We start from the raw sequence: 54,968 nt of genomic DNA, 5'->3' as shown, positions 1-54,968 counted from the left end.
CGCAAGGCCCGCGGGGAAGAAGAGCTTTCGGCAGCCGATTTCCTGAAAGAGGTGCGCGCCAAGGCCAAATCGTTAAAGATCGATGCGGATATGCTGAAGCGCCCTGTGAATGTTGGCTTTTCTGGCGGTGAGAAAAAGCGCAACGAAATACTGCAAATGGCCATGCTCGAGCCCAAAATGTGCATTCTGGACGAGACAGATTCCGGTTTGGATGTAGACGCGATGAAACTGGTTGCCGAGGGCGTGAACGCGCTGCGCGACGAAGCGCGTGGTTTCCTTGTTATCACGCATTATCAGCGCCTTCTGGACCACATCAAACCTGATGTCGTGCATATCATGGCCGATGGGCGGATTGTAAAAACTGGCGGTCCCGAGTTGGCACTTGAGGTTGAAAACAACGGTTATGCCGACATTCTGGCCGAGGTGAACTGATGGCGTTGCCCCAAGCAAAACAGACTGCGACGGAGGAGCGGCTGGCCGTCCTGTCGTTGCCCGATGCCGGATGTACTCGCGCTGCGCGCGAGGACGCGATTGCCCGTGTGCGCCAAATGGGCTTGCCCAGCCGGCGCGACGAGTACTGGAAATACACCCAACCCGATACGCTCGTATCGGCTGATGCAGCGCATGCGGCGCTGTTCGAGTCGGACGAGCCGCAAATGTTCGATGAATTCGACCGCTTGAAGATTGTCTTCGTTGACGGAGTGTTCAATCCCGAAGAGTCCGATGATCTGACACTCGAAGGTGTTTCGATCGACCGGCTTGAAGATATTTGCTGCAAAGATATCCATTGGGCCAAAGACTTGTACGGCGTTCTTGAAGCAAATGGACAAGTCCCGGTTCAGCGCCCGCTGGCCGCATTGAACACCGCATTTGCATCAGACGGCGTGGCCATCCATGTGACCGGTAAGCCATCGAAACCGATCAGCCTGATCTATCGCCATGCGTCCGAGGATTCGGATGCGATCCTGCATCACGTAGTGCGGGTCGAAACTGACGCCGAGGTTACCATTCTCGAAAACGGGCCGGCGGCATCGCGTTTCAACAAATGTATGGAAATTGACATTGCCGATGGTGGCTCGCTGCACCATGTGCGGGCCCAGGGTCGTGACCACGAGCGTCGTGCGGCGACGCATATGTTTACACGGTTGGGTGCCAATTCGGTCTACAAATCCTTCACCCTGACCATGAACGGTGTTCTGACCCGGAACGAACAGGTGATCGAATTGACCGGCGATGATGCGGTGGCGCACGTGGCCGGTGCCTGCGTCGGAGATGGCGACTTTCACCATGACGACACGGTATTCGTCACCCATGACGCGGTTGGTTGCGAAAGCCGCCAGGTGTTCAAGAAGGTGCTGCGGAACGGCGCGACCGGCGTGTTTCAGGGCAAGATCCTTGTGAAAGAGGGCGCCCAGAAAACAGACGGGTATCAGATCAGCCAGTCTTTGCTACTGGATGATGATAGTCAGTTCCTCGCCAAGCCCGAGCTTGAGATCTATGCCGATGACGTTGTCTGTTCGCACGGTTCGACATCAGGTGCGCTTGATGAAACGGCTCTGTTCTACCTGCGGTCTCGGGGTGTGCCCGTCAAAGAGGCAACAAATTTGCTGACATTGTCGTTCCTGGCCGAGGCTGTGGAAGAGATCGAGGATGAAAGCCTTGCGGAGGCTATGGTTGACCGCCTTGAAGGCTGGCTTTCTCGGCGAAGCTGATGCCGGTAACGTCGGATATAGTGGCCACATACCGTGGACCAGGCCGGGTTGTAAGCCGGCTTTTGGATTTGGGCGAACGTGAGGACCGCGCTTTGGTCTTTGTAATGGCGTTCTGCGTGGTGGCATTCATTGCGCAACTGCCACGTTTGTCCCGACAGGCGCATCTCGAAGATCTCGAGCTTAACATGCTGTTGGGCGGTGCCTTGCTTGGAACTGTCATTATCTTGCCGCTGTTCTTCTACCTTCTGGCCTTCGTGTCCCACGGTGTGGCGCGTCTGTTCGGCGGAAAGGGGACTGCCTATGGCGCAAGGTTAGCTCTGTTCTGGGCGTTGCTATCTTCGACGCCGTTGATTTTGCTGAACGGCCTTGTCGCTGGTTTTATTGGTCCGGGGACAACCATGACCACTGTCGGGTTGGTTTGGTTCGTCGTATTCCTGTGGTTCTGGTTTTCGGGCCTTAGGCAAGCGCAAAGGTATGCGGAATGAATCCGGCCGTGCTGAGTCAGATTGCTGTTCTGACCCTGACCAACCCTGCCGAAGCGGCAAGACGGTTGCTGGATCTGCGTCCCGGGCGTGAAGTTGTCTGGCTGGCATTCTTTCTGGCTGTCGTTCTGAACGGTGCCATCCAAATTGGTATCGAACAGATGGTCCCTGTCCCCCAGGGTGAACCGCTTCCCGTTTCTGATCCTGTTATTCTGAACCTTCTGCGTTCGTCAGGCGCGATGCTGCTCAGCGTGGTGGCTCTTCTTTTTGTTGGTCGTACTATCGGGGGCGTTGCGACATTCAAAGATATCCTGATCCTGACGATCTGGCTGCAATTCCTTCAGATCGCAGCGATGTCGGTGACGCTGATCGTTTCGATGGTTGTTCCATTTATGATGGTCATGTTTTTGCTGGCGACCGCACTTGTCAGCCTTTACGTCTCAATGCATTTCCTGAATGAAGCTCATAAGTTCAACTCGATGCTGAAATCTTTTGGGGTCATTCTGTTATCCGCACTGATTTCAATCTCATTTGTCCTCATGTTCACACCCAGCGGCCCGGTCTAGGGAAGAAAAATACGATGTTCGATCTGCAGAAAATTCGCGCTGACTTTCCGATCCTGTCCCGAGAGGTAAACGGCAAGCCGCTGACCTATCTGGACAATGGAGCATCAGCTCAGAAGCCACAGGTTGTCATTGACGCTGTGACGCGGGCTTATACCGAAGAATATGCAAATGTGCATCGCGGGCTGCACTATCTGTCCAATCTGGCGACCGAGAAATACGAATCCGTTCGTGGAACTATTGCCCGATTTCTGGGCGTAACGGATGAAGATGAAATTGTTCTGAACTCGGGCACGACTGAAGGCATCAATCTGGTCGCCTATGGCTGGGCGATGCCGCGTCTTCAGGCCGGGGACGAGATCGTCCTGAGTGTGATGGAGCATCATGCAAACATCGTACCCTGGCATTTCCTGCGCGAGCGTCAGGGAGTGGTGTTGAAATGGGTGGATGTGGATGCGGATGGTGGGCTTGATCCGCGAGCTGTCATTGATGCCATCGGTCCAAAAACCAAGCTGGTCGCGGTGACCCATTGTTCGAACGTGTTGGGCACGGTTGTGGATGTCAAAGCAGTCACCGAAGGCGCCCATGCCAAAGGCGTCCCGGTGCTGGTGGATGGCAGTCAAGGCGCCGTGCATATGCCGGTCGATGTCCAGGATATCGGCTGCGATTTCTACGCCATCACCGGGCATAAGCTTTATGGCCCATCAGGATCGGGAGCGATTTACATCAAATCTGACCGAATGGCCGAAATGCGCCCGTTTATCGGTGGCGGTGACATGATCAAAGAGGTCAGCAAGGATCAGGTGATCTACAATGATCCACCGATGAAATTCGAGGCGGGAACTCCTGGTATCGTGCAAACCATCGGACTGGGCGTCGCTCTGGACTATCTGATGGATTTGGGGATGGACAACGTTGCTGCTCATGAGGCCGAGATCCGAGACTATGCGATGCAGAGGTTTGCAGGGCTGAACTGGATTCAGCTTCAGGGGACACGGCCGGACAAAGCGGCGATCTTTAGCTTCACTTTGGACGGTGCAGGCCATGCACATGACATTTCGACGATTTTGGATAAAAAGGGCGTCGCTGTTCGGGCCGGGCACCATTGTGCTGGACCATTGATGGATTTCCTCGGAGTCACCGCGACATGCCGCGCCAGTTTTGGTCTCTATAACTCGAAAGATGAGGTCGATACCCTGATCGAAGCGCTTGAACTTGCGCATGATCTGTTCGCGTGAAACCTGTTTGATCCGGGTCGATTTTCAGTTGCACCCGGACCGGAACAAGGTTAGCTAACGGCTCAGGCACCTGTAGCTCAGCTGGATAGAGCGCTGCCCTCCGAAGGCAGAGGCCAGAGGTTCGAATCCTCTCAGGTGCGCCATTTCTTGAATATTTGGGCTCGTATTGAAAATCACCTACGACAGCCGGTTTGCGCAGGGTTTATGAGGCTGCCTGAGTAGAATAGGCACCTCCACAATGGCAGATAAATCTGCTCATTCAAACGGTTAGGTGACCGACAAAGTTCTCTTGACGACAGGCGGGGCGGATCAACCGCCCCAGCTTCTTACCACACCGCAATCCATATGCACGAAGTTCGAGCGGTGGTATTTGCCAACACCACCAGCACGGCAAGACATCGCCGCTTTGGCCATTTGCGAGACCGAACGAGATGACAGGCGGAGGTCGGCTGCCTGGCCTTTCATGTGCAACGAATTCTTGGCAACACGGCGCGACCGTGACCGCAGCATCGCGTTGGTCTGCGGCGAGCGATAGCCCGACAGCAGCATATAGGGTTCGTTGACATCCAACAGATTATGCGACGCCGCCATGATGTCGATCGTGCGGAGGTCCATATCTTTGGCCTGGTCGGTGCGCCAATCGCGCATGAAGTGGTTCACTTCTTTGACCGCGTCTTTGATGTATTTACCGTCAACCCAATAGATCATATCGATCCGCTCGCCAGTGCGTCCGGAATACATGCGAATACGGCGAATATCACCACCGCCACGAAGGAATCCTGCTGCATTGGAGTAGGTTGGAGTTGCTACAACTGCTGTTGCTGCGAATGCGCCCAATAAAGCACGCCGGGTCAAACCCGAGGAACTGCTCGTCGTCATTTTGTGTTTCGTCCCGTACTGTTCCTGCCTGCACACGATGTTACGCGCGCTGTATTAATTTATTCCCATCCCAGATGAGGGATTTATGACACAGTCGTGAAGGGCGGCCAAGAAGTCTTTCAAATTCATCTTTTCAAGGGGGAATTTTCGGCAGTTTTTTGCGCAGGTGGTGCAAAATGGCAAAGATCCAACGTCTTAGGCCGTCGCCGAAATCTGTCCGATGCAAACAAGCATCACGCTTGAGTATAAGCACGAAATTGATGCATTTGTGAATAGACAATGGGTTTCAAGCAAAACCATAATTGTTCGGCATTGCCTGAAACGGCGTATTATATTGAAAATTCAAGGGCTCCAAATGTTCTCTGTTCTTCGTGCAAGCACCGGTATTGCTTTGGCCGCATGTTTTCTAACGACTTCGGCGATGGCGAACACTGAGGCCAAGCCTGACACCGCATTCCAGATGGCGGTTGCCGAATTTGCACCTTCCGGGTCTGAGATTGCCGATTTCTACCGTGAAAGAGGATTCGTGCCTGTTTGGATTGGCGACACGGCTGCACATGCTGAACGTCGTCAACGGTTGATTGAGGGGCTTTCTGCGGTCGAATTACACGGGCTACCCGCGAACGCCTATGATGCGCAGGGCTTGGTTGACCGGCTTCAATCAGCAAAATCAGCGCGTGAGCTTGGGGCGATTGAGGTCGAGCTGACGCGCGTTTTTGCGGCCTATGCACAAGACATGAGGACAGGCCTTTTACGACCATCCGATATAGACGATGGATTGGTCAGGAAGGTCGAGCCGACCTCGACAGCAGGGCATCTGCGTGGACTGACGACCTCGGAGGATGCAGCCTATTTCGATCAGTTGGCGCCAAGCTCGACCCAGTATCGGGCTTTGATGAAGCAGAAACTTGCGCTGGAAGAATTGGTTCGCCAAGGCGGTTGGGGAACTACTGTTCCGCAGGCTAAGCTCGAACTGGGAGATACGGGACCCGCCGTAATAGCGATGCGTAACCGACTGGTTGAAATGGGTTTTATGAACCCAACAGCCAGCCCTGTTTTTGACGATGCCTTGCTGGCAGGCGTTCAGCGGTTTCAGATCGCACATGGTCTTGCCGCAGATGGCGTCGCGGGGCCGGGCACAATTACTGAGCTGAACCGCACTGCTTCGGATCGTCTGAAGGCCGTCTATGTCGCGCTGGAGCGTGAGCGCTGGTTGCCGCGCGAGCGCGGTGAACGCCACATTCTGGTCAATCAGGCTGATTTCTCAGCCAAGATTGTTGATGACGGCTTTATTACCTTTGAAACCCGCGCCGTGATCGGCAAGAACACCCATGATCGTCGCAGCCCTGAGTTTTCGGACAAGATGGAGCATATGGTCATTAACCCCAGCTGGTATGTCCCACGCTCGATCATCACCAAGGAATACCTGCCGCAGCTGCAGTCCAACCCAAATGCCGTTGGGCATATTCAGATTACCGATCGCAGTGGTCGCCAGGTCAATCGCGGGGCAGTAGATTTCACCCAGTTCACCGCAAGCAACTTTCCATTTGCGATGCGCCAACCGCCCAGCAAAAGCAATGCCCTGGGGCTGGTGAAGTTCATGTTCCCCAACAAGCACAACATTTATCTGCATGATACACCGCAGAAAAGTCTGTTTGCTCGGGAATCTCGTGCCTTCTCGCATGGTTGTATCAGATTGGCTCAGCCTTTCGAATTCGCTTACGCACTGTTGGCGAAGCAAGAAGAAAACCCAAAGGCATTTTTCCATCGGATTCTCGCGACAGGAAAAGAGACCACTGTGAAGCTTGAGCAGCATGTTCCTGTCCACTTGATTTACCGCACTGCCTTTATTGGCCCGAAAGGTGAGGTACAGTACCGTCGCGACGTCTATGGCCGTGATCAGAAAATCTGGAATGCTCTGCAGAAAGCAGGGGTGGCCCTGCCGGACGTTCAGGGGTAATCACCGGGGGCAAGTCCTAGTTCCGGGAAGCCCCACATGAAATATACAGTTCAACAAATCGCAGATGCCCTTGACGCTGAGTTCCAGGGCGATGCCAGCTTGGTCGTACATGCTGCTGCTGAACCGTCGGATGCAACTGCCACTGATCTGGCGATGGCGATGTCGCCGAAATATGCCGAGGATCTGGGATCGGGTTCGGCGCAGGTCGCCATCCTTTGGGAAGGTGCTGACTGGCAGGCGTTGGGGCTTAAGGCAGCAATATTCGTTCGACGACCGCGCATGGCGATGGCCGGGATCACATCCATGCTGGATAAAGGGCAGGGCTTTGGATCCGGGGTTCACCCTTCTGCAGTCATCGACCCAACTGCGGATGTAGCAGATGGGGTCTCAATCGGCCCTCTGGCAGTCATTGGTGCACGGGCCCGGGTCGGCAGAGGGGCGAATATCGGACCGCATTGCGTCATCGGTATGGATGCTGTGTTGGGCGAAGACGCGGTTCTGCGCGAAATGGTCAGCATTGGTGCCCGTGTACAGATCGGGGATCGTTTTATCGCGCAACCAGGGGCAAGGATCGGTAGCGACGGGTTCAGTTTTGTTACGCCCGAAGTTTCGGGGGTAGAGAACGCGCGCAAGACCTTGGGGGATGCAGGAGACGCCAGCGCGCAAAGCTGGCTGCGCATTCATTCGCTTGGTTCTGTGGAAATTGGCGACGATGTCGAGATCGGTGCGAATTGCACGATCGACAACGGGACCATTCGTAATACTCGCATCGGGAATGGCACAAAACTGGATAATCAGGTCCATATCGGCCACAACACGCGCGTTGGTAATGACTGTTTGCTGTGTGGTCAGTCTGGTATTTCCGGTTCGGTTGAGCTTGGCAATAACGTGGTTCTGGGTGGGCAGTCAGGCGTCTCGGACAATATTTTCGTTGGCGACGGTGTGATTGTCGGCGGTGGTACCAAAATCCTGTCAAACGTACCTGCCGGTCGTGTGTTGATGGGCTACCCGGCTGTGAAGATGGAAACCTTTACTGATGTCTATAAGGCGCAGCGCAGATTGCCGCGGATGCTTCGTGACGTGGAGGCGTTGAAAAAGGCTGTTTCCAAACAGCCTCCGAGCGATTAAATCACATTCAACGTGATAATCAGAGGATCGATATGAGCATCACCGACCGCGTCATTGCCATCATTGCCGAACAAGCCGTGTTGGAGCCTTCGGATGTGACGCCCGAAAGTACGCTCGAAGATCTGGGGATCGACAGCTTGGGGCTGGTCGAGAGTATCTTTGCCATAGAAGAAGAGTTCGACATTACCGTTCCGTTCAATGCCAATGAACCAACGGCCAGTGACTTTGACATCTCAAATGTCGCCGCGATCATTGCTGGGATCGAAAAGCTTGTGGCAGAAAAGGTCTGACCCAAGCAAATGAAACGGGTAGTAATAACCGGGGCAGGCACGATCAATTCGCTTGGTCATTCAGTTCCAGATACGCTTGAGGCGATGCGGGAAGGCCGTTGTGGCATTTCGGAACTTGAATTTCGAGACGTCGACAGGTTGGCGATCAAGATCGGTGGGCAGGTCCGGGGGTTCGAAGCCGAGGGTCGGTTCAACCGCCAACAGATGACTCTGTATGACAGGTTTACACAGTTTACCCTGACCGCGACCAAAGAGGCCATAGATCAGTCCGGGATCGAATTCCACGGTGAGTTGGCTGCACGATCTGGCGTGGTTCTGGGAACAGCAGGTGGTGGCGTTTCGACCTGGGACGACAACTACCGTTCAGTCTATGAGGACGGGAAGAACAGGGTTCATCCATTTGTTGTTCCTAAACTTATGAACAACGCGGCGGCAAGCCACGTATCAATGGAACATAACCTCAAAGGTCCCAGCTTTACGGTATCGACTGCTTGTGCCTCATCGAACCATGCGATGGCGCAAGCCTTTCAGATGGTGCGCAGCGGGGCGGCCCCTGCGATGATCACCGGCGGCTCAGAGTCCATGTTGTGCTTTGGTGGCGTTAAGGCCTGGGAAGGGCTGCGGGTGATGTCCAAGGATGCCTGTCGTCCCTTTAGCGCCAACCGAAACGGTATGGTGCAAGGAGAGGGAGCGGGCATCTTCGTGTTCGAGGAATACGAACACGCGAAGGCGCGTGGGGCAGAAATTTTGTGCGAAGTTGTTGGTTTCGCGATGACCTCGGATGCATCAGACATTGTGATGCCCAGCAAGCAGGGCGCAGCCCGTGCGATGTCAGGGGCGTTGTCTGATGCTGGCCTGAATGCCAATCAGGTGGGTTATATCAACGCCCATGGCACAGGTACTGCGGCCAATGACAAAACGGAATGTGCCGCTGTAGCTGGCGTTTTCGGCCCGCATGCGGACGAACTTTTGATCTCATCCACAAAGTCGATGCATGGTCACTTGATTGGCGGAACCGGCGCGGTAGAGCTTTTGGCCTGTATCATGGCCCTTCGAGATGGGGTGATTGCACCGACGATTGGCTACGAAGAACCTGATCCGGAATGTGCTTTGGACGTTGTGCCCAACGAGGCACGCGAAGCGAAAATCGAGGTTGCGCTAAGCAACGCTTTCGCTTTCGGAGGTCTGAACGCTGTACTTGCCTTGAAGCGGATTTGAGAAAGCCGCTGGGTTAAACGGCTTTCTCGAAATGTAGTCTTCAGTTGGTTGCGACATCAACAATGTCGTAACCTGCAGTAAACCCGGACAAAGACAGGTCAAGTTCGATCACCTGATCCGGCGCGGGCGCTGGAACGATGGTCAAAGTCGCCTTGCTGCCCTGCTTCATTGCGTCGATATCCCCTTGGGTCAGGCCGATTTGGGCAACACAGCCAACAGGGTTACAAAACGAATAGTTGTAGCGTTTGGCAGGCGCCCCGTCGATTGAGAGGGTCAGCTGCGCTTGCAACAGTGTTTCAAGCGGAACCAAGATATTTGCTCCGGCTACAGCCGAACCGCCTTCGGGTAGGCGGAACATGGAAAACTCAGCCATAGGCACATCTTGCGGGCCATTTATGACCTGCAGCAGCGAACACAGATCTTTGCCCGCGTTCATCTTCAAACAGTTCAGGCTCCAGTCGCCGAATTTTTCTTTGTCATAGCGCTGTCCGACCTTGACGGTTTCATCGACCGGCTGCCCTAGGTCGAGACCATTGTCCACCTGCTCGGTCGTAGGGGATTCGGTGGCAGGTTCTGTCGTGTCGGTGGTCTCTTGCGCCAGGGCGGCGCCGTTGAAAAGAAAAGCTGCCGCAACAAGCTTTAACGGTGTCCTGAACATAATTGCCTCGTGATTGTTGATGTGGCTTTTCGCTGGGTCTAGCACCACTGGCGCGCAGTGTCAGGTATTATGCAGCGTAAAAAGACAGAAGTGATCGGAATCTCGCCTGAGGCCCCGTGGGCAATACGTGTGGCCAAGAAAAAAGGGAGCCGGTGGAGCGGCTCCCTTTCATGAATTTTTCTCCCCGTCGGACCGGCCGACTTAATTATGAGCAGACGTTACGAGAGGGCGGCGCGATGGTCAACTACTAACCTGAAAATTTAATTATGAAGCTATGGTGGAAAAAGGGCCGCGCGTGAACGCGCGGCCAGTCGACAGGGAGGAAGTTTGTTGACCGCGCAATTCTCATACACGAACAACCAGAAAACTATCGCAGCCAAAGGTTAACTTTGTATGCTGGGCGGAGATCGGTAGGAAACAGGGCCTTAAGCATATGAGTGAGAACATATTTCTTGGCGGTGGTGGCGCAGATTACAGCCAACCGCAGACGTTGTCGTTGAAATACGCCAACCGCCACGGCCTGATCGCCGGTGCGACCGGTACTGGCAAGACCGTGACGCTTCAGATCCTGGCCGAGGGGTTTTCCAAGGCTGGGGTGCCGGTGTTTCTGTCTGACGTCAAAGGTGATCTGTCTGGTTTGGCGCTGGCGGGCAGTGAAAGTCACAAGCTACATGGGGCATTTCAGAAGCGTTCCGAAACCATCGGATTCACGGATTACGAATATGCCGCTTGCCCGGTCACTTTCTGGGATCTGTTCGGTCAGCAAGGCCATCCGGTTCGAACCACAGTATCCGAGATGGGACCTTTGTTGTTGTCCAGGCTGATGGACCTGAGCGAAGCACAAGAAGGCATTGTAAACATTGCATTTCGGGTTGCCGATGAAGAAGGTATGCCCCTGTTGGATATGAAAGATCTGCAAGCCCTGCTGGTCTGGATCGGAGAGAACAGAGCAAATCTTTCGCTGCGCTATGGGAATGTCTCAACCGCCTCGATCGGTGCCATCCAGCGACGGTTATTGGTTCTTGAAAATCAAGGGGGCACCAATCTGTTTGGCGAACCTGCCCTGGAACTGGCCGATCTTATGCGCACCGATGCCAACGGGAATGGCATGGTGAACATCCTGGCCTCTGACAAGCTGATGGGATCACCTCGTCTGTATGCGACGTTCCTGTTATGGCTGCTGAGCGAACTGTTTGAAGAGTTGCCCGAAGTCGGCGATCCGGACAAACCCAAGCTGGTATTTTTCTTTGACGAAGCGCATCTGTTGTTCGAAGACGCGCCCAAAGTGCTTGTGGACAAGGTCGAGCAGGTCGCCCGCCTTATCCGATCAAAGGGCGTAGGGGTCTATTTCATCTCGCAAAACCCGGCAGACATCCCAGAAGACATTCTGGGTCAGTTGGGTAACCGGGTACAGCATGCTTTGCGAGCTTTCACCGCCCGAGACAGGAAAAACCTTCGCCTTGCGGCTGAAACCTACCGCGAGAATCCAACCTTTGATACTGAGGCCGCCATCCGTGAGGTTGGCGTGGGCGAGGCGGTTACATCCATGCTGCAAAAGAAAGGGGTTCCGGGCATCGTCGAACGCACTTTGATCCGTCCCCCTGGGTCACAGTTGGGGCCGATTACCGCTGCCGAACGGCAAACGGTAATGAATGCGTCTCCGATGAAAGGCAAATACGAAACCCGCATAGATCGCAGATCAGCCTTTGAGATGCTCCAGGCGCGGACTGATGCCGCAGCACAGGCCGCAGCCGAGGCAGAAGAACAGCTTGAGTCTCAATCGATTGCAGAACGCGAATTTGCCACGGCTCGCCGATACTCAGGTAGCAAAGTATCGCGGTCTTCTTCGCGGATCGTGCGAAAGAAGGACACCTTTGCCACCGCCATGAGCGAGGCCGTCATTAAAGAGCTTAAGGGAACAACCGGGCGCAGGATCGTCCGAGGCATTCTGGGCGGGTTATTTCGTAATCGTTGAATGGCGGGCCGGGCTGATTGCCCGGCCACACAACGGTCACTTCAGGCGGCGTTGGCCTTCTTGTCTGCAATATGCATCAGCCTCGGGGACGGACATTTTTGTTGCCGGAAAGTCGATTGCCCGGTCCCAGTCCACGCGGTTCTGCCGGTAGAGCTGGCATGTTACCACGCCCTTGGGGGTCTGGACTTTGACCGGAGTGGTTTCCAGATCTTTTGGTGACGGAATACATGCGGTCAAAGAGGCAAGAACCGGCAACAGAATGAGTGTCTTTGTAAGAGTGGTTTTCATCGGTGTTTTCTATTCCCTGCGGGCAAATGGTAGTAGTCTGCACAAAGGCAAATATTTGGTGAACACGACTGTGAAACTTGTCAGGCCGATGAGTTGCTCTAGTAAGTTCCTCACTCAAAAGCAAGAAACCGCACCAATTTCTTGACGCGGTTCCATATATTGGAGGATCTGTGGCCCTATTTCTCGGGGATCAGCCCTCTTGGACTGAATCTAAGAACAATCAGCAGAATCAACCCCATCGTGAACAGTCGCATATGGGCCGCGCTGTCGATCAGATGCGTCTTGAGCGCACTGCCATCGGGCATTCCGGACGTGATCAGGTTCATAAGCCACAACCCAATCGGTTCGACCTGGACCCACAGGAACCAGATGAGGAACGCGCCCAGCACCGCACCAAAGTTGTTGCCCGATCCGCCCACGATCACCATGACCCAGACCAGAAATGTAAAGCGCAGAGGGTTGTAGGTACCCGGCGTCAACTGCCCGTCCAGCGTTGTCATCATTGCGCCCGCGATACCGCAGATGGCAGAGCCCAGAACGAAGATTTGCAAATGGCGGCGGGTGACATCTTTACCCATCGCCTCGGCTGCAACCTCGTTGTCACGGATGGCGCGCATCATGCGGCCCCAGGGGCTGCGCAGCGCCATCTGGGCCATCCACAGCAGGATCAGAAGAACAACCATGAACAGCAGGGAATAGCCCAGCTTGACCGACAGGGTCGAGGCGATGACAGGGTCCAGCCCAAACCAATCGGCACGGGCAATGAAGGATGGATCCTGCTGCAGCTCAACCTCATAGCCGACCACGGGCGAGGGGCGTGGGATGCCGTAGACATTCTTGACACCTCGGGCCAGCCAGTCCTCGTTTTTCATGATTGCGATGATGATTTCGGCAATCCCAAGCGTCGCAATCGCCAGATAGTCCGAGCGCAGGCCAAGGGCTGTTTTGCCGATCAGCCACGCGGCACCGGCGGCTAGCACGCCACCCGCGGGCCAGGCCAACAGAACTGGCAGATTCAACCCGCCAAGGTTGCCCGCAACGGCTGGGTCAATGGCTTCGACACCAGCAACGCTGGGGTCAAACACCGCACGGTAAATGAAAAACCCGGCGATCAGAATCGCGACGATGGCAATCGTCTGTACACGGCCCCTCGGTATTTTTGTTGCCACCACAACCGCCGCAACGACGGTCGCAGCCCCCAACAGCAACGCAAGGACGATCCCGTATCCTCCGGATGACCACGCGCCGGGTGTCGGCGGGGTTGAGACAAGCACAACCGCCAGCCCGCCCAGCGCAACAAAGCCCATAACACCAACGTTAAACAGGCCCGCAAAGCCCCATTGCAAGTTCACCCCAAGCGCCATGATGGCCGAGATCAACCCCATGTTCAGGATCAGGATCGCCGAATTCCAGCTTTGCGTGAATCCGGTCAACAGGATCAGGCCGCCAACAACCACGAAAAGCAGCGTATTTTTGACAGTCTCGGTCATACCGCTTTCCCCTTAAACAGACCTGTGGGCTTAAACAGAAGCACGATAAGCAAGATAACAAAGCTGACCGCGAATTTGTAATCGGTGGAAAGGAATTGGACCAACCCCGAAGGCTCCAGATGTTCCGGTGCCAGATAGGTCAGCACCTTTTTCCACGCATAGGTGATCGTCACCTCGGAAAACGCGATGATGAACCCGCCCGCGATAGCGCCCAGCGGGTTGCCGAGGCCGCCGACGATGGCCGAAGCGAAGATCGGCAGCAGAAGCTGGAAATAGACAAAGGGCTTAAAGCTCTTGTCCAACCCGTAAAGCACACCCGCAGTTGTCGCCAGCGCCGCGACAAGGATCCAAGTGATCATCACCACACGTTCAGGGTTGATGCCGGACAGCAGCGCCAGATCCTCGTTATCCGAATAAGCGCGCATCGACTTGCCGGTGCGGGTTTTGTTCAAAAACCAGAACAAAAGTGCCACGGCGACTACGGCCACAACCACAGTGATGCCCTGAGAGGTCTTGATCGCCAACCCCTCACGCAACCCGGTCATCGCCTTGAATTCCCGCGCTGAAACGATGAACCGCTCACCGTCCGAGAACCTTTGATCATCCGGCCCGATTATGAACCGCACCAGCCCGTTCATGATGAACATCACACCCATCGAGACGATCACAAGAATGACCGGCTTGGCCTTTTGTTCCCGGTAGAAACGGTAAACCATCCGATCCGTGATCAGAACCAGAACGATACAGCCGAGAATGGCAAAGGGCAGGGCCAGCAGAGCGGTTGGCAGCGGCCCGAAACTGACCCCGGCGGCCTGCAGGCCCCATGTGACCAGCACGGCGATCATCGCACCAAAGGCCATCGTGTCGCCATGGGCAAAGTTCGAGAACCGCAGGATGCCATAGATTAACGTCACCCCCAACGCGCCCAGCGCCAACTGGCTGCCATAGGCGATTGCGGGAACAAGGACGAAGTTGGAGAGCGCCACAAGGGCGTTGAGGAAGTCCATTAGTTTTGATTCTCCGCTTCGCAAAAACCTTCAACTGACCTTGTCAGTAGTTTGTCGCGTCCAACCAATGTTTCACTTAAGATTGCAGTTCCAAGTTCATAGTTGGGTTTGTCCGCATTAAAAACGCCTTGAAACACGTCGAGCCTTGGGCTGCCAATGTCTGGGCCATAGGCGAATACCGAAAGTATTGGATCATGCGTGACCCGAATATGCGACCAGTCACTAGTTGGGTATTCTAAGCCATTTTCGTGCCAGATTAATTGGTGCTCTGTTTCAGAAAGCATCACATTTCGTTGATTCTCAAACCTACAAAGAAGCACAATTTCTGATTCAGTTTGTTTTGATTGAAGTATCGCGCTCTCAGCAGAAGCGACGGTTACAAAAAGACAGACGAAAAAGGCGGCGAGACAGCTAAATCTATTCATCCTCACCCCCCCAAGAAACTCTTACGAACCTCTGGATCGGCCAGCAGTTCCTTGCCCGTGCCGGTATAGGCATTCCGCCCCTGAACCAGCACATATCCCTTGTCGGCGATCTCCAACGCCTGACGAGCGTTCTGCTCAACCATCAGGATCGGCAACCCAGTGCGCGAGACCTCGATGATCCGATCGAAAAGCTCATCCATCACGATGGGCGAGACACCAGCAGTCGGTTCGTCCAACATCAGCACTTTGGGCTGGGTCATCAGCGCGCGGCCCACGGCAACCTGTTGGCGCTGACCGCCTGACAGCTCTCCGGCTGCCTGGTTGCGTTTGTCGCGGAGGATGGGGAAGAGGTCATAGACCTGCTCCATCGTGTCCGAGAAATCATCACGGCGGATAAAGGCACCCATCTCAAGGTTCTCTTCCACCGTCATCGACGTAAAGATGTTCGAGGTCTGAGGAACAAAGCCCATCCCCTTGATCACCCGATCCTGGGGCGACAGGTTGGTGATGTCTTCTCCGTCCAGTCGCACAGATCCCGCGCGGACATCCAGCATCCCAAACACGGCCTTCATTGCAGTGGATTTACCGGCGCCGTTGGGGCCAACGATTACAGCGATTTCACCGGCGTCGACGGAAATCGTGCAATCATGCAGGATATCCGGGCCCTTGCCGTAGCCTCCGGTCATGGTGTCGCCGATCAGGAATGGGCCACCTTCAACGCGGTGCGTCTTTCCGCTTTTGCGATGTGCGGGCGTCATCGTGCCCATGCCTTGGGTATTGGTGATCGAGGCATCCTTGTTGCCGTGGTCATCCTGATAAGGATTATCGCTCATGCCCCGGCCTCCAGCTTGTCTTTGTTCTTCAGGCCGGTGCCCAGATAGGCTTCGATCACATGCTCATTGGCTTTGATCTCGTCCAAAGTGCCCTGGGCCAGAACCTTGCCCTCGGCCATACAAATGACCGGGTCGCAGATTTTGCCGATGAAATCCATGTCGTGTTCGATGACTACAAACGTATAGCCGCGTTCCTTGTTCAGGCGCAGGATCGTGTCGGCGATGGTCATCAGCAGGGTGCGGTTCACACCCGCGCCGACCTCGTCCAGAAACACGATCTTGGCGTCGACCATCATGGTACGGCCAAGTTCCAGCAGCTTTTTCTGCCCGCCCGAGACCTGACCGGCCTTGTGATCGGCCAGATGTTCGATGGTCAGAAACTCCAACACCTCATCAGCCTTAGCCTTTAACGCGCGCTCTTCATTAGCGATGCGTTTGCGGCCGAACCAGGTGTTCCAAAGCGATTCCCCGGATTGCGCGCCGGGCACCATCATCAGGTTCTCTCGGCAACTCATCGAGGAGAATTCATGCGCGATCTGAAAAGTGCGCAGCAGACCTTTGTGAAACAGATCATGCGGTGGCAAGCCGGTTATGTCCTCGCCATCCATGAACACGCGTCCAGAGGTGGGCGGGAGCACACCCGCGATCACGTTGAACAGAGTTGTCTTTCCGGCCCCGTTCGGCCCAATCAGGCCGGTGATCGAACCCTTCTGGATTTCCAGCGATGCCCCATCCACCGCATGAAACCCGCCGAAATGCTTATGCACGTCCTCGACGACGATCATCTTTTCCCCTAGCCGCCGTTTTCGGCGTTCTTGTTTTCACACCCTCATTGAAGAGGTGCGGTCTTTTTTCACTGAAGCAGCCCGGACACAAGGTCCGGGCTGCTTATTTTCAGGTCTTCTTAGGCCAAAATCAACGGAAGTTGACGGTCTTGTTTTCGCCGTCGGTGACTTCGATCTCGCGATATGAACCTGCGCTTTCTCCGGGGCCGATCAGCTCAACGCCGGACGCGCCGACATAGTCGATGTCCTGACCAGTGGCCAACAGTTCCAGACCTTTGGCCAGCTCACCCGGATAGATCTTCTCACCTGGAGCGTTGGCAACATCTAGGATCTTGCTGCCATAGTCGGCCGGGTTGGTCGAACCAGCGGCCTGCATCGCCAGCATGAACAGCGCTGCGGCGTCATAGCTTTCAGGCGAATAGGGCGACGATCCGTCAAAACCGGCGGCTTCGGCCATGGCAAAGTACTTTTCAGCACCTTCACCACCTGAACCGGCGATCTGACCGAACGAGCCGTTCAGGTCGGGACCGACATTTGCGGGCAGCGAGTCACCGATCATGCCACCGGGCAAGCCGAACGTGTCGAATGCACCGCTGTCCAGCGCTGACTGAATGATGCCCAGTCCGCCCTGATCGAGATACCCGGCTACAACCAGAATGTCGCCACCAGCCGAGGCCAGCGCGCCAACTTCGGCCGAATAGTCCGCTTTGCCATCTTCATGCGCTGCCACGATTGTGACTTCGCCGCCCGATGCCTCGAACGAGGACTGGATCGCGTCTGCCAGACCCTTGCCATAGTCGTTGTTGGTGTAGGTCAGTGCGATTGAAGTGATACCGCGATCATTCAGGATATCTGCCATCACTTGACCTTCACGCGCATCCGAAGGGGCGGTGCGGAAGAACAGGCCGTTATCCTCCATGGTCGACAGGCCGGGCGAGGTCGCCGAGGGCGAGATCATGACCATCCCGTTCGGGATCGCGACATTCTGCAGGATCGCTCCGGTCACGCCAGAGCAGTCACCGCCAATGATGCCGGCAACGCCGTCGGCAATCATGCGTTCACCGTTCGAGGTGGACAGGCCGTTGTCGATACAGCCGGTATCAGCGCGCGATGCGGTGACGGTCGAGCCATCCAGCAGTTTGCCGGATTCGGTGACTTCGGCCATCGCCATCTCGGCGCCTGAACCCATAGCGGGTGCCAGCGATTCAATCGGTCCGGTAAAGCCGAACAGAACACCCAATGTGACGTCTTCGGCCATAGCTGCGCCCGAAAGAAGGGCGGTTGCTGCAGTTGCTGTAAGCAGCTTTTTCATATGGTTACTCCCAGTTGTGAACGTATTCGTTCTGGGCACGACCCTAGGCAAGCTGTTCGAAAAAGAAAAGTCCTAACGCAAACGTGTTTTTGTGGCGCACAGTTCTAGTTGTTCAGATGTGCCCGGCGCGGTGTTTTCGGTAAGGAGAACGAGATGTTTAGACTAGCTTTGATCTTCATATTTTCTGTTGTTTCAGGGTTGGCAGGGGCAGAATCGCTAACTACCAACTCCGGATCGGCGCGTGTGACGGCGATGGTGAAGGGGCTCGATACGCCCTGGGCAGTCGGCATCCTGCCTGACATGTCCTTTCTGGTAACCGAGCGCGACGGTGAACTTCTGTTTGTGTCGAAGGGAAACATAGTTCGCGTCAAAGGCACTCCCAATGTGGTTGCAAAGGGGCAGGGCGGTTTGCTGGACGTAACCGTTGCCAGGGATTTTTCGCAAAGCCGTGAGGTTTTCCTGACCTATTCCAAGCCTCAACCAAAGGGGGCAGGCACTGCACTTGCGATTGCGCGCCTGTCCGAAGACGGATCAGAGCTGACCGATCTGCGCACGATTTTCGAAGCGGAAAATGGTGGGGATTCTGGGCGTCATTTTGGCTCTCGTATTGTCGAGGCAAAGGACGGGACATTACTTGTCACTATCGGCGATCGTGGTGATCGCCCGACCGCCCAGGATCAATCGAGTCACAACGGCTCGGTGATCCGTGTGAATCGGGACGGCTCGGTGCCGGCTGATAATCCATTTGTCGGACAACAGGGAATTCAGCCTGAGATATGGTCTTATGGCCACCGGAATCCCCAAGGCGCAGGGCTGGATGCACGGGGGCATCTATGGGTATCGGAACATGGAGCCAAGGGAGGAGATGAAGTGAACCTAATCCGGCCGGGGCGGAACTATGGCTGGCCGGTGATTTCCTATGGCAAGCACTATTCCGGCCAGACAATCGGCGAGGGGACGGCGAAACCGGGGATGGAGCAACCTGAATTCTACTGGGACCCTTCCATCGCCCCATCCGGCCTTTTGATTTATTCAGGCAAGCTTTGGCCCGAATGGAAGGGTGATCTATTCGTCGGGTCGCTCAAATTCGACTATATCGCTCGGCTTGAAGGCATCCCTTTGACTGAGGTCGAGCAGATCAAGGGCCCTCAGACGGAACGCGTCCGCGACATTGTCGAGGCACCAGATGGATCAATCTGGTTTATTTCCGTCGGGCAGGGCGCTGTCTTTCGCATGACCCCCAGCGATTAAACAGACAAGCGCCCGCTTTGCGCACCGCGCTCACGATAGGGCGTGGTGTTGTAATGCGCCCGGTAGCATTTCGAGAAATGGCTAGGCGAGGCAAACCCGCATGCCAGCGCCACGTTGATCACGCTCATGTCGGTCTGCATCAGCAGGTTCCGGGCTTTATGCAGGCGCAGCTCCATATAATAGCGTTTAGGTGACCGGCTGAGGTAACGGCGAAACAGACGCTCTAGCTGCCGCGTGGACATGCCGACCTCTTTGGCCAGAAGCGAAGGCGAGATCGGCTCTTCGATGTTCTTCTCCATCATCAGGATGACCTGGCTCAGCTTGGGATGGCGCACCCCAATCCGTGTCGGGGTCGACAGACGCTGGGTGTCCTGATCAGTTCGGATCGAGGAATAGATCAGCTGATCGGCCACCGCGTTGGCAAGATCTTCGCCAAAATCCTCGGCGATGATTTTCAGCATCAGGTCGATAGAGGAAGTACCACCGGCTGTTGTCATCCGGTTTCCGTCAATCTGGAATACGGATTTGGTCAGATCGACCTCATCAAATTCTTCGGTGAAACTGTCTGAGTTTTCCCAGTGAATTGTCGCACGCTTGCCATCCAGTAAACCGGCCTTGGCCAAGGTATAGGCTGCCGTACACAGCCCACCAATGCGCAATCCCCGGCGTGCTTCGCGGCGGACCCAGTTCAGAATTTTCTTGGTGGTAGCGGCTTGAACATCGACACCGCCGCAGATCAGCACGACGTCATCACGCTGCAGCTCGGCTAGATCTGCGTCCAGTTTGAACTCGGTTCCTGCGGAACATCTGATTGTCTCGCCGCCTTCTCCAGACAGACTCCAACTGTAAAGCTCTTTGTCGGCCATTCGGTTTGCGATGCGCAGGCTATCCAGCGCAGAGGCAAAACACAGCAGCGAGAATTTGTCCAACAGGACAAACACGAAATGACGAGGGCTGGCCGCAGTGGTTTCCACCGTGACAACTTGGCGTTGCTCTTGCATGGCGAGGTGTCCTTGATTCGGCGCCGTTTGACCCTACGTCCGGCGACAGATTTGACCGCCACCATGATCAAAGCTTGTTTGCGACGTCAAGAGGTCCAAATCGTATATGGCCTCTCACCAAACGTTTTTGTATAGAGGCGACTTGAATACTTCAGCGGAGATCAAAGCTATGACCGAATGGCAAAAAACGAACTGGCGCAACAAGCCCCGGGTTCAGATGCCAGACTATACCGACGCAGCCGCGCTGGCAAAAGTCGAGGCTCAGCTTTCGCAGTATCCGCCGCTGGTGTTTGCAGGTGAGGCACGTCGGCTCAAGCAACATCTTGGTGCTGCGGGGCGGGGTGAGGCTTTCCTGCTGCAGGGCGGCGACTGTGCTGAAAGCTTTGAACAATTCAGCGCGGATGCGATCCGCGACACCTTTAAGGTGATGCTGCAGATGGCCATGGTTCTGACCTATGGCGCAAAGGTGCCGGTGGTCAAAGTGGGCCGTATGGCTGGACAGTTCGCCAAACCGCGCAGCGCACCGACAGAGGTGGTGGATGGCATTGAGCTGCCCAGCTATCGCGGCGATATTATCAACGAGCTGGATTTCACGCCCGAGGCGCGGATTCCGAATCCGTCCAAGATGTTGCAAGCCTATACGCAGGCAGCGGCAACATTGAACTTGTTGCGCGCCTTTTCGACCGGTGGTTTCGCCGATATGAGCCATGTGCATTCGTGGACACTCGGCTTTGCCGATGGCCAGGATGTTCAGAAATACTCTGAAATTGCTGACCGAATTCAGGATTCGATTGATTTCATGGGGGCTGCGGGCATCACCGCGGACACAACGCATGAATTCTCGTCGGTTGAATTCTATACCAGCCACGAAGGTCTGCTGCTTGAATACGAAGAGGCGCTAACCCGTCTTGATTCTACATCGGGCAACTGGTTGGCCGGGTCCGGCCACATGATTTGGATTGGCGACCGCACCCGTCAGCCTGATGGCGCGCATGTTGAATTCTGTTCCGGCGTTCTGAACCCGATCGGTCTGAAATGCGGTCCGACGACATCTGCCGAAGACCTCAAAGTTCTGATGGCCAAACTGAACCCGGAAAACGAAGAAGGGCGTCTGACCTTGATCGCGCGGTTTGGTGCAGGCAAGGCGGGAGAGCATCTGCCGCGTCTGGTCAAAGCCGTCAAGGAAGAGGGCGCCAAGGTGACCTGGGTCTGTGACCCTATGCACGGCAATACGATCAAATCGGCCACCGGCTATAAGACCCGGCCCTTTGATTCCGTGCTGCGCGAAGTTCGCGACTTCTTTGGTGTGCATCAGGCCGAGGGCACGATCCCCGGCGGTGTGCATTTTGAGATGACCGGGCTAGACGTGACCGAATGCACTGGAGGTGTACGCGCTGTAACAGAAGAAGATCTGTCAGACCGTTACCACACTGCCTGCGATCCACGTTTGAACGCGTCGCAGTCGTTGGAACTGGCCTTCCTTGTTGCGGAAGAACTGACAGATCTGCGCCGGAACCGCGGCAAACGCGCAGCCTCCTAACCACTTGGTCAGACGGTTTTAAAAAGGCGGGTCTAATAGGCCCGCCTTCTTTACATTTAACACGCGTTACTCGTTACTTATCCCGTGATACGACCAATCGAAGGTGAGATCCGGGACGTTTGAACTCTTGTTGTTTTTCGGCAAATCCTTCTACAACAGGCTGAACCGGTTGTTGCGGCGCCTTTATTTCTGACACAGCACGCAGTTTGTGATGGCTTACATCAAAGCGCCGGGGGGTTGCCCCAATCGCCAGGTCACTGACCATGACGCCAAGAACACGGCTGACATCGCCCAAATCGCTTTTCAGCGGCAAAAGGATCATTCGCGCCTGAAGATCCGTGCGCCCAAACCCACCGGTCGAGGCCAATTCAAGTTCAGCAATGGCAGGACCGGCAAAAACCTGTTCAAGGATTTCCGTAACCTGAGTTCGCGCGCTGGGTTCGAAAAAAGCGGTCAGCGGCATTCCCCGGACCTCCATACCCGCCAGTGTGTTCAAGTGACTGCCGGCCAGACGAAACCGGGCCAGACCGGGTGCAATGCGTTCAAGGATGAAGGTGTTAGGCAGGATATTCTCAAGCCCGCGCGGGTCGATCTGAGATCGCATAGGAACACCATCGCCGGACAGCAAGGCTGTCCAGTACGCTTCGGCCTGTTGTATGGGCGATAGACTGCGCCCACTGTCAAAACGATCCATTGCGACGATCTTTCCAAATTTAGTCCCGGAACCGTTACCGAAAAAGATCTTCATTTTCATCACCCTAACTGCAATCGACCGTCATTTTCATAAAATGCAAGATACCGGGAGCTTTTGCGCCTTGTCGGTACTTGCCTAGACGAGATTGGCACGGGTTGAGTCAATTTTGGAGTAATTCTTTAATGAATGGTTAACCTCTGTCCGGCGCTGTCATTCTCAGCAAACTCTTGCCCTGCACACGAGGATGGCATTAGGTGCGGACAAGAACACTGGGCGGGCAAAGCGGAGAAGATAGGCATGATCAGATCCATGACCGGATTTGCCTCGGGCAAGGGAACACATGGTCCACACAGCTGGACCTGGGAGCTGCGCAGCGTAAATGGCAAAGGGCTGGATATGCGTCTGCGGGTGCCTGAATGGCTCACGGGGCTTGAGGCTGCGCTGCGGTCACGGATGTCCAAAGGTCTGGGCCGGGGGAATGTGACGCTGTCGCTCAAGCTGAGCCGCGAGGAAGCGACCGCCGATTTGGTGCTGAACCCGGTTGCGATGGCTGCCGCGCTTGATGCGATGGCACGAACGCAGACGATGGCAGAAGAACGGGGGATAGTGCTGGCCCCCTCAACAGCGGCCGAACTGATTGCGGTCAAAGGCATGTTGGAAACGGGTGGGGATGCCGATGATCCCGAACCTTTGGTCAAACATCTGATAGCTGCGTTTGACGCATTGCTGCGCGATTTTATTCAGATGCGTGAATCCGAGGGCCGCGCCTTGGCCGATGTGCTGGACGGACAGCTAACGCAGGTCTCAACCCTTACGGAACAGGCCGCCCAGCTGGCTGAAGAGCGTCGGGATAAGATCGCAGAAAACCTCCGAGAAAACCTGCAGCGCGTGATGGACAACGCTCAGGGCGCCGATCCAGACCGGGTTGCACAGGAACTGGCCTTGATCGCGGTCAAGTCTGATATAACCGAGGAAATTGACCGGCTGAAAGCCCATGTCACAGCCGCGCGCGATCTGTTTGCGCAGGATGTCGCCGTGGGGCGCAAGCTTGATTTCCTGATGCAAGAGTTCAACCGCGAGGCCAATACGCTGTGTTCCAAGGCACAAAGCGCTGATCTGACAACAGTGGGGCTTGAGTTGAAGGCGGTAATAGATCAGATGCGCGAGCAAGTGCAGAACGTAGAATAATGACAGGAGCGCCCTGATGGCGGATCGACGCGGCCTATTAATCATTCTGTCCTCGCCTTCGGGCGCAGGGAAATCCACGTTGGCCAAGCGTCTGATGCAATGGGACACGGATCTGGAGTTCTCGGTTTCGGCCACAACACGCGCGCCCCGGCCTGGGGAAGAACATGGGCGTGAGTATTATTTCCTGACCGAAGATACCTTTCGACAGCAGGTGTCCGAGGGACAGATGCTGGAACATGCCCATGTATTTGGCAATTTCTACGGCTCTCCGGCTGGGCCAGTCCGCGAGTCCATCAATGACGGCAAGGACGTTCTGTTCGATGTCGACTGGCAGGGCGAGGTGCAGATTAGGAACTCGGATCTGGGCAAACACGCCCTGTCGATTTTCATCCTGCCACCGTCGATCCCCGAATTGCGCCGCCGATTGGAAAGCCGCGGTCAGGACAGTGAAGAGGTTATTTCCAAGCGGATGCTTAAAAGCTGGGATGAGATCAGTCATTGGGGATATTACGACTATGTGCTGGTCAATGACGATCTGGACGAGACCGAAGAAAAGCTGAAAACCATCGTCAGTGCCGAGCGAATGCGGCGTATCCAGCAACCCAAGCTTCAGGATCATGTCCGTACGCTGCAAAACGAATTCGAGGAGCAGTCATGACCATCTATGCACTTGGCACTCACGCACCGCAAATCCACGAGGACACATGGGTCGCCCCAGACGCCAATCTGATCGGCAAAGTCGTGCTTGAACAGGGGGCCTCGGTCTGGTTCGGCTGCACGATCCGCGCTGATCACGAAGAAATCCGGGTAGGTGAGGGCAGCAATGTTCAGGAAAACTGCGTGATGCATATTGATGCGGGGTATCCTCTGACCATCGGGAAGAACTGCACGATTGGGCATAAGGTCATGCTGCATGGCTGTACGATCGGGGATAATACCCTGATCGGAATGGGGGCCATCGTGTTGAACGGTGCCAAGATCGGCAAAAACTGTCTGATCGGGGCAGGGGCTTTGGTGACCGAAGGAAAAGAGATACCGGATAACTCTCTGGTCATGGGCTCACCGGGTAAAGTCGTGCGCGAGATCGACAATGCGACCGCCCAGAAGCTGACCTTCAGCGCCTTGCATTATCAAGAAAACATGCGTCATTTTCGCGATACAATGCGAGAGCTATCCTAGCGTCCAACTGCGTTGCTAAGAGAACTGCCCCTATATGACCAACGACCAACTTGAAGAAATTGTAACCGCCATCCCGATGCCCGCGCTGATGGTTGACCAGACGGAACGGATTATTGCGGTCAATACCGAAGCAAAGACGTTGTTGGGCCAGAATATCCTGCAGCGGCATTTCGCGACCATCCTCAGACAGCCGCAGGTTATCGAAGCGATTGAACAAAGCCTGCGCACGAAGGGAACGTCCAACACTCGGCACCTGTCCAATGACGGTGCCCAGGATACAACTTTCGAAGTTCAGTGCCGGTATATGAATGGGGTCGGTGCAGTATCCGGCGGTGCGTTGCTTGCTGTATTTCAGGACGTTACGCATGTTGAGCAAGCAAATCAGATGCGACGTGATTTCGTCGCGAATGTCAGCCATGAATTGCGGACCCCACTGACGGCATTAATGGGCTTTATTGAAACCTTGCGCGGTCCGGCCCGAGATGACGAGGCTGCCCGGGATCGTTTTCTTCAGATCATGAACGACGAGGCAAATCGCATGAACCGGCTTGTCGGCGATCTTCTGTCTTTGAACCGCGTCGAAAGCGAAGAGCGGGTTCGCCCGAAAGAACAACTTGAGCTGACAGCACTTCTTAAATCGACCCTCAATTCTCTGCGCCCATTGGCAGATGGCGCGGATGTAGTGCTGAGCCTAGATGCGCCCGAAGACAAAATAATGCTAGTTGGCGACAGCGACCAGTTGCTCCAAGTATTTACCAACCTGATCGAGAACGGAATTAAATACGGCGGCAGCGGTGGTCGGGTAGAAGTTCGCGTCAAATCTTCGGATCACGATACCGCCATGCGCGGTCCCGGCGTTCGCGTTCAGATCGTGGATAGGGGACCTGGAATCGACGCGAAGCATGTATCGCGTTTGACCGAACGATTCTATCGCGCGGACAGTCATAGGTCACGGCAACTGGGTGGAACCGGGTTAGGCCTTGCGATTGTAAAACATATTCTAAACCGCCATCGCGGCAGATTGCGGGTGGAAAGCGATCTTGGAAAAGGCTCTGTTTTTACAGTGATTTTGCCGCGCTGATCGTTTGGATCAAGCCAGTTGTCGGATCTGTTTTGTTTCTTTCACAGCATATGTTCCCTGGCGTATCCGCTGAAAATCCAAACGTGTCATGAAACCGTTACACACTTGTCACAAAAGGCTTACGCACGACTTTTAGAGGTTCGGCCAAGATCATCATGAGGATGATCCAGAAACATATTTCTCAAGGAGACTGAAATGTCCTTTGTAAAACTGTCGGCTTCGGTTCTGGCTATCGCTGCTGTTTCGGCCACTGCGGCCACCGCGCGTGATCAAGTTCAGGTTGCTGGTTCTTCCACCGTTCTGCCCTATGCTTCGATCGTTGCAGAAGCCTTTGGCGAAAACTTTGACTTCCAGACCCCGGTTGTTGAATCGGGCGGATCTTCGGCCGGCCTCAAGCGGTTCTGTGAAGGTGTTGGCGAAAACACCATCGACGTAGCGAACGCTTCGCGCCAGATCCGTGAAAAAGAGATCAAAGCCTGTGCCGAAAACGGTGTTACCGACATCATCGAAGTTCAGATCGGCTATGACGGCATCGTTTTCGCATCCGACATCAACGGCAACTCATTCGAGTTCACGCCGGAAGATTGGTACAAAGCGCTGTCCGCTCAGATCGTGGTTGATGGCCAGCTGGTCGACAATCCCAACAAGACCTGGGCCGACGTGAACCCAGCATTCCCAGCGCAGCCGATTGCAGCCTTCATCCCCGGCACCAAGCACGGCACGCGTGAAGTGTTCGAAGACAAGGTGATCCTGGCCGGTTGTGAGCATCTGGGTGACTTTGATGTCTACAAAGCTGCAAATGGCGACGACAAAAAGGCCGCTGAAAAAGCCTGTATCGCTCTGCGTACCGATGGCGTTTCGGTCGACATCGACGGTGACTATACCGAGACCCTGGCGCGTATCGACAGCAACAAAGACGGCATCGGCGTCTTTGGTCTGGCGTTCTACGAAAACAACACCGACAAACTGCAGGTTGCGACCATGGCAGGCATCGTGCCTTCGACCGAATCCATCGCAACTGGCGAATACCCGGTATCGCGCCCGCTGTTTTTCTATGTGAAAAAAGCACATATCGGCGTTATCCCCGGGCTGAAAGAATATGCAGAGTTCTTCGTCGCTGATGAGGTTGCAGGCCCCGATGGCCCTCTGGCTGCATACGGTCTGGTATCAGACCCAGAGCTGGTCAAGGTTCAGGAAATCGTAGCCAGCGAAACCACTTTGGGCGGCGGTTCCTAAGCTTTCACACGACTGAACCGGGGCGGTGTCTACGCCCCGGTTTTCTTAAATCCACTCCTGCCGCTTGACGGAGTTCTCATGGCACTAACCTGGCTGCTGCTCATTTTGCTGGCGATTGCTGTTCTTGGCTATTTTGCGGGCCGGTACCGCGCGATGGCCAGCGCGGACGGAAACCTGCGCAATCTGCACTCTCTTCCATCCTATTACGGCTATAACGTTGCTTTGACGGCGCTGATACCGGGGTTCGTTTTGCTGGTCATCTGGTTGCTGGCGCAGCCCTTGATCGTCAGCAATTCTGCCTCTGGGTTGCTGCCGGACTCGGCAATCCCCGAGGGGTCGACCCGCGGCTTGCTGATGAGCGAAGTGCGCCGGGTCGCCAACGGCCTGGACGGCGCGGTTGCCGCAGGCACCATGACCGAAGACTTTGCCCGCAGCGCGCATGAGGATTTTGCCGATGTGACCGCGCGACTGAAAGAGGCTGGCCAGATCATTACGCAAGAGGTAACCGCACCCATTCTGCTGGCGGCGCAGAAATATCGCTCGATGAGCGCAAGCGGAAACATTGCGATGCAGATCGCGGTTTTGGTTGTGACGCTGATCGGGGCCTCATTTGCCTATATCCGCACTCATAAAGAATTTCGCGCCCGAAATGTTGTCGAACAAGGCATTCTGGCGCTGCTGCTGCTGGCCGCTTCGATCGCAGTTCTGACCACAGTCGGCATCGTCCTGTCCATGTTTTTTGAAACGATGAATTTCTTCGAACTTCATTCGTGGAAAGACTTTTTCTTTGGCAGCACCTGGGCCCCGAACTTCCGGGGCGGAAGTGAACTGTCGATCCTCCCACTGCTGTGGGGGACATTGTATATTTCTCTGATCGCGTTGCTGGTTGCGGTTCCGATTGGGCTGTACGCTGCGATCTATCTTTCCGAATATGCCTCGAGCGTGGCAAGGTCTGTGGCCAAGCCTTTGCTGGAAATCCTCGCCGGTATCCCAACCATCGTTTACGGTCTTTTCGCGCTGCTGACGGTCGGTCCGGCACTGGTATCTGTGTTCGGGCAGGGGGGTGCTTTGGGCGTTGGTTGGATGGCCAGTTCGAACGCTGTACTCACGGCGGGTCTGGTCATGGGCATCATGCTCATCCCATTCGTGTCGTCACTATCTGACGACATCATCAACGCGGTGCCCCAGTCAATGCGAGACGGATCGCTAGGCTTAGGCGCAACGCATTCTGAAACTGTCAGGCAAGTCGTCCTGCCGGCAGCTTTGCCCGGGATCGTAGGGGCAATCTTGTTGGCCGCAAGCCGCGCAATCGGTGAGACGATGATTGTCGTAATGGCCGCCGGTGCGATTGCCAAATTCTCGGGAAACCCTTTCGAAGCCATGACCACAATCACCACTAGGATCGTCAGCCAGCTGACCGGGGATACTGATTTCGCAAGCCCGGAGACTCTTGTGGCCTTTGCCCTGGGTCTGACCCTGTTCATCATCACGCTGGGGCTGAACATCTTCGCCCTCTATATCGTGCGCAAATACCGGGAGCAGTATGAATGACTGACATGTCCCAAAAACAAGACGCAGCACCTGCCGCTAAACACAAAGGGGCTTCGCTGTTCAATCAGGACACGCGAACCAAGCGTCGCAATGCGGCCGAATCCCGGTTCAAAATGTACGGGATCGCGGCCATTGGTGTCGGTCTTGTGATGTTGATCGTGTTGGTGACCAATATCGTCACCTCCGGTACCGGCGCCTTTCAGCAAAGCTTTCTTGAGCTGACGGTTGAGCTGAAGGAAGACAAGCTCGACAAAAAGGGCAACCGTGACATCGCGGATATCAGCAAGGTTTCGACCTTCGGATACGCGCCTTTGATCGCCTCCGCACTGGAGGTTGAGGTGCAGAAACTGGGCATCCAGTCCGATCTGTCGCCCAAAGAGATGGGGCAAATCCTTTCCAAATCCGCACAGGCGGACTTGCGTAATTACGTCATCTCGAACCCGGATGAGATCGGAAAGTCGGTCAGCTTCCGTTTTTTGGTGAACAGCCGCGTTGATGGCTATCTGAAGGGCCGTGTGACACGCCAGTCCATCGCGAATGACAAGAGCATCTCGGTCGCACAGCTGGACTTCGTGGATCAGTTGCGTGCTGCTGGTGTGCTGTACAAGGCGTTCAACCCTGACTTTATCTTCGGGGCGGACGCCTCCGATCAGCGGCCCGAGGCTGCCGGGATCGGAGTATCCATGCTGGGCTCACTGTTCATGATGCTGGTTGTGTTGGTGCTGGCGCTGCCGATCGGGGTTGCGGCCTCAATCTATCTGGAAGAATTCGCGCCGCAGAACCGGTTTACCGATATTATCGAGGTGAATATCTCGAACCTCGCGGCAGTTCCTTCGATTGTGTTCGGTATTCTGGGCCTGGCCGTGTTCATCAACTATATGCACCTGCCGACCTCGGCCCCGCTGGTGGGTGGTCTGGTTCTGACGCTGATGACGCTGCCGACGATCATCATTTCGACCCGCGCGTCGCTAAAGGCGGTGCCGCCGTCGATCCGGGACGCCGCGCTGGGGGTAGGGGCCTCGAAAATGCAGGCAGTGTTTCATCATGTGTTGCCACTGGCCGCACCTGGCATCCTGACGGGTACTATTATTGGCCTGGCGCAGGCGCTTGGTGAAACTGCGCCGTTGCTGCTGATCGGGATGGTGGGCTTTATCGCCTCGAACCCGCCGGATGGAATAGTGGACGGTTTTCTGTCTCCGAACTCGGCCATGCCAGCACAGATTTACGAATGGTCCAAGCGCGCCGACCCGGCCTTTTACGAACGCGCATGGGGGGGCATCATTATCCTTCTGCTTTTCCTGGTAACAATGAATGCAATCGCAGTCATCCTGCGCCGCCGCTTTGAACGCCGCTGGTAAATGGGGTCAATTATGAACGATATGACACGAGTGGAGAGAACCGTGGACGCCAAAGACATCAAGATCGCCGCGAACAAGGTTCAGGTTTATTACGGTGAAAATCACGCCATCAAAGACGTCGACGTCAGGATCGAAGACAAGACCGTCACCGCCTTTATCGGCCCCTCGGGTTGCGGAAAATCCACCTTCCTGCGCTGCCTGAACCGGATGAACGACACGATCGACATCTGCCGTGTCGAGGGCGATATCCTGCTGGATGGCGAAAATATCTATGACAAACGCGTCGACCCGGTTCAGCTGCGTGCCAAGGTCGGTATGGTGTTTCAGAAACCGAACCCATTTCCCAAGTCAATCTATGACAATGTGGCCTACGGCCCGCGTATCCACGGACTGGCCAGAAACAAGGCTGAACTGGACGAGATTGTCGAGAAATCACTGCGCCGCGGCGCCATCTGGGATGAGGTCAAAGACCGTCTGGATGCCCCCGGAACCGGCCTGTCCGGCGGTCAGCAACAGCGCCTGTGCATCGCCCGTGCGGTGGCTACGGAACCTGAGGTTCTGCTGATGGACGAGCCGTGCTCGGCCCTTGATCCGATTGCGACTGCGCAGGTAGAGGAACTGATCGACGAATTGCGGTCGCGATACTCGGTGGTGATCGTTACCCACTCGATGCAGCAGGCCGCTCGCGTCAGCCAGAAGACCGCGTTTTTCCATTTGGGCAACCTTGTCGAGTTTGGTGAAACCGGACAGATTTTCACCAACCCCGAAGATCCCCGCACCGAAAGCTACATCACCGGCCGTATCGGCTGAACATAGGTATTCAGAGATGACAGAACAACATATCGCATCCGCCTTCGACCGGGATCTGGAAGCCATTCAGGCGCATATCATGAAAATGGGCGGCCTCGTCGAAGCCGCAATCATGAGCGCGGCACGGTCGCTTGAGTCGCGCGATGTCGAACTCGCGCAAGAGGTGCGTCAGGGCGACAAGGCCATTGATGCGTTGGAAGAGCTGATCAACGAAGAAACGGCGCGTTTGATCGCGCTGCGTGCGCCAACAGCAAGCGATCTTCGTCTGGTCCTATCGGTATTGAAGGTTTCCGCCAACCTGGAACGTATCGGCGACTATTCAAAGAACATAGCCAAACGCACGACGGTCCTGGTCAATACCAGTGAGATCAATGGCAGTGCCGCCGCCTTGCGACGTATGGCACGTGAGGTCGAACGGATGCTCAGGGACGCTTTGGACGCCTATGTCCAGCGCGACGCTGAGCTGGCGGCGGATGTCATCGAACGTGATGAGGAAGTCGACCAGATGTATAATGGTCTGTTCCGAGAATTCCTGACTTTCATGGCAGAAGACCCACGCAACATCTCATCCTGTATGCACCTGCATTTCATCGCCAAGAATATAGAACGTATGGGCGATCATGTGACGGCGATTGCCGAGCAGGTCGTTTATCTGGTGACCGGAGAGCGCCCGACAGAAGCGCGTCCCAAAGCCGATTTTACATCGCAATCCGTCTAGGAGATTTGAGAATGTCCGCTGATCAACCGACCGTTCTGGTTGTCGAGGATGAGCCGGCTCAGCGCGAAGTCCTGGCCTATAATCTCGAGGCAGAAGGTTTTCGCGTATCCAAAGCAGCCAATGGTGAAGAGGCCATGTTGCTGGTCGATGAAGACAGTCCGGACATTATCGTACTGGACTGGATGATGCCCAATCTCAGCGGGATCGAGGTTTGCCGCCGGCTGAAAACCCGCTCCGACACGCGGTCGATCCCAATTATCATGCTGTCGGCCCGGTCGGAAGAAATCGACAAAGTGCGAGGTCTGGAAACCGGGGCTGATGACTATGTGGTCAAACCCTATTCGATTGTCGAGCTTATGGCCCGGGTACGCACCCAGTTGCGGCGTGTCCGGCCTGCGACTGTAGGAATTAGGCTGGAATTCGCAGACATCGTTTTGGATTCTGAAACTCATAAGGTCAGCCGCGACAGCAAACCACTAAAGCTTGGCCCAACCGAATTTCGCTTGCTGAGCACATTCATGGAAAAGCCGGGCCGCGTCTGGAGCCGAGAACAGCTATTGGATCGCGTCTGGGGGCGGGATATTTATGTCGATACACGAACGGTCGACGTTCATATCGGCCGCTTACGCAAAGCACTAACGCAGTATGGTGGAGATGATCCGGTTCGCACTGTTCGTGGTGCGGGATACGCGCTGGGTTGAACGCGTGGGGCAGGTGGCTGCAAGCTATGAGTTTTACTCAAGGGTGGATGCGAAACTCTTACTGTTTTTTGGTGAGCCGACGGGTTAGTTTGCCGCGAAGCTGACAAAGCGGAGACGCACCATGAATGCCCCTGACACCAAGCCGACATTACGCGCCAAAGATGTGCCTGACATGGGCCAGTTCGCCTGGGATGATCCGTTCCGCCTGTCAGACCAGCTAGACGAAGACGAACGTATGATTGCGGCCAGTGCGCAAGCCTATGCGCAGGAAAAGCTTCAGCCGCGGGTGACAGAAGCATTTCAGAACGAAGAAACTGACCCCGAGATTTTTCGTGAAATGGGTGAAATGGGTCTGCTGGGCACTACGATCCCGGAAGAATACGGCGGGCTAGGGGGCGGATATGTCTCTTACGGCCTTGTCGCCCGAGAAGTGGAACGCGTGGATTCGGGCTATCGCTCGATGATGTCTGTACAAAGCTCGTTGGTGATGTATCCGATCTATGCCTATGGCAGCGAGGAGCAGCGCCGGAAATACCTTCCGAAACTGGCCAGCGGCGAATGGATCGGATGTTTTGGTCTGACCGAACCTGATGCGGGCTCTGATCCGGCAGGTATGAAAACGCGTGCGGAAAAGATCGACGGTGGATATCGTCTATCTGGCAGCAAGATGTGGATATCGAACGCCCCGATTGCGGATGTGTTTGTTGTTTGGGCCAAATCTGATGCACATGACGGAAAGATCCGTGGTTTTGTCCTTGAAAAAGGCCTCAAAGGTCTGAGCGCGCCGAAAATCCAGAACAAGCTGAGCCTACGCGCCTCGATCACCGGTGAAATTGTGCTGGAGGGTGTCGAAGTCACCGAGGATGCTTTGCTGCCTCATGTTCAGGGCCTGAAAGGCCCGTTTGGATGTCTGAACCGCGCACGCTACGGAATCAGCTGGGGTGTTATGGGCGCTGCCGAAAGCTGTTGGCATGCGGCACGCCAATATGGGTTGGACCGGAAACAATTTGACAAGCCATTGGCGCAGACGCAGCTTTTCCAGCGCAAATTGGCGGATATGCAGACAGAAATTGCTCTGGGTCTTCAGGCAAGCCTGCGTGTCGGGCGACTGATGGACAAGGCCGAAGCCGCGCCCGAGATGATTTCGATCATTAAGCGCAACAATTGCGGCAAAGCCCTGGATATTTCACGTCATGCGCGTGACATGCACGGCGGCAACGGCATTTCGCTAGAGTTTCAGGTCATCCGACATATGGTGAACCTAGAAACGGTCAACACCTACGAGGGGACGCATGATGTTCACGCGTTGATCCTGGGGCGTGCACAGACGGGATTGCAGGCGTTTTACTAAGTTTCCAGAATTCGTGTAATTGGTATTATGTTAAATAAATGCCAATGCGCTTGGGAAACTTTTCAAATCCTCACAATACCTTACGATCTGTTCCTGACACCTACCACATCATGAGGATCGAATGGAATTGAACGGAAAGATCGTTGTTGTGACCGGTGCCGCTGATGGCATCGGAAAAGGTTTGGCACAGCGATTTGCTCGTGAAGGTGCCACGGTTGTCTGCGCTGATATCAACAAAACCGGCGCAGACGCTGTCGCAAAAGAGATTGGCGGCCATTCATTCCATTGTGATGTTTCGCTTGAGGCTAATACAGCCGAGTTGATCGAAGCTGTAGAAAGCTCGGTCGGCCCTATCGATCTGTATTGTGCAAATGCCGGGATATTGACGATTGGTGGTTTGGAGGTTCCGGATGAAGACTGGGATCGTATCTGGAAAATCAACGTGATGTCCCATGTTTGGACCGCGCGGCATTTGGTGCCCAGAATGCTGGAGCGTGGCGAAGGCTACATCATGACCACGGCGTCTGCTGCGGGATTGCTGAACCAGCCAGGTGCCGCGCCATACGGCGTCACAAAGCACGCAGCAGTTGGGTTTGCTGAATGGTTGTCGCTTACATACGGGCATAAAGGTTTGCGGGTCTCGGTACTTTGCCCACAGGCCGTACGGTCCGATATGACGCGCGGGCACGAAACTTCCGTGGCTTCGATTGACGGAATGTTGGAACCTGAAGATGTTGCCGAGGCTTGCGTAGAGGCAATATCTTCTGAGCAATTTCTGGTACTGCCTCATCCACAGGTTCTGGACTACATTCGCCATAAATCCGGAGATTATGACAGGTGGATTTCAGGAATGCAGAAGTTAAATCAAAAGTTTATCGAAGAAACTTAACTTTTGTTCTGAGGGCGCCTCATCAGGCCTTCCTGGGCGACTGATGCGACCAGAACGCCATCTTCGGAATAGATTGATCCACGGTTGAAGTTGCGCCCTCGCCCGCCCCATGGCGAATCCATGGAATACAGATGCCAATTCTCGAACTTGAGCGGCGCGTGAAACCAAATCGCATGGTCCAGGCTGGCGCCGTTCACCTCACCAGTAAACCAGCTTAGGCCGTGCGGGCGCATTCCCGAGCTCATGAGATACATATCTGAAGCATAGGCCAGCAACAGATGCTGCGTGACCGCATCGGCATTGGCCGCGGCCCCCATCCGGAACCAGATCTGGTTGCGGTCATCCGATTTCTCTGGGTTGAAAGGATCCAGATGGCCGACCTCGCGGACTTCGATCGGGCGCTCGCGTGTTAGTTCTCCGCGAAAGCTGGGCGGTACTTTGTCCAGATATTTCTTCTTGAGCTCTGATCGCGATGGGTAGGATTCGGGCGTTTCCATCTCAGGCATGTCGTGCTGATGATCCCAACCTTCGTCCTGAATGTGGAATGAGGCGGACATGTTTAAAATCTGCTTACCATGCTGAATTGCAACCACACGGCGCGTCGTGAACGAACCTCCGTCACGGGCCCTATCAACTTGATATATTACGGGAATGCTTGGGTCGCCCGGGCGGATGAAATAGGCGTGCAGGGAATGACACAGGCGGTTGTCGACGGTGCGATATGCGGCGGCTAGTGCTTGTGCGATGACCTGACCGCCGAAAATTCGCATAGGTGTTTCGCCGCCCGACCCTGTTCCCCGAAACAGGTCCACTTCCAGTCTTTCAACGTCCAGAAGATCCAGAAGAACTTTCTCTGCTTCGGTCATATGCGGTACTCCGATTAATCTTGGCGAATGGGTATCAGCGCGCCGAATGTCATTCAATGATTGACCCGAGGGTGAGCGCCTTCAATTCTGCGCGGGAGGGATAAGAGCTGGATGGTGACAGTTGGGTAAAAAAGATCGCTGTAAATTCGTTCTGACGATCAACCCAAAAGAAGGTCGATGCCATACCACCCCAGCTGAAATCCCCCATGCTGCCCGGAACACAGGTTCTGCCGGGGTTAATGACGACAGCGCCACCAAGGCCAAAGCCCATGCCCTCCATGGGTTGTTCCGCAAAACTCTGCGGTCCCATCGAGGCAATATCGCCGGGTAAGTGGTTGTGAAGCATGAATTCTACAGTTTTTGGTGCAAGAATCTGTTGATCACCGAACCTTCCGCGATTTCGGAGCATCTCTGAAAATCTAGCAAAGTCATCAATGGTTGAAACCAACCCTCCGCCCCCAGAGTACATTGTTGCCGATTCAAAGGGCGATGCTTCGGCATTGTCGACCAGACGCAATGTCTGCTCACCCGTACGGGCTTCGTTTAGCGCCATCGCATTGCCCGCCAAAGGCGTATAGAGCGAGGCAAACCGATCCCCTGCTCCCGCCGGAACCCCGAACCCGGTCTGGGACATGCCAAGAGGTTTGAAAATCTCTTCCGCAAGGAATTGCTCCAGAGATTGGCCGGAAATAACTTCTATCACGCGACCAATAACGTCTATCCCCACCGAATATTCCCATCGCGTTCCCGGCTGAAAGGCGAAAGGTAAAGTGGACAGCAAAGATACTCTTTCGGCCAAAGACCCTTCTTTAGGGCCAAAAACAAGATCAAGTTCGTCCATTGCCGCAGCCAGGATGCCGGGGTTGAAAGGATAGCTTAGGCCACTTGTATGGGTCAGCAGCTGATGAAGCGTTGGTGCAGGTGCAGGTTCGGTCTGATCCAACCTTGTGGCGCCGGGTACCAGCGCCTGTGTTGCGGTGAAATCAGATATATATTCAGACACTTGAGCGCCGAGGTGAACCTCACCTCGTTCGACAAGGATCATCAGGGCCGCAGTGGTTATCGGCTTGGTCATCGAATAGATGCGAACGAGGGTATCCCGCTCGAATGGCAGATTGTTCTCAACGCTTCTAAGCCCGCAGGAATGAAACAGAACCTCCCTGCCCTGATGCATCATCAAGAATGAGCTTCCGGCATATTTGCGATCATCCACATAGGATTGCATCCAATCGCAAATACGATCTAGCCGGGCTTGTTCGAACTTCATCTGTGTGTGCTCAACTTTGAGAAATTAACGTATCTTTCCCAAATATTGCGGGGTTAAGCGGAAAAAGGACAGCTAAATCACCTCAATCCAACGATGTCCCTGTACGCCAAAAGGGTTTTGCCTGCTAATGTGGTCGCAGATAGATTCGTGTCCGGTTCGACTCTCGCCTGATGGAGGAGAAATATGCCGCAACATATAGAATTTGTTTATGATTTTTGCAGTCCGAACGCCTTCCTCGCGCAGAAGATGATATCTGATATCGCCGCAAAGCACGAAGTCGGTGTTACATATGTTCCGGTTCTGCTGGCCACTGTTTTCAAAGCCACCAATAACCAAAGCCCGTTTAAGGCTTTTTCAGAGAACCGGCAGAAGACGGCCTATTTGACCCGCGATCTCCATCGCTTTGCGCGTCACCGTGGGTTGAGCTTTCATATGAGCCCACATTTCCCGGTGAACACCAAATTCGCCATGCGCGGGGCTTTGTTAGCATCCGGTAAATCATGGGAAAACAGATATATAGCGTCTATATTTGATGCTATTTGGGTGCACGGCCAAAAAGTGGATGATCTGGGTGTCCTTTGCGACATTCTTCAGGATAACGGCTTGCCTATACGAAAACTGCGCGAGGCCATGACCAATCTGAACGTAAAGCAAAACCTGAAAAACCAAACCAAGGCTATGGTCAAGCGAGGTGTTTTCGGTGTCCCCAGCATGTTTGTAGATACTGAGATGTTCTTTGGCAAAAACAGCCTGGCCAACCTTGAGCTTGAATTGTCGAAATTTCATACGCCCTAGGTGGTTTCACCCTCGGCCCAATGCAGTCAGCCCTCGTTGTGCAAACTTAGGAACGTAACTACCAAAAATATGAGCTCTTTTCGGATCAGAGGCGTTTCCGTCAAGCGCCCGCTTATAAACACCCTGCAAGATCGCGGCCATTCGGAAGAAATTGAACGCCAGATAGAACCCAAAGTTATCAATTCCGGGCAGGTCGCGGCGCTCGCAGTATTGATCAATGAAAGCCTGATCGGATGGCAGGCCGAGCGAGGACCGGTCTATGCCAGACAGACCCCGCCCCTCTTTTCCAGGTGGCATCTGCCATTGCATGATAATGGCTGCGAGATCGGCAAAGGGATGCCCGATTGTCGACAATTCCCAATCCAGTACGCCCAGACAGCGGGTGCCCTGCTTTTCGAACATCAGATTGTCGATGCGGTAATCGCCGTGAACCAGTGTTCTCTGACCATCATCCTTGGGGGTTGCGTTGGTCAAAGCCTCGATCAAGGCATCCATATCCGGAATCTGAGTGGTTTCGGACGCCCGAAATTGTTTCGTCCACCGCCCGATCTGACGCTCAAAATAGCTTCCCGGCGGGCCATAGTCGGACAGGCCAACCGAATCGATATCGACCTTATGCAGCGCCGCCAGAACGCGGTTCATCTCGTCGATAATTGCCGTGCGGGTTTCGGTTCTTTCGCCAAGCATTGTGGGTTCAAGAAACGTCCTGCCGTCGAGATGCTCCATCACATAAAACGCCGACCCGATGACGTCATCATCCTCGCAAAGCAGCAACATTTTTGGCACCGGCACATCGCTTTCGGCCAGAGCACTTTGAACCCTGAACTCACGGTCAACGGCATGGGCGGATTTCAGCAACACTCCCGGCGGCTTGCGGCGCAGGACATAGGAATTCTCAGGCGTTTTTAACTCAAAAGTTGGGTTTGATTGGCCAACCTCGAATTTTTTCGCCTCCAACGGACCCCGATACCCTTTGAGATGCGTGCCGAGATAGGCATCGACGCGTTTCAGATCCAGAATTGCGCTGTCCATTTTGTGGCTCCCTTTGGCCGATGCTTCAGAGTGCTTCAGCAAAGATGTTGCCGGCGGTGACAACATTGATCCCGCCCGAAACCGGGATCACCGCGCCTGTGACATAGCTGCCGCCAAGGCCGCACAGGAACAGCATACAGCCTGCGATATCCTCGTCACGTCCAACGCGACCCAAGGGTACGGATTTGCCGACTTTTTTGCGCGTCCCTTCGTCAGATGTGGCAAAGGCCGTCATCCGAGAGACAAAGGGTCCAGGCGCCAGCGCATTGACGGTGATGTGATGCGGAGCAAGTTCTTTGGCCATGATTTTGGTCAGATGCAGCACAGCCGCCTTTGAGGCAGAGTAGCTATACGCACCGTCGCCCATAGGAACTTCGCCCATAACCGATCCAACATTGACGATGCGGGATGGATCTTCGGCAGTCCCGGAAGACATCAGAATCGGCAACAGTTTTTGGGTCAGTTCGAAGATTCCTGTCACATTGATCGACATGACTTTTTCCCAGGCTTCGTAGGGAAACTGACCCATCGGTGCGCCCCAGGAAACACCGGCATTGTTCATGAGGATATCCAGCCGGTCCGTGCGCTTGAGCACTTCGGCCACCAGATTGTCGACACCCTCTTTTGATCCGACATCACCGGCAAACCCTTCGGCGGTTCCTGTGGCATCCAGTGCGTTCAATTCGGCCGCGACCGCCTCGCACGCGTCGCCTTTACGAGACGCCAACAGTACACGTGCCCCCGCCCGGACCAGCGCCTCGGCCGCCATTCGGCCAATTCCGGTGGCCCCACCCGTGACCAGAGCGGTTTTGCCCTCCAATGAGAAAAGAGTTTCGGGGGTCATGACCTGCTCCTCGGTTTTTGATTTTGGCAAACTGTCTCATTTGTCGGTCAAGGGTAACGCCTAACCCGGTTGTGCCGGGTGGTTTCTTGACAACTCAGAACAGTAGGCCAAAAGTTCTTCCTTACCGAATAACAGGGACATTAGCGTAAACATGCAAGCCTTACTCAGCGTCGCTCCGGGCGGGCCGGAGACATTGGAACTGACCACCCTGCCCGATCCGTCTCCGGGCAAGGGCGAATTGCTTGTTCGCGTGCGGGCCGCAGGCGTTAATTTCCCGGATACACTGATGATACGCGACCTGTATCAGATAAAGCCACCAAGACCGTTTGCCCCCGGAGGTGAAATCGCTGGCGAGGTTATCGGGCTAGGCGAAGGTGTTTCGGGCTTTAACGTTGGCGACCGTGTGCTGGCCCTGACCGGACACGGAGGTTTTGCCACACATCTGGCGGTCAAAGCGGCGACAGCTGTTAAATTCCCGAGCTCAATGCCATTTGAGGACGCGGCGAGCTTTATCTTCACCTATGGCACCTCATATCACGCCCTGAAGGACCGCGCTGCGCTGCAACAAGGGGAAACGGTCCTGATTCTGGGTGCAGCAGGCGGAGTTGGTACGGCTGCGATTGAGCTAGCCAATGCCATGGGGGCTCGGGTTATTGCGGCAGTCTCATCGCAAGACAAAGCAGATTTCTGTCGTCAGATCGGGGCGGACGAAACGATCATTTACGCGCGCGACATGGACAAACAGGCGCAAAAGGCCTTTGGATCGGGCATCAAGGCCTTAGCCGGTAGTCAGGGCGTTGATGTCGTCTACGATGCCGTTGGCGGTGCCTATTCAGAGCCAGCGCTGCGCAGCTTGGGGTGGAAGGGGCGGTTCCTGGTCGTCGGTTTCCCAGCCGGAATCCCTCAGATACCATTGAACCTCCCTCTGCTTAAGGGTTGTCAGATTGTCGGTGTTTTCTGGGGCGCCTCGGTGTTTCGCGACCCGAAGGGACATGGCAAAAACATGAAAGATTTGTTCGGGTTATACGCCAAAGGGCAGATCAAACCACAGATCAGTGCGCAATTCCCTCTGGATCAAGCCCAAAAGGCGCTAGACCTTCTGGCCAGCCGAAAGGCCCTTGGGAAAATTGTCGTGACCATGGCATAGCCAGCCAATATCTGAAACTTCAGCCTCGTGTCCTATAGGCCGCGGTTCTGACGCATGATCCAGGTTCGGTGGACATCTCTACCTGTTCACGTTTAAGAACCTTGTTATGGGGACAGTATAACAATGCATAAAGCTCTTATTCTGAATGGTCCGAACCTCAATCTGCTGGGCACGCGACAGCCCGAGGTTTACGGAAGCACAACGCTGCAAATGGTCGAGGATATGTGCCTCGACCACGGTAAGTCTATCGGGATGGAAGTGATCCATTTCCAATCCAACCACGAAGGCGCGTTGATTGATGCCATTCATGCCGCCAAAGGTGTGCAGGATGGCATTGTTTTGAACGCAGGTGCTTATACGCACAGCTCGATTGCCCTGATGGACGCAATCGCATCGGTTGAGCTGCCGGTCATCGAGGTTCATTTGTCCAATATCCACGCGCGTGAGGAGTTTCGACACCGATCCTATATCTCACGTGTGGCAGTAGGCATGATTTGCGGATTGGGTCCGCAGGGATATGTGCTGGCGCTGGATGCGTTGCGGTCCCATTTACAGGGTGAATGATCGCTATGAAGCTTTCTGAGTATCTGAATTTCCTCAGCTATACCAAAACCCTGGAAGAGCTCTGGGATGCCCATTGCCGGCAAATGGCAGAATATGGGTTCGATCGTTTGCTGTACGGATATACGCGATATCGCACCGAAACGTCGCTGGGGGATCCCGAGGATTTTGTAATCCTGACCAATCACAGCAAAGATTACCTGGATGGGTTTCTGGGAGGCGGGTTGTATTTCCATGCTCCGATGCTGAAATGGGCTTTGCATAATGAAGGGGCCGCAAGCTGGAGGATCGCCCAGGATCTGATGACTGATGGCACCCTGACCGCAAAAGAGCGAGACGTCATCGAGTTCAACAAAACCAAAGGTGTCGTCGCCGGCTATACGGTCAGTTTCGACTCGGTTTCGGTTCGGTCGAAAGGGGCAATTTCGCTTTCAGCGCATGGATCGCGTACACAAGACGATGTGGACGCTGTCTGGGAGGAATTTGGCCAGGATATTCTTCTGATGAACAACGTTGCTCATCTGAAAATCCTCACCCTGCCCTATAACGCACCAAATCGCGCCCTGACAAAACGTCAGCGTGAGGCGCTTGAGTGGGTCGGCGACGGCAAAACAACTCAGGACATTGCGATACTGATGGGGCTGACTTCTGCCACTGTCGAAAAGCATCTGCGTCTGGCGCGCGAGGCCCTCGTAGTCGAGACAACGGCGCAGGCAGTTTTGAAAGCATCTCTTCAAAATCAGATGTTCATCGTTGGGGTTTGACTCAGGGAGTGACGCGAATATGCGTCAATTTACCTAGGGTAAGGAAAACATGACTTTCCGAATCTAACGCTAAAGTTGCAAAGTGGTATTGTTCCGTGAGTGGTGGCTTTAGCCTGGGAACATTTGGTCGGATCTTTGCAATAACAAAGCTCTCCGATCGCTCTGACAATAGGGCGCCTATTTGTCCGCGTCTCTTTGTCGGAATTTTGGGGGGCCTCGTCCATCCCCATCTTTGCGGGGCCCCTCATTCAAACCAGATTTAACTTGTGGACGCTTTCGGCGTCCTTTTTCGTTTCTTGGCATCAATTCTACACTAAGGGCAAAGAAAAACCGGATACGCATGGCGTACCCGGTTTTTCAGATTGATACAGGCCCTGTTCAGGGCCTGTGATGCTTAGCCCTGAACTGCTTTTGCAACTTCAGCAGCAAAGTCTTCTTTTTCGACAACGATGCCTTCGCCAACTTCCAGACGCACGAATCCGGTGACAGTCGCGCCTGCTTCTTTGGCAGCGGCCTCAACGGTCAGGTCAGGGTTTACAACGAACTGCTGGTTCAACAGGGTCGATTCAGCGACGAACTTCTTCATGCGACCAACGATCATCTTTTCGATGACCTGCTCCGGCTTGCCGGATTCGCGTGCGATGTCCATCTGGACCTGCTTTTCTTTCTCGACGATCGCCGGGTCCATGTCTGCCTCGGACAGAGCTGCCGGGTTCACAGCCGCGATATGCATCGCAATCTGCTTGCCGATGGCTTCGTCACCGCCGGTCAGAGCGACCAGAACGCCGATCTTGCCCATGCCGTTAGTGGCTGCGTTATGGACGTAAGATACAACAGTGTCGCCCGACAGTTTGGACATACGGCGCACCGACATGTTTTCACCGATGGTGGCGATCTTGTCGGTCAGCGTTTCCGCAACGGTTTTGCCACCCAGATCAGCTGCCAGCAGAGCTTCGACATTGTCGACGCCTTCTGCGGCATATGCGATCTTGCCAACCATTTCCTGGAATTCGGCGTTTTTCCCGACGAAGTCGGTTTCCGAGTTCACTTCAACTGCAACACCATTGTTGCCGTTTACGTGAACGGCAACTAGACCTTCCGCCGCGGTACGACCCGATTTCTTGGCCGCTTTGGCCAAGCCTTTGGTGCGCAGCCAATCAACGGCTTCGTCCATGTTGCCGCCGGTTTCGGTCAGCGCTTTTTTCGCGTCCATCATGCCTGCGCCAGTGGTGTCGCGCAGTTCTTTTACCATTGCTGCTGTGATTGCCATCTTTTGGCTCTCCTCAATTCAAACGGAATTGGGGCAGGTCATACCCTGCCCCAGATGTCATTTACGTGACGGGCAGCTTACGCTTCGGCAGGTGTTTCTGCTGCTGCGGGTGCTTCTTCCGCAACGACTTCTTCAACCGGTGCTTCTTCGAATGCGCCAAGATCAACGCCTGCTGCACCCATCTGAGCGGTCATGCCGTCCAGAGCGGCACGTGCTGCCAGATCGCAGTACAGCGAGATCGCGCGGGCTGCGTCATCGTTGCCAGGGATGATGTAATCGACACCATCGGGCGAGCAGTTGGTGTCGACAACTGCCACGACCGGGATACCCAGCTTGTTGGCTTCGGCGATGGCCAGTGCTTCTTTTTTGACGTCGATGACGAACAGCAGGTCCGGGACGCCGCCCATTTCGCGGATACCGCCCAACGAAGCCTGCAGTTTGCCTTGGTCACGTTCCATGCCCAGACGCTCTTTCTTGGTCAGGCCTTCGGCGCCCGATTCCATGGCTTCGTCAATCTGGTTCAGACGGTTGATCGACTGGGAAACGGTTTTCCAGTTGGTCAGGGTGCCGCCCAGCCAGCGGTGGTTCATGTAGTACTGGGCTGACTTTTCAGCTGCTTCGGCGATTGGGCCTGCGGCCTGACGCTTGGTGCCAACGAACAGAATGCGGCCGCCCTTGGCAACAGTGTCACGAACAGCCTGCAGAGCCTGGTCCAGCATCGGAACGGTCTGGGTCAGGTCCATGATGTGGATGCCATTGCGCGAGCCGTAGATAAACGGGCCCATGCGGGGATTCCAACGCTGTGTCTGGTGACCAAAGTGAACGCCAGCTTCCAACAGCTGACGCATGGAGAACTCGGGAAGAGCCATGCTTTATTTCCTTTTTCCGGTTTACGCCTCGGCGGGGGTGAAAGAAGCGGATGCTCCAACCGGCGGGCCAGATAAGGATGTCTCCCCTATAAAGCCCAAACCCCGCCTGCGGGTTTGAATGGCGCGCGTATACGGCAGGTTTTCAGGCAGTGCAAGGGCCAATCGCCCTATTTTTCAAGCCGCGCATGGCTGTGCGCCTGACGCACGGTATCTTCGCAATAGGCGGCCAGGGCTTTTCGGTTCTCAAAGTCGCTGACCTTGGCTGGCGAATGATAAATTAGCTCTACGCCACCTTGGCGACGCGCTCCCAAAGTCTTTAACAGATGCGGCGCAAAATCCATGTCACCCCACCAGCCATAAAACCGGTCAGGCTCACCCTTAGGTGCATGGTAAACGACCGACACCGGTTGAACATACATGAAATCGCGTAGATCTTCAGTGAAGAATGCCGCAAAAAGTGTTGTTTTAAATGGTAAAATCCGCAAACCGTCGGTCGACGTACCCTCTGGAAAAAACAGCAGCTTGTGACCGGCTGTCAGGCGCTCCTGAAAAAGAAGTGTCTGTTCGCGTGCCTTCTTGCGGTCACGCTCGATGAAAACAGTACCTGTCGCTCGCGCCAGCCAGCCTATACCTGGCCATTTGGCTACCTCGGCCTTCGAGACAAAATAGATCCTTTTACGGGCATTCAGCGCAAAAATATCAAGCCACGAGGAATGGTTCGCAACAACCGCACCACGCTGGGTCATAAGCTCGCCGGTTGTACGGTAGCTAATCCCGAGAATCCGGAACGCATTACGGCATACGAACTGCGTGATGAAGGGCGTGACCGGACGGTGAACCCCATAGAGCGGGCGCTCGATCATGCGAAGGATCAGCAGGACAATCAGCCCGCTGAATACAAATACAGCAAGTGGTAAACCCCGAAAGAAGACCAATAGCCAGCCGCAGACCCCCAGATTGATTGGGTCAGGTGCGTCTTCACTGTGCCAAGAGGCGTCACTCATCACGTTACGCTCCGCCATAGATGCGCCGTTGTCGCTCATTCATCCGCGCCGTGTCGAGGATAAGGCAAACATCGGTGGTATTGAACATATGGTCGATAAAGGCACCCTCGCCCACAAACCCGCCGAGACGCAGGTATGCTTTTATCAGTGCTGGAACCTGCACCATCGCTGCGCGCCGATCCAGTTTATCGCTATCCAGCATATCCATGGGCTGGAACACTTTGGGCTGAGCCCGAACCCGAAGGTCCGGAGGCGCAAGGTGATTGTGATGTAACATGGACAATGGCTGAGCCAGAGCTTGAGGATCGGTGCCGTGGAAACTGGCGACGCCGAACAAGACCTCGATCTCGCGCTCGGCCACATAGGCGGCCAAGCCATTCCACAGGTGATACATTGCTGTGCCGCCGCGATAATCGGGATGTAGACATGAACGTCCCAACTCCAACAGCTTGCGTCCGCCTTGTTTCAAGATGGAAAGATCGTATTCATCTTCGGAATAGAACTGTCCGATTTCAGAAGCACGATCACCTGGTAACAGCCTGTAAACGCCAACAACTTTTCCAGATTGATCGTCAATCGCCAACATATGATCGAAATAGGGATCGAACCTGTCGCGCTCCAGCCCGGCATCGTGGTCGACCATTTCCCCACCGCCGCCCAGTTCACGTATGAACACGTCATAGCGTAACCGCTGTGCAGCCTGCAATTCGGTGTCATTTTCGGCGAGTTTGACGGTGAAAGAAGGGCCTGCGTCCGGCATCAGAGGTTCCGTGTTGTTTCCGCGCTGATACCGCAGGTTTCAGGGGAATGGCAACATAGAGCGCTTCGATCAAACGTTAACCTTTCTTAAACCAGTTTCACGGATCAAAGACCGGCATCAGGGCGATGCGTGCCCCGTCGATTACCACTTTTCCCTGCTCGCGGAAGTTTACGGTGATCTTACCTGCGATGTTGGATTGTACCTGTCCAACGCCCCAATCGGGGAAATCGGGGTGGCGGACATACATGCCCGGTGCAAGAATGGCATTCAGATCTGTCATCAAGGGGCTCCGGTCCGGTGGCAGATACAGCAGGAGGTACGCATGAGCGACTTGGACGTCAACCTGGCTGAACTGATCGGCTCGCGGATCTGCCACGATCTGATCAGCCCGATCGGGGCGATCACCAACGGCTTGGAGCTGCTTGAAATGGTTGGCGCGGTGCAAGGCCCCGAGATGGAACTGATCGCGGGAAGTGTCGGCAGCGCCGGCGCACGCATCCGCTTTTTCAGGGTCGCTTTTGGGTCGGCCAGCCATCATCCCCTTGGGCGGGCCGAGGTTTTAGAGCTGTTGAATGATGTCGAACGCGCAGGTCGTGTTCGTGTCAACTGGAACCTGACCGAAGCGGTGCCGCGTAATCAGGTGAAACTGGCCTTTCTGGCGTTGATGTGCTGCGAAAGCGCGATGCCATTTGGCGGGGATGTAACGATCGTAAACGATGGGAAGAACTGGTCTGTGACAGGGACCGCGGACAAAATGAAGCTGGAAGCCGAGCTATGGAAGAACCTGCCCAGCGGACAGTTTACCAACAAGGTCACCCCGGCGCAGGTTCAATTTGCGCTGCTGCCTGAATCCGCATCGTCGATGGGACGGCGGGTCGCGACCGATACGGCCTCAACCCGCGTCGAAATCCGGTTCTAAGACCGAACAGTCCCTGAACCGCGCACCAGATACTGAAAACTGGTCAGTTGAGCCGCCCCTACGGGGCCGCGCGCGTGCATCTTTCCGGTGGCGATGCCAATCTCGGCCCCCATGCCAAACTCACCGCCATCGGCGAATTGGGTTGAGGCGTTATGCATCAGGATCGCGCTATCAAGCCGTTCAAAGAAACGGGCAGCTGCAGCGGGATCCTCGGTCATGATGCAATCCGTATGGTTCGACCCAAACCTGCGGATATGCGCAATGGCGGCGTCGATATCAGCCACCGGCTTGGCCGCGATGATACTATCCAGAAACTCTTTGCCCCAGTCATCAGAAGTGGCCGCGATAGTGCCATCAACGGCCAAAGTACCTTCGGCGTGTACTTCGACACCTGCGGCCAACAGCGCCGATATGACATCCCGTCCCAGCGTTTCAGCGATATCCCGATGGATCAGCAGACATTCGGCAGCACCGCAGATTCCGGTACGACGGGTTTTGGCGTTTAAAACCACATCGAGCGTCTTTTGCGGATCAGCGGCCTTGTCGATATAGATATGCACAATGCCTTCCAGATGGGCAAATACCGGGACCCGGGCCTCGCGCTGGACTAGCCCGACCAGCCCTTTGCCTCCACGGGGAACGATTACGTCGACATAATCGGTCATGGTCAGCAGTTCCTGAACCGCCGCCCGGTCGCGGGTTGGGATAAGCTGAACGGCATCCTCGGGCAGGTTCGCCGATTTCAGACCCTGAACCAAACAGGCATGGATGGCTGACGAGGAATGAAAGCCTTCTGATCCACCGCGCAGGATGACCGCGTTCCCGGATTTCAGGCACAACGCCCCCGCATCCGCCGTGACATTCGGGCGGCTCTCATAGATCACGCCGATCACGCCCAGAGGCGTGCGCACGCGCTGAATGTTCAGGCCCGAGGGCATGTCCCATTCGGTCAGAACCTCACCAACAGGATCGGCTTGCTCTGCAACGGCGCGCAGCCCGTCGACCATGCCCTGAATGCGGGCCTCATCCAGCATCAGGCGATCCATCATCGCCGGGCTCAACCCTTTGTCGCGCCCAAATTCCATATCTTTCTTATTGGCCGCAATGATCTTTTCACGATTGGCCCAAACAGCCTCGGCGGCCCCAATCAGGGCTGCGTGTTTACGCTCGGCGCTTGCAAATGCCAGCTCGGCAGCGGCGGCCTTGGCGCGTTTCCCAAGATCGGTCATCAGGTCGGGGATGCTGTCGAAATCCTTCATCTCAGGTGCCTTTCAGTCAATTTATTAAACAGCCAGATCATCGCGGTGGATCAATACCGCGCGGCCAGGATAGCCTAGAGTGGCTTCGATCTCGGTCGATTTGCGCCCCTTGATAGCGTCTGCTTCTTGCGCGGTATAGCGGCTGAGCCCCTGCGCAAGCCGTCGCGCCTGTGGGTCCATGATCGAAACAGGATCACCGCGCCCGAAATCTCCGGACACTTCGACTATTCCTGCTGGCAACAGGCTTTTGCCATTGCTCAGCGCCTGCGCAGCCCCCGCGTCTACAACGATCTCACCCCGGGGTTTCATCGCGGAAATCCAGCGTTTGCGTGCGGCATGCGGGTCAACAGTCGCGATGAACCATGTACAGTTCGCGCCGTTTTCAAGCGTTTTCAACGGGTTCAGAGGGGAGCCTTCGGTGATCGCCATGTCGCAACCAGCAGCCGTGGCCATTTTTCCCGCCAACAGTTTGGTCTTCATCCCGCCCTTTGATAGGCCGGAACCGGCATCACCCGCCATCGCCTCGATCTCGGGCGTGATGTCTTCGATGACGTCATACCGCCTGGCCGAGGCATCCTCATTTGGATTGGCCGAATAGAACCCATCAACATCCGACAACAGGATCAACTGGTCGGCGCCAACAGTGACGGCAATCTGTGCCGCCAGCCGATCATTGTCGCCATATCGGATCTCATCAGTGGCGACTGTATCGTTCTCATTGACAATCGGAACGACGCCCAGCCCCAACAAGGTTTCCAATGTGGCACGCGAATTCAGATAGCGGCGACGATCCGCGCTATCCTCCAGCGTAACGAGCACTTGTGCAGTAGTAATGCTGTGAGGCGTCAGCGCTTCTTCATAGGCGCGGGCCAGCCGGATTTGCCCGACAGCGGCGGCGGCTTGAGACTGTTCCAACGGAAGCGTGGCCAGGGGCAGACCCAAAACGCCACGCCCCAATGCGATTGACCCCGATGAGACCAAAATGACGTCGGTCCCCTGCCCCTTTAGCCATGCGACGTCCTGAGCAAGCGAATGTAACCAATCAGATCGCAGCAACCCTGTGTTCCGATCCACCAGCAAGGCGGATCCGATCTTGACCACGAGGCGTTTGGCTGCGGTCAGGGTTGCCAAGGCAGTTCCTCCTCGGCGGGTTTCTGGCGCACGCGGTCATCGTCTATCCGACCGCGCAAAGCCCGCAGGACGTCGGTTACACCCAGATGTGCCACACCAGACATTGCCATTACGGAGCCTCCGACGGCCTCTTCAAGCTCGGTCTTGGCCAGTTCGCGTTCCTCGTCATCCAGGGCGTCGACCTTGTTCAAGACGGTGATGCGAGGCTTATCGGCCAACTCACCACCATAGGCTTCAAGCTCGTGAATGATCGTGCGATAGTCTTCGGCCACACTTTCCGAGGTGCCATCAACTAAATGCAGCAATACCGCGCAGCGTTCGACATGGCCCAGAAAGCGGTCTCCGATCCCGCGTCCTTCATGTGCGCCCTCGATCAGACCGGGGATGTCGGCCACCACGAATTCCACATTGTCGACACCCACCACGCCCAAATTGGGGTGTAAGGTGGTAAAGGGGTAATCGGCAATTTTGGGGCGTGCGTTCGATGTCGCAGCAAGAAAGGTCGATTTGCCGGCATTAGGCATCCCCAACAGGCCGACATCGGCAATCAGTTTCAGGCGCAGCCATATCGTGCGGTCGATACCTGCCTGACCCGGATTTGCCCGACGAGGAGCTTGGTTAGTGGCCGATTTGAAGTGCAGGTTGCCAAAACCGCCATTGCCGCCCTTGGCCAGCAGGACCCTTTGGCCCACCTCTGTCAGATCGCAGATGACGGTTTCTTCGTCTTCGTCCAGGATCTCAGTGCCGACCGGGACGCGCAGAATGATGTCATCACCATCTTTTCCGGTGCGCTGCTGCCCCCGGCCAGGCTGACCGTTCTTGGCAAAGAAATGCTGCTGGTAGCGAAAGTCGATCAGGGTATTCAACCCATCCACAACTTCGACCCAGACAGAGCCACCTTTACCGCCGTCCCCGCCATCGGGACCGCCGTATTCAATGTACTTTTCGCGCCGAAAACTGACGCAGCCGCCACCGCCGGCCCCGGACCGGATGTAGACCTTTGCAAGATCGAGAAATTTCATGACTGTCCCCTACTGCAAAGGCCCCATCGGCCACAAGTCAGAGTTTTTTACTGTATGTCCAGGTGGGCACGTTCGCATCACGCGCCACCGAATAGATTTCGGCATCACCCAGGTATTCGAAACCACAATGCGTCAGCACCCTGGCTGAGGCTGGATTGTCCTGAAATACGCTTGCGAACATCGACGTGTTTTCAAGCGGATTGGCGACAACCAGTGCTTCGACCGCCAGAGATGCGATCCCGGTGTTCCAATAGACAGGAGCTACCCAATAGCCGACCTCGGATTGGTTGCGATCCAGGCGTTCCAGCGAGATCAGGCCTATCAGCTCCGGACCGCCATCCTTGGTCGCGTCCATTGCCCAGACATCCTCGCTGCGGTCTTCGGCCATGGACCGGGTCACAAAGGCCTCAACCGCGCCGGGCGGCAAAGGGTGCGCAATCCTTGTCGTCATACGCGCAACCCGCTCATCTCCGGCATAATGTTCGATGAGACCCAGATCCGACCGGCGCAGAGGGCGCAGATCGAACCGCTCGGTTTCTATGACCGGCTGGTTTATGATCGTCTCAAGTTTCATAGGTGCGTTCCTCCTCCGAACAACACAAAAAGTACAGACGCAACAGTGAGACCTGCTAACGTCCACATCAGATATTTTTCCATCGGCCGACCTTCAACCGCGTGGGCAATTCTATCTCCGGCAAATGTCCAGATTGGATGAAGAATCACCTGACAAATCAACAAACAAGCCGCGATTGCGAGCGTTGCCTCAAAAGTTGGTGTTCCGACGGCGACAAACCCCGTGAACCCCGCAACGATCATGGCCCAGGCCTTGGGATTGAGCGGATGAACAATCAATCCAGCCAGAAACCCTGGCGCTGCGCCATCAGCCTCTTGCCGGGACAGCCGCGTGTTGGCGATCTTCCAGGCCAGCCACATGATATAGGCCGCCGAGGCGTATTTCAGAACAGCAAACACCGCCGGCGCCTGATCCGCCAATTGCAGCAACCCAAAGCCCACCGGCCAGATGATTAGCTGCTTGCCCAGAATGACGCCGCCCACAAAAGGCAGCGCTGCCCGAAACCCGTAACGCGCACCGGTTCCCAGCAGGACCATATTGGCCGGTCCCGGCGTGCCGACCTGACTGGCGGCAAAGATCAGGAAACTGGTGGTTGCGACTGTCATCGGACTGTTTGATCGAACCTGCGTTAAAACGAAAAAAGGGACCGGCATTTTCTGCCGGTCCCCCAAGAATTTTCAAACCTTATGGGTTTCGGCTTACTCTGCGGCCTCCGCCACTGGCAGGACCGAAATAAAGGTGCGGTTTTTGAGGCCTTTGTGGAACTTCACAGCGCCATCAACAGTTGCAAAGATGGTGTGATCTTTGCCAATGCCTACGCCTTCGCCCGGCCAGAACTTGGTGCCGCGCTGACGCACGATGATGTTGCCTGAAATGGCGGCCTGGCCACCATACAGTTTCACGCCAAGGCGGCGACCAGCTGAGTCGCGACCGTTACGGGAGGAACCGCCAGCTTTTTTATGTGCCATTCTCTCTCTCCTTAGCCTTTAGCAAGCTCTTTGGCCTGCTCAACCCATTCGGGCTTCACTTTGACCGTTTCGATAGCAGCAATCTGCTCGTCCGACAAGGCGGCCAGAGCGGCAAAGCTCTCGATACCCGCCTCGTTCAGCTTTTTGGCAGCGGCAGGGCCGACACCGTTCAGCGCGGTCAGATCGTCTGCAGCAGCAACAGCGGCGGGTGCCTCTGCTTTGGCTTCTGCTTTCTTGGCGGGCTTTTTCGCTGCGGGTGCAGCTTCGCCAGCCGGCGCGGAACCGGTTGCAGCTTTGATGCCCGACTTGTCAGCGCCCGACGACAGGATGTCGGTGATCTTGACCAGGGTCAGCTTCTGACGGTGGCCAACGGTACGCTTCGAGCTGTGCTTACGACGGCGCTTGACGAAGTTGATGACCTTGTCACCCTTGATCTGTTCGATCACGTCGGCCTGAACGGCTGCACCATCTACAAACGGTGCACCAACAACCGGAGCGTCACCGCCCAGCATCAGAACATCGTTGAATTGAACTTTTTCACCTGCGTCGGCAGCCAATTTTTCAACGCGGAGGATATCACCCGCCTGAACCTTGTACTGCTTGCCGCCAGTCTTGAGGACCGCAAACATGCGTCTTTCCTTTGTCTAACCCGCGTTCTGTGGTCCCCTTGCGGGTGTTTTCGGCCTCAGCCACCTCGAACAGCGCGCCCTTTTCGGGCTGTGTGAATGACCCATGGATCAGCCCCTTGGGTCAATAATAACGATACCCGGCGCGGAGATTCCGGCCGGGATGGGCGCTTATCCAAAGATTGCAGAGGAAAGTCAACATGAAATGGCGACTAAAGATCAGAGCCCTGTAAGACAGCCGCAACCGCCTTTCCCAGATCGTAATAGATCTGATCATACATACTGTCGAAGCTTTCGAACAGTGAGCTGTTCAGCGCTTGCCCTGTATCCGTTCGAGAAAACGCGATGTTCTTGCGCATCTGGGCGTTGCTCAGAGGGTTATAGGCCATCAACAGAAAGGAATACAGCCAGGTTTCTGTCTCTTGCTCGATCCCGTCCTTTTGCAGCAGAAGGTTGTCCAGAAGGTCGCTGTCATCGAGAACCTGGCCGTCATTTATCCCCCTGAAAAAGTTGTAATCCGCGCTCAAAGCGCTCCGCACGTTCTGTTTGATCAGGTCGTTGGCCAGTATGTACTCTTCGACCAGTTTGAACTGCATGCTGTCTTTGGTGTTTTCGAAATAGGCCTGTTTTGCCAAGTCTTCGATTGCCGGATCAACAAATGCAAGCCGTGCGGAATTCTCAAGGGAAACGATGGTCTGGCCAAGATCGCTTTCAAAAAAGGCGATGGCGCGTTCCAAATGCACTTCATCCAGGCTTTGCCGGAATCCCTGGACCAACTGATCATACATCCAATCGGGATCATAAATCGCCTCGACCCGAGTTTCGAACAGAGCGCCACCGTTGCCATCCAACAAAGTGGCGTCCATCTCTTGGCTCATCTTTCCGCCTTCGGACAGGAGGATTTCGATCAGGTTCTCCAGACGCATTGCCTGCGCCAGCCGATCCGCTTTTTCCACGGCGCCGGATGATGTGGCCCAGAAGATCAGGGCAAAAACGATCAGAATGCGCATCAGATGTCCTGTGCGGGGTGAAGCTCGGCCATTTTGGTTGCCAAGACTTCGAATTTCATAGCCATTATCTCATACTGAATGGCGTTCAAAAGTTCGTAGACTTCCTGCATTAGAGGCTGTTCCAACGCTTCGACATAGGTGATGACATCCGCATCCGAGAAATCCTGATAGGTATAAGCAGCACCGGCAAGTGCGGAGAGCTGTAAGGCCTGTCGCATCCCGGTTTCGTTCTGTTTCATCATTGCGCGCAATTCATCTGCATCCAACTGTAGTTCGATCACACCTGAAGCGCTGGCGGCGAGGAGGAACCGGATTTGTATTTCCTGAAGGGCGCGCAAAGAAGTACCGCTTGAGTCGATGGCAGTGTTCATCCTTTTTAGACTCTCAACGCGTTGAGAGCCTTCGCGGACAAGTTGAGCGACTATCTCTTGCCCCTGCTGTTGTTTCGCTTCGTCATCCTCGATCAGATGGGAAGCGTTTTCAGCAGAGACCAGTCGTTGACCCAGATCTGATGCATAGAATTCTACCGCGTGATTCAGCGCCTGATCGCTGAGCGTCTGCTCTAAAATCGAAACTGCAGTTTCATGCATGTCTTTGGTATCGAAAACTTCTTCGGTCAGCCGCGCCCAGTCCGACCCGAATCCATCGGGGTCAAAACCCAGCATCTGAGGTGCCGAGGCCGAGGCCAGAGCAATACTTTCAAGGGCAACGTCGAAACCGGTCGTGGTCAAGAATGCCTCGATCCTATCGCGCCCGGCAGCGGATGCCGGGATTGGCAACATGAATACTGTGAAAAGAAACAGCGAAAGGGCGGTGGTCATGTGGTGCGTAAAATGTCTCATGTACAGAAGCCTAGGGGTTTTGCGGCATCTGGCAACGGAAAATCCTGGGATTGATAAATTATGAAACTTTCTGCTTGCACCCCCGGGTGTTCATCACTAAATCCCCCCCTCACAGACCCCCGCGGAGAGGTGCCGGAGTGGTCGAACGGGGCGGTCTCGAAAACCGTTGTGGGTGCAAGCCCACCCAGGGTTCGAATCCCTGTCTCTCCGCCATCAGCCATTCAGCGCATGATTGGCAACCAGCTTTCCGGAATTTAGCTCAAGCACCTGAAATGCAGGTCTTTGTCGCCTTATTCGCTTTGCGCGCCTTCCTACGAGAATTCTTAGCCTCTGTGCTTCCCTGTCGAACAGGCATTTGTGCGACCCTGTGGGTTGGTTGACAAGAATGGCATCTCGGCCACTGGTTGTTCAACGTTGGCGTGTTATTGCCATGGGATCGGCCCAGATCGGCGTACACTGGCTCAATCCCTTGTTCTGAGAGGATGTTCCACGAATTCCCCTTTCCAGTCCGCTAGTTTCCCCCCATCTCGGCGACACATATTTCAAAGGAGAATCCCATGTCGCGTATAATCTTGCTAGGGGTCGTCGTCGCCGGCGTTGGCGCCGCAATCTATTACTATCTGAATCAACCTGCCGCTCCGGTCGAA

59 protein-coding genes and 2 tRNA genes (2 of these 61 running past the window's edge) are annotated in these 54,968 nt (G+C 55.2%); 32 read left to right on the top strand and 29 right to left on the bottom strand.

Annotated elements, in window-relative coordinates; translation table 11 throughout:
- From sufC to AC2FFB_RS02570, 6 genes are all read left to right on the top strand, one after another.
- Positions 1–432, top strand: partial view of a Fe-S cluster assembly ATPase SufC gene (gene sufC / locus AC2FFB_RS02595; RefSeq protein ID WP_142633737.1) — the 3' portion only. Its footprint begins 324 nt before the window's first position; 432 of the gene's 756 nt are visible here — the last part of the coding sequence; its start codon lies off the left edge, out of view; it ends in the stop codon at positions 430–432.
- Complete coding sequence (gene sufD, locus AC2FFB_RS02590; protein WP_496700392.1) at positions 432–1,712, top strand: Fe-S cluster assembly protein SufD; 1,281 nt, start codon at positions 432–434, stop codon at positions 1,710–1,712. The genes sufC and sufD overlap by 1 nt, the downstream gene beginning before the upstream one ends.
- Positions 1,712–2,197 carry a YIP1 family protein gene (locus AC2FFB_RS02585; RefSeq protein ID WP_496874462.1) on the top strand — a complete coding sequence of 162 codons (486 nt, stop codon included), beginning with the start codon at positions 1,712–1,714 and terminating at the stop codon, positions 2,195–2,197. The genes sufD and AC2FFB_RS02585 overlap by 1 nt, the downstream gene beginning before the upstream one ends.
- Positions 2,194–2,760, top strand: coding sequence for a YIP1 family protein (locus AC2FFB_RS02580; protein WP_142633743.1), 567 nt, complete (start codon positions 2,194–2,196; stop codon positions 2,758–2,760). The genes AC2FFB_RS02585 and AC2FFB_RS02580 overlap by 4 nt, the downstream gene beginning before the upstream one ends.
- Before the next feature lie 14 nt (positions 2,761–2,774).
- Positions 2,775–3,995, top strand: coding sequence for a cysteine desulfurase (locus AC2FFB_RS02575; protein WP_496874461.1), 1,221 nt, complete (start codon positions 2,775–2,777; stop codon positions 3,993–3,995).
- A 66-nt stretch (positions 3,996–4,061) separates the two neighbouring features.
- Positions 4,062–4,138: transfer RNA gene (locus AC2FFB_RS02570), tRNA-Arg, on the top strand.
- A gap of 166 nt (positions 4,139–4,304) precedes the next feature.
- Here the strand turns inward: AC2FFB_RS02570 and mepK are convergent.
- Positions 4,305–4,874 (bottom strand): peptidoglycan L,D-endopeptidase MepK, encoded by a 570-nt coding sequence (gene mepK / locus AC2FFB_RS02565; protein WP_142633747.1) that lies wholly within the window; start codon positions 4,872–4,874, stop codon positions 4,305–4,307.
- A gap of 355 nt (positions 4,875–5,229) precedes the next feature.
- Here mepK and AC2FFB_RS02560 point away from each other — a divergent pair, with 355 nt between their 5' ends.
- From AC2FFB_RS02560 to AC2FFB_RS02545, 4 genes are read left to right on the top strand one after another with little or no spacing between them, the layout of a single operon-like run.
- Positions 5,230–6,834, top strand: a complete 1,605-nt coding sequence (locus AC2FFB_RS02560) for a L,D-transpeptidase family protein (protein ID WP_496688131.1) — start codon at positions 5,230–5,232, stop codon at positions 6,832–6,834.
- Positions 6,835–6,870: 36 nt separating this feature from the next.
- Complete coding sequence (lpxD, locus tag AC2FFB_RS02555) at positions 6,871–7,962, top strand: UDP-3-O-(3-hydroxymyristoyl)glucosamine N-acyltransferase (protein ID WP_271947158.1); 1,092 nt, start codon at positions 6,871–6,873, stop codon at positions 7,960–7,962.
- A 32-nt stretch (positions 7,963–7,994) separates the two neighbouring features.
- Complete coding sequence (locus AC2FFB_RS02550) at positions 7,995–8,252, top strand: acyl carrier protein (RefSeq protein WP_142633752.1); 258 nt, start codon at positions 7,995–7,997, stop codon at positions 8,250–8,252.
- A gap of 9 nt (positions 8,253–8,261) precedes the next feature.
- Positions 8,262–9,470, top strand: a complete 1,209-nt coding sequence (locus tag AC2FFB_RS02545) for a beta-ketoacyl-[acyl-carrier-protein] synthase family protein (protein ID WP_496874460.1) — start codon at positions 8,262–8,264, stop codon at positions 9,468–9,470.
- Positions 9,471–9,510: 40 nt separating this feature from the next.
- Here AC2FFB_RS02545 and AC2FFB_RS02540 read toward each other — a convergent pair whose 3' ends face one another.
- Positions 9,511–10,128: an invasion associated locus B family protein gene (locus tag AC2FFB_RS02540; RefSeq protein ID WP_496874459.1), complete on the bottom strand. Its 618-nt coding sequence runs from the start codon at positions 10,126–10,128 to the stop codon at positions 9,511–9,513.
- Positions 10,129–10,561: 433 nt separating this feature from the next.
- Between AC2FFB_RS02540 and AC2FFB_RS02535 the strand changes: the two genes are divergently transcribed.
- Entirely contained in the window at positions 10,562–12,103 is a 1,542-nt protein-coding gene (locus AC2FFB_RS02535; protein WP_496874458.1) for a helicase HerA-like domain-containing protein, read from the top strand.
- Positions 12,104–12,139: 36 nt separating this feature from the next.
- On the opposite strand, the gene AC2FFB_RS02530 is transcribed toward AC2FFB_RS02535, so the two are convergent.
- The 7 genes from AC2FFB_RS02530 to AC2FFB_RS02500 form a co-directional block, all read right to left on the bottom strand.
- On the bottom strand, positions 12,140–12,391 hold the full coding sequence (locus AC2FFB_RS02530; protein WP_142633761.1) for a hypothetical protein: 252 nt from the start codon (positions 12,389–12,391) through the stop codon (positions 12,140–12,142).
- A 176-nt stretch (positions 12,392–12,567) separates the two neighbouring features.
- The gene (locus tag AC2FFB_RS02525; RefSeq protein ID WP_281972087.1) at positions 12,568–13,881 is read right to left on the bottom strand and encodes a branched-chain amino acid ABC transporter permease; all 1,314 of its coding nucleotides are present in this window, start codon (positions 13,879–13,881) and stop codon (positions 12,568–12,570) included.
- Positions 13,878–14,888 carry a branched-chain amino acid ABC transporter permease gene (locus AC2FFB_RS02520; protein WP_142633765.1) on the bottom strand — a complete coding sequence of 337 codons (1,011 nt, stop codon included), beginning with the start codon at positions 14,886–14,888 and terminating at the stop codon, positions 13,878–13,880. Before AC2FFB_RS02520 ends, AC2FFB_RS02525 begins: the two co-directional genes overlap by 4 nt.
- Positions 14,888–15,313 carry a hypothetical protein gene (locus tag AC2FFB_RS02515; RefSeq protein ID WP_142633767.1) on the bottom strand — a complete coding sequence of 142 codons (426 nt, stop codon included), beginning with the start codon at positions 15,311–15,313 and terminating at the stop codon, positions 14,888–14,890. Before AC2FFB_RS02515 ends, AC2FFB_RS02520 begins: the two co-directional genes overlap by 1 nt.
- A 2-nt stretch (positions 15,314–15,315) precedes the next feature.
- Complete coding sequence (locus AC2FFB_RS02510) at positions 15,316–16,146, bottom strand: ABC transporter ATP-binding protein (RefSeq protein WP_271947146.1); 831 nt, start codon at positions 16,144–16,146, stop codon at positions 15,316–15,318.
- Positions 16,143–16,931: an ABC transporter ATP-binding protein gene (locus AC2FFB_RS02505; protein ID WP_271947144.1), complete on the bottom strand. Its 789-nt coding sequence runs from the start codon at positions 16,929–16,931 to the stop codon at positions 16,143–16,145. The genes AC2FFB_RS02510 and AC2FFB_RS02505 overlap by 4 nt, the downstream gene beginning before the upstream one ends.
- Positions 16,932–17,061: 130 nt before the next feature.
- Positions 17,062–18,243, bottom strand: a complete 1,182-nt coding sequence (locus tag AC2FFB_RS02500; RefSeq protein ID WP_496874457.1) for an ABC transporter substrate-binding protein — start codon at positions 18,241–18,243, stop codon at positions 17,062–17,064.
- Between the two features lie 153 nt (positions 18,244–18,396).
- Between AC2FFB_RS02500 and AC2FFB_RS02495 the strand changes: the two genes are divergently transcribed.
- Positions 18,397–19,494, top strand: a complete 1,098-nt coding sequence (locus AC2FFB_RS02495; RefSeq protein WP_496874456.1) for a PQQ-dependent sugar dehydrogenase — start codon at positions 18,397–18,399, stop codon at positions 19,492–19,494.
- Here the strand turns inward: AC2FFB_RS02495 and AC2FFB_RS02490 are convergent.
- Positions 19,491–20,495: a GlxA family transcriptional regulator gene (locus tag AC2FFB_RS02490; protein WP_281972089.1), complete on the bottom strand. Its 1,005-nt coding sequence runs from the start codon at positions 20,493–20,495 to the stop codon at positions 19,491–19,493. The genes AC2FFB_RS02495 and AC2FFB_RS02490 overlap by 4 nt on opposite strands.
- Positions 20,496–20,664: 169 nt before the next feature.
- On the opposite strand from AC2FFB_RS02490, the gene AC2FFB_RS02485 reads away from it, so the two are divergent.
- A complete protein-coding gene (locus tag AC2FFB_RS02485; protein ID WP_142633778.1) occupies positions 20,665–22,035 on the top strand; it encodes a class II 3-deoxy-7-phosphoheptulonate synthase in 1,371 nt (456 codons plus the stop codon).
- A 73-nt stretch (positions 22,036–22,108) separates the two neighbouring features.
- Here AC2FFB_RS02485 and AC2FFB_RS02480 read toward each other — a convergent pair whose 3' ends face one another.
- A complete protein-coding gene (locus tag AC2FFB_RS02480; RefSeq protein WP_496874455.1) occupies positions 22,109–22,783 on the bottom strand; it encodes a PAS domain-containing protein in 675 nt (224 codons plus the stop codon).
- A 243-nt stretch (positions 22,784–23,026) separates the two neighbouring features.
- On the opposite strand from AC2FFB_RS02480, the gene AC2FFB_RS02475 reads away from it, so the two are divergent.
- The 12 genes from AC2FFB_RS02475 to AC2FFB_RS02420 all read left to right on the top strand — a co-directional run bounded on the left by AC2FFB_RS02475 (position 23,027) and on the right by AC2FFB_RS02420 (position 34,791).
- Complete coding sequence (locus tag AC2FFB_RS02475) at positions 23,027–23,917, top strand: YicC/YloC family endoribonuclease (protein ID WP_142633782.1); 891 nt, start codon at positions 23,027–23,029, stop codon at positions 23,915–23,917.
- 16 nt (positions 23,918–23,933) lie between these two features.
- Positions 23,934–24,575 (top strand): guanylate kinase, encoded by a 642-nt coding sequence (gmk, locus tag AC2FFB_RS02470; protein WP_496691230.1) that lies wholly within the window; start codon positions 23,934–23,936, stop codon positions 24,573–24,575.
- Positions 24,572–25,096 carry a gamma carbonic anhydrase family protein gene (locus tag AC2FFB_RS02465; RefSeq protein ID WP_496691231.1) on the top strand — a complete coding sequence of 175 codons (525 nt, stop codon included), beginning with the start codon at positions 24,572–24,574 and terminating at the stop codon, positions 25,094–25,096. Before gmk ends, AC2FFB_RS02465 begins: the two co-directional genes overlap by 4 nt.
- A 34-nt stretch (positions 25,097–25,130) precedes the next feature.
- The gene (locus AC2FFB_RS02460) at positions 25,131–26,177 is read left to right on the top strand and encodes a sensor histidine kinase (protein ID WP_496701036.1); all 1,047 of its coding nucleotides are present in this window, start codon (positions 25,131–25,133) and stop codon (positions 26,175–26,177) included.
- A gap of 195 nt (positions 26,178–26,372) precedes the next feature.
- The gene (locus AC2FFB_RS02455) at positions 26,373–27,413 is read left to right on the top strand and encodes a substrate-binding domain-containing protein (protein ID WP_142633790.1); all 1,041 of its coding nucleotides are present in this window, start codon (positions 26,373–26,375) and stop codon (positions 27,411–27,413) included.
- Between the two features lie 78 nt (positions 27,414–27,491).
- Complete coding sequence (pstC, locus tag AC2FFB_RS02450; protein WP_281994611.1) at positions 27,492–28,964, top strand: phosphate ABC transporter permease subunit PstC; 1,473 nt, start codon at positions 27,492–27,494, stop codon at positions 28,962–28,964.
- Positions 28,961–30,322, top strand: coding sequence for a phosphate ABC transporter permease PstA (gene pstA, locus AC2FFB_RS02445; protein WP_496712427.1), 1,362 nt, complete (start codon positions 28,961–28,963; stop codon positions 30,320–30,322). The genes pstC and pstA overlap by 4 nt, the downstream gene beginning before the upstream one ends.
- Positions 30,323–30,334: 12 nt before the next feature.
- Complete coding sequence (pstB, locus tag AC2FFB_RS02440; protein ID WP_496874454.1) at positions 30,335–31,132, top strand: phosphate ABC transporter ATP-binding protein PstB; 798 nt, start codon at positions 30,335–30,337, stop codon at positions 31,130–31,132.
- Positions 31,133–31,148: 16 nt separating this feature from the next.
- The gene (phoU, locus tag AC2FFB_RS02435) at positions 31,149–31,850 is read left to right on the top strand and encodes a phosphate signaling complex protein PhoU (RefSeq protein WP_271947126.1); all 702 of its coding nucleotides are present in this window, start codon (positions 31,149–31,151) and stop codon (positions 31,848–31,850) included.
- 11 nt (positions 31,851–31,861) lie between these two features.
- Positions 31,862–32,551 carry a phosphate regulon transcriptional regulator PhoB gene (gene phoB, locus AC2FFB_RS02430; protein ID WP_142633798.1) on the top strand — a complete coding sequence of 230 codons (690 nt, stop codon included), beginning with the start codon at positions 31,862–31,864 and terminating at the stop codon, positions 32,549–32,551.
- A gap of 121 nt (positions 32,552–32,672) precedes the next feature.
- Positions 32,673–33,902, top strand: a complete 1,230-nt coding sequence (locus tag AC2FFB_RS02425; RefSeq protein ID WP_271947124.1) for an acyl-CoA dehydrogenase — start codon at positions 32,673–32,675, stop codon at positions 33,900–33,902.
- 121 nt (positions 33,903–34,023) lie between these two features.
- Entirely contained in the window at positions 34,024–34,791 is a 768-nt protein-coding gene (locus tag AC2FFB_RS02420; protein WP_281994613.1) for an SDR family oxidoreductase, read from the top strand.
- Here AC2FFB_RS02420 and AC2FFB_RS02415 read toward each other — a convergent pair.
- Together AC2FFB_RS02415 and AC2FFB_RS02410 are read right to left on the bottom strand one after the other, a co-directional pair.
- Positions 34,788–35,657 carry an acyl-CoA thioesterase gene (locus AC2FFB_RS02415; protein ID WP_281994614.1) on the bottom strand — a complete coding sequence of 290 codons (870 nt, stop codon included), beginning with the start codon at positions 35,655–35,657 and terminating at the stop codon, positions 34,788–34,790. The two genes, AC2FFB_RS02420 and AC2FFB_RS02415, sit on opposite strands and share 4 nt — an antisense overlap.
- Before the next feature lie 49 nt (positions 35,658–35,706).
- Positions 35,707–36,924: a serine hydrolase domain-containing protein gene (locus tag AC2FFB_RS02410; RefSeq protein WP_496712436.1), complete on the bottom strand. Its 1,218-nt coding sequence runs from the start codon at positions 36,922–36,924 to the stop codon at positions 35,707–35,709.
- A 183-nt stretch (positions 36,925–37,107) separates the two neighbouring features.
- On the opposite strand from AC2FFB_RS02410, the gene AC2FFB_RS02405 reads away from it, so the two are divergent.
- The gene (locus AC2FFB_RS02405) at positions 37,108–37,719 is read left to right on the top strand and encodes a 2-hydroxychromene-2-carboxylate isomerase (protein ID WP_281994616.1); all 612 of its coding nucleotides are present in this window, start codon (positions 37,108–37,110) and stop codon (positions 37,717–37,719) included.
- 6 nt (positions 37,720–37,725) lie between these two features.
- Here AC2FFB_RS02405 and AC2FFB_RS02400 read toward each other — a convergent pair whose 3' ends face one another.
- Both AC2FFB_RS02400 and AC2FFB_RS02395 read right to left on the bottom strand, forming a co-directional pair.
- Positions 37,726–38,751, bottom strand: coding sequence for a phosphotransferase family protein (locus AC2FFB_RS02400; protein WP_496874453.1), 1,026 nt, complete (start codon positions 38,749–38,751; stop codon positions 37,726–37,728).
- Positions 38,752–38,776: 25 nt separating this feature from the next.
- Positions 38,777–39,595 (bottom strand): SDR family NAD(P)-dependent oxidoreductase, encoded by an 819-nt coding sequence (locus tag AC2FFB_RS02395; RefSeq protein ID WP_496874452.1) that lies wholly within the window; start codon positions 39,593–39,595, stop codon positions 38,777–38,779.
- A gap of 151 nt (positions 39,596–39,746) precedes the next feature.
- Between AC2FFB_RS02395 and AC2FFB_RS02390 the strand changes: the two genes are divergently transcribed.
- The 3 genes from AC2FFB_RS02390 to AC2FFB_RS02380 all read left to right on the top strand — a co-directional run bounded on the left by AC2FFB_RS02390 (position 39,747) and on the right by AC2FFB_RS02380 (position 42,067).
- Positions 39,747–40,742: an NADPH:quinone oxidoreductase family protein gene (locus AC2FFB_RS02390; RefSeq protein WP_496822733.1), complete on the top strand. Its 996-nt coding sequence runs from the start codon at positions 39,747–39,749 to the stop codon at positions 40,740–40,742.
- A gap of 123 nt (positions 40,743–40,865) precedes the next feature.
- Positions 40,866–41,306, top strand: a complete 441-nt coding sequence (gene aroQ / locus AC2FFB_RS02385) for a type II 3-dehydroquinate dehydratase (RefSeq protein ID WP_142633816.1) — start codon at positions 40,866–40,868, stop codon at positions 41,304–41,306.
- Positions 41,307–41,311: 5 nt separating this feature from the next.
- Positions 41,312–42,067, top strand: a complete 756-nt coding sequence (locus tag AC2FFB_RS02380) for a LuxR family transcriptional regulator (protein WP_142633818.1) — start codon at positions 41,312–41,314, stop codon at positions 42,065–42,067.
- A 394-nt stretch (positions 42,068–42,461) separates the two neighbouring features.
- On the opposite strand, the gene tsf is transcribed toward AC2FFB_RS02380, so the two are convergent.
- From tsf to AC2FFB_RS02355, 5 genes are all read right to left on the bottom strand, one after another.
- Positions 42,462–43,337, bottom strand: a complete 876-nt coding sequence (gene tsf / locus AC2FFB_RS02375; protein ID WP_142633819.1) for a translation elongation factor Ts — start codon at positions 43,335–43,337, stop codon at positions 42,462–42,464.
- A 77-nt stretch (positions 43,338–43,414) separates the two neighbouring features.
- Positions 43,415–44,206, bottom strand: coding sequence for a 30S ribosomal protein S2 (gene rpsB, locus AC2FFB_RS02370; RefSeq protein WP_142633821.1), 792 nt, complete (start codon positions 44,204–44,206; stop codon positions 43,415–43,417).
- A 167-nt stretch (positions 44,207–44,373) separates the two neighbouring features.
- The gene (olsA, locus tag AC2FFB_RS02365; RefSeq protein WP_496874482.1) at positions 44,374–45,210 is read right to left on the bottom strand and encodes a lyso-ornithine lipid O-acyltransferase; all 837 of its coding nucleotides are present in this window, start codon (positions 45,208–45,210) and stop codon (positions 44,374–44,376) included.
- Positions 45,211–45,214: 4 nt separating this feature from the next.
- Complete coding sequence (gene olsB / locus AC2FFB_RS02360; RefSeq protein WP_496712451.1) at positions 45,215–45,970, bottom strand: L-ornithine N(alpha)-acyltransferase; 756 nt, start codon at positions 45,968–45,970, stop codon at positions 45,215–45,217.
- A gap of 97 nt (positions 45,971–46,067) precedes the next feature.
- Positions 46,068–46,250: a DUF3553 domain-containing protein gene (locus AC2FFB_RS02355; RefSeq protein WP_142633824.1), complete on the bottom strand. Its 183-nt coding sequence runs from the start codon at positions 46,248–46,250 to the stop codon at positions 46,068–46,070.
- Positions 46,251–46,292: 42 nt separating this feature from the next.
- On the opposite strand from AC2FFB_RS02355, the gene AC2FFB_RS02350 reads away from it, so the two are divergent.
- The gene (locus AC2FFB_RS02350) at positions 46,293–46,889 is read left to right on the top strand and encodes a histidine phosphotransferase family protein (protein WP_142633826.1); all 597 of its coding nucleotides are present in this window, start codon (positions 46,293–46,295) and stop codon (positions 46,887–46,889) included.
- Here AC2FFB_RS02350 and AC2FFB_RS02345 read toward each other — a convergent pair.
- From AC2FFB_RS02345 to AC2FFB_RS02305, 9 genes are all read right to left on the bottom strand, one after another.
- Positions 46,886–48,148 (bottom strand): glutamate-5-semialdehyde dehydrogenase, encoded by a 1,263-nt coding sequence (locus AC2FFB_RS02345; protein ID WP_281972108.1) that lies wholly within the window; start codon positions 48,146–48,148, stop codon positions 46,886–46,888. The genes AC2FFB_RS02350 and AC2FFB_RS02345 overlap by 4 nt on opposite strands.
- A gap of 24 nt (positions 48,149–48,172) precedes the next feature.
- Complete coding sequence (gene proB / locus AC2FFB_RS02340; RefSeq protein ID WP_496874451.1) at positions 48,173–49,279, bottom strand: glutamate 5-kinase; 1,107 nt, start codon at positions 49,277–49,279, stop codon at positions 48,173–48,175.
- Complete coding sequence (gene obgE, locus AC2FFB_RS02335) at positions 49,267–50,301, bottom strand: GTPase ObgE (protein ID WP_496691244.1); 1,035 nt, start codon at positions 50,299–50,301, stop codon at positions 49,267–49,269. Before obgE ends, proB begins: the two co-directional genes overlap by 13 nt.
- A 37-nt stretch (positions 50,302–50,338) precedes the next feature.
- Positions 50,339–50,875, bottom strand: a complete 537-nt coding sequence (locus AC2FFB_RS02330) for a GNAT family N-acetyltransferase (protein ID WP_142633834.1) — start codon at positions 50,873–50,875, stop codon at positions 50,339–50,341.
- The gene (locus tag AC2FFB_RS02325) at positions 50,872–51,480 is read right to left on the bottom strand and encodes a LysE family translocator (RefSeq protein WP_496688076.1); all 609 of its coding nucleotides are present in this window, start codon (positions 51,478–51,480) and stop codon (positions 50,872–50,874) included. Before AC2FFB_RS02325 ends, AC2FFB_RS02330 begins: the two co-directional genes overlap by 4 nt.
- 93 nt (positions 51,481–51,573) lie before the next feature.
- Positions 51,574–51,843 carry a 50S ribosomal protein L27 gene (rpmA, locus tag AC2FFB_RS02320; protein WP_120635433.1) on the bottom strand — a complete coding sequence of 90 codons (270 nt, stop codon included), beginning with the start codon at positions 51,841–51,843 and terminating at the stop codon, positions 51,574–51,576.
- Between the two features lie 11 nt (positions 51,844–51,854).
- Positions 51,855–52,472 carry a 50S ribosomal protein L21 gene (locus tag AC2FFB_RS02315; protein ID WP_271947092.1) on the bottom strand — a complete coding sequence of 206 codons (618 nt, stop codon included), beginning with the start codon at positions 52,470–52,472 and terminating at the stop codon, positions 51,855–51,857.
- Between the two features lie 209 nt (positions 52,473–52,681).
- Entirely contained in the window at positions 52,682–53,479 is a 798-nt protein-coding gene (locus AC2FFB_RS02310) for a DUF2059 domain-containing protein (RefSeq protein ID WP_281994622.1), read from the bottom strand.
- Positions 53,479–54,300 carry a DUF2059 domain-containing protein gene (locus tag AC2FFB_RS02305; RefSeq protein WP_271948056.1) on the bottom strand — a complete coding sequence of 274 codons (822 nt, stop codon included), beginning with the start codon at positions 54,298–54,300 and terminating at the stop codon, positions 53,479–53,481. Before AC2FFB_RS02305 ends, AC2FFB_RS02310 begins: the two co-directional genes overlap by 1 nt.
- Positions 54,301–54,444: 144 nt before the next feature.
- On the opposite strand from AC2FFB_RS02305, the gene AC2FFB_RS02300 reads away from it, so the two are divergent.
- Positions 54,445–54,534, top strand: a tRNA-Ser gene (locus AC2FFB_RS02300).
- 344 nt (positions 54,535–54,878) lie between these two features.
- Positions 54,879–54,968: the 5' end (the start) of a hypothetical protein gene (locus AC2FFB_RS02295; protein ID WP_281972111.1), read on the top strand. 432 nt of this gene lie beyond the right edge of the window; 90 of the gene's 522 nt are visible here — the first part of the coding sequence; it begins with the start codon at positions 54,879–54,881; its stop codon lies off the right edge, out of view.

The organism is Ruegeria sp. YTSA219 (assembly GCF_059609985.1).
Note: the sequence above shows the minus strand (reverse complement) of the source record. Positions and strands in the feature narration are given on the sequence as shown.

Coding starts and splice junctions, on each gene's coding strand:
- sufD (WP_496700392.1), top strand. CDS start 432: ATGGCGTTGCCCCAAGCAAAACAGACTGCGACGGAGGAGCGGCTGGCC.
- AC2FFB_RS02585 (WP_496874462.1), top strand. CDS start 1,712: ATGCCGGTAACGTCGGATATAGTGGCCACATACCGTGGACCAGGCCGG.
- AC2FFB_RS02580 (WP_142633743.1), top strand. CDS start 2,194: ATGAATCCGGCCGTGCTGAGTCAGATTGCTGTTCTGACCCTGACCAAC.
- AC2FFB_RS02575 (WP_496874461.1), top strand. CDS start 2,775: ATGTTCGATCTGCAGAAAATTCGCGCTGACTTTCCGATCCTGTCCCGA.
- mepK (WP_142633747.1), bottom strand. CDS start 4,874: ATGACGACGAGCAGTTCCTCGGGTTTGACCCGGCGTGCTTTATTGGGC.
- AC2FFB_RS02560 (WP_496688131.1), top strand. CDS start 5,230: ATGTTCTCTGTTCTTCGTGCAAGCACCGGTATTGCTTTGGCCGCATGT.
- lpxD (WP_271947158.1), top strand. CDS start 6,871: ATGAAATATACAGTTCAACAAATCGCAGATGCCCTTGACGCTGAGTTC.
- AC2FFB_RS02550 (WP_142633752.1), top strand. CDS start 7,995: ATGAGCATCACCGACCGCGTCATTGCCATCATTGCCGAACAAGCCGTG.
- AC2FFB_RS02545 (WP_496874460.1), top strand. CDS start 8,262: ATGAAACGGGTAGTAATAACCGGGGCAGGCACGATCAATTCGCTTGGT.
- AC2FFB_RS02540 (WP_496874459.1), bottom strand. CDS start 10,128: ATGTTCAGGACACCGTTAAAGCTTGTTGCGGCAGCTTTTCTTTTCAAC.
- AC2FFB_RS02535 (WP_496874458.1), top strand. CDS start 10,562: ATGAGTGAGAACATATTTCTTGGCGGTGGTGGCGCAGATTACAGCCAA.
- AC2FFB_RS02530 (WP_142633761.1), bottom strand. CDS start 12,391: ATGAAAACCACTCTTACAAAGACACTCATTCTGTTGCCGGTTCTTGCC.
- AC2FFB_RS02525 (WP_281972087.1), bottom strand. CDS start 13,881: ATGACCGAGACTGTCAAAAATACGCTGCTTTTCGTGGTTGTTGGCGGC.
- AC2FFB_RS02520 (WP_142633765.1), bottom strand. CDS start 14,888: ATGGACTTCCTCAACGCCCTTGTGGCGCTCTCCAACTTCGTCCTTGTT.
- AC2FFB_RS02515 (WP_142633767.1), bottom strand. CDS start 15,313: ATGAATAGATTTAGCTGTCTCGCCGCCTTTTTCGTCTGTCTTTTTGTA.
- AC2FFB_RS02510 (WP_271947146.1), bottom strand. CDS start 16,146: ATGAGCGATAATCCTTATCAGGATGACCACGGCAACAAGGATGCCTCG.
- AC2FFB_RS02505 (WP_271947144.1), bottom strand. CDS start 16,931: ATGATCGTCGTCGAGGACGTGCATAAGCATTTCGGCGGGTTTCATGCG.
- AC2FFB_RS02500 (WP_496874457.1), bottom strand. CDS start 18,243: ATGAAAAAGCTGCTTACAGCAACTGCAGCAACCGCCCTTCTTTCGGGC.
- AC2FFB_RS02495 (WP_496874456.1), top strand. CDS start 18,397: ATGTTTAGACTAGCTTTGATCTTCATATTTTCTGTTGTTTCAGGGTTG.
- AC2FFB_RS02490 (WP_281972089.1), bottom strand. CDS start 20,495: ATGCAAGAGCAACGCCAAGTTGTCACGGTGGAAACCACTGCGGCCAGC.
- AC2FFB_RS02485 (WP_142633778.1), top strand. CDS start 20,665: ATGACCGAATGGCAAAAAACGAACTGGCGCAACAAGCCCCGGGTTCAG.
- AC2FFB_RS02480 (WP_496874455.1), bottom strand. CDS start 22,783: ATGAAGATCTTTTTCGGTAACGGTTCCGGGACTAAATTTGGAAAGATC.
- AC2FFB_RS02475 (WP_142633782.1), top strand. CDS start 23,027: ATGATCAGATCCATGACCGGATTTGCCTCGGGCAAGGGAACACATGGT.
- gmk (WP_496691230.1), top strand. CDS start 23,934: ATGGCGGATCGACGCGGCCTATTAATCATTCTGTCCTCGCCTTCGGGC.
- AC2FFB_RS02465 (WP_496691231.1), top strand. CDS start 24,572: ATGACCATCTATGCACTTGGCACTCACGCACCGCAAATCCACGAGGAC.
- AC2FFB_RS02460 (WP_496701036.1), top strand. CDS start 25,131: ATGACCAACGACCAACTTGAAGAAATTGTAACCGCCATCCCGATGCCC.
- AC2FFB_RS02455 (WP_142633790.1), top strand. CDS start 26,373: ATGTCCTTTGTAAAACTGTCGGCTTCGGTTCTGGCTATCGCTGCTGTT.
- pstC (WP_281994611.1), top strand. CDS start 27,492: ATGGCACTAACCTGGCTGCTGCTCATTTTGCTGGCGATTGCTGTTCTT.
- pstA (WP_496712427.1), top strand. CDS start 28,961: ATGACTGACATGTCCCAAAAACAAGACGCAGCACCTGCCGCTAAACAC.
- pstB (WP_496874454.1), top strand. CDS start 30,335: ATGAACGATATGACACGAGTGGAGAGAACCGTGGACGCCAAAGACATC.
- phoU (WP_271947126.1), top strand. CDS start 31,149: ATGACAGAACAACATATCGCATCCGCCTTCGACCGGGATCTGGAAGCC.
- phoB (WP_142633798.1), top strand. CDS start 31,862: ATGTCCGCTGATCAACCGACCGTTCTGGTTGTCGAGGATGAGCCGGCT.
- AC2FFB_RS02425 (WP_271947124.1), top strand. CDS start 32,673: ATGAATGCCCCTGACACCAAGCCGACATTACGCGCCAAAGATGTGCCT.
- AC2FFB_RS02420 (WP_281994613.1), top strand. CDS start 34,024: ATGGAATTGAACGGAAAGATCGTTGTTGTGACCGGTGCCGCTGATGGC.
- AC2FFB_RS02415 (WP_281994614.1), bottom strand. CDS start 35,657: ATGACCGAAGCAGAGAAAGTTCTTCTGGATCTTCTGGACGTTGAAAGA.
- AC2FFB_RS02410 (WP_496712436.1), bottom strand. CDS start 36,924: ATGAAGTTCGAACAAGCCCGGCTAGATCGTATTTGCGATTGGATGCAA.
- AC2FFB_RS02405 (WP_281994616.1), top strand. CDS start 37,108: ATGCCGCAACATATAGAATTTGTTTATGATTTTTGCAGTCCGAACGCC.
- AC2FFB_RS02400 (WP_496874453.1), bottom strand. CDS start 38,751: ATGGACAGCGCAATTCTGGATCTGAAACGCGTCGATGCCTATCTCGGC.
- AC2FFB_RS02395 (WP_496874452.1), bottom strand. CDS start 39,595: ATGACCCCCGAAACTCTTTTCTCATTGGAGGGCAAAACCGCTCTGGTC.
- AC2FFB_RS02390 (WP_496822733.1), top strand. CDS start 39,747: ATGCAAGCCTTACTCAGCGTCGCTCCGGGCGGGCCGGAGACATTGGAA.
- aroQ (WP_142633816.1), top strand. CDS start 40,866: ATGCATAAAGCTCTTATTCTGAATGGTCCGAACCTCAATCTGCTGGGC.
- AC2FFB_RS02380 (WP_142633818.1), top strand. CDS start 41,312: ATGAAGCTTTCTGAGTATCTGAATTTCCTCAGCTATACCAAAACCCTG.
- tsf (WP_142633819.1), bottom strand. CDS start 43,337: ATGGCAATCACAGCAGCAATGGTAAAAGAACTGCGCGACACCACTGGC.
- rpsB (WP_142633821.1), bottom strand. CDS start 44,206: ATGGCTCTTCCCGAGTTCTCCATGCGTCAGCTGTTGGAAGCTGGCGTT.
- olsA (WP_496874482.1), bottom strand. CDS start 45,210: ATGAGTGACGCCTCTTGGCACAGTGAAGACGCACCTGACCCAATCAAT.
- olsB (WP_496712451.1), bottom strand. CDS start 45,970: ATGCCGGACGCAGGCCCTTCTTTCACCGTCAAACTCGCCGAAAATGAC.
- AC2FFB_RS02355 (WP_142633824.1), bottom strand. CDS start 46,250: ATGACAGATCTGAATGCCATTCTTGCACCGGGCATGTATGTCCGCCAC.
- AC2FFB_RS02350 (WP_142633826.1), top strand. CDS start 46,293: ATGAGCGACTTGGACGTCAACCTGGCTGAACTGATCGGCTCGCGGATC.
- AC2FFB_RS02345 (WP_281972108.1), bottom strand. CDS start 48,148: ATGAAGGATTTCGACAGCATCCCCGACCTGATGACCGATCTTGGGAAA.
- obgE (WP_496691244.1), bottom strand. CDS start 50,301: ATGAAATTTCTCGATCTTGCAAAGGTCTACATCCGGTCCGGGGCCGGC.
- AC2FFB_RS02330 (WP_142633834.1), bottom strand. CDS start 50,875: ATGAAACTTGAGACGATCATAAACCAGCCGGTCATAGAAACCGAGCGG.
- AC2FFB_RS02325 (WP_496688076.1), bottom strand. CDS start 51,480: ATGACAGTCGCAACCACCAGTTTCCTGATCTTTGCCGCCAGTCAGGTC.
- rpmA (WP_120635433.1), bottom strand. CDS start 51,843: ATGGCACATAAAAAAGCTGGCGGTTCCTCCCGTAACGGTCGCGACTCA.
- AC2FFB_RS02315 (WP_271947092.1), bottom strand. CDS start 52,472: ATGTTTGCGGTCCTCAAGACTGGCGGCAAGCAGTACAAGGTTCAGGCG.
- AC2FFB_RS02310 (WP_281994622.1), bottom strand. CDS start 53,479: ATGCGCATTCTGATCGTTTTTGCCCTGATCTTCTGGGCCACATCATCC.
- AC2FFB_RS02305 (WP_271948056.1), bottom strand. CDS start 54,300: ATGACCACCGCCCTTTCGCTGTTTCTTTTCACAGTATTCATGTTGCCA.